This is a genomic window from Desulfobulbus rhabdoformis (assembly GCF_016919065.1).
Taxonomy (GTDB): domain Bacteria; phylum Desulfobacterota; class Desulfobulbia; order Desulfobulbales; family Desulfobulbaceae; genus Desulfobulbus; species Desulfobulbus rhabdoformis.
Genome location: NZ_JAFFQA010000032.1, coordinates 1 through 57,671, shown reverse-complemented (window position 1 = coordinate 57,671; position 57,671 = coordinate 1). Strand labels below are relative to the sequence as shown.

Below are 57,671 nucleotides of genomic sequence, written 5' to 3'. Positions count from 1 at the left end.
AACCAGGACATCGGAGCCCGGTTCCTGCTTCTGCGCCAGCAGATGGCCAACCTCAGCGAAATTCTGGGTCGCACCTTGTTGCCGGTGGTCACGCCGGTGATCAACGGCGTCTCCCGCTTCATTCTGTTCCTGCAACGCATGGCTAAATCGATGCCGGGCGTGACCCGGGTGGTCCTGGGGCTGTCCATGGCCCTCGGCACCATTCTGGTCGTGGCCGGAGCCGTCACCGCCGCCGTAGGCATGGTGGGACTCATGCTGCCCGCCATCAAGGCCGGGTTCGTGGCCATCAGCGCCGCGCTCGCCGGAGTGGGTTCGGCGGTCGCGACCTATTTTCTGCCCGTCACCGCGATCATCGCGGGCGTGATCCTCTCGGTGTATCTGCTCAAACGCGCCTGGGAAACCAACTTCGGCGGCATTCAGGAGATCATCACCGGGGCCTGGAACAAGGTCTCGCTGGTCTTCCAGGGGATCAGAGAGCTTGTGGGCTCGCTCAGCGGCGGCGTCGGGCAGATGTCGTCCGAACTGGCCCAGAAGCTCGAATCCGCCGGACTGCTGGGCTTCGTGGTCACCGTCTTCAAAGCCTATTATCGCGTTCGTGAGGCCCTGGCCGGATTGTGGGGCGCGTTCTCCCATGCCTTTGGCCGCATCCGCGCCATCCTCGAACCGACCGTCCGCACCCTGATGAGCGCCTACGCGGCGCTGGCCAGCGCGGTCTTTTCGGTGGTGGAGATCTTCGGCGTGGCCGCCAGCGCAACCGACGGGTCGTCCTGGCGCACCTTCGGCACGGTTATCGGCACCGTCGCCGGTGTGCTTCTTCAGGGGTTGGCATTCGCGCTGAAGATCGTGGCCTGGAACCTGTCGCTCATCGTCCGAGCCCTGGCGGTGGTGGTGCGCAGCGTGGTCTGGGTCGGCAAGGTCATCGTCGGGTCCCTGGTCGGAGCGGCCAAGTTTATCTACAAGTTCCTGTTGCCCGTGCGCATGATCGGCGAGGCCTTCGTGGCCGCCGGAAAGATCATCTATGCGGTCTGGCAGGTGCTGACCGGCGACATTTCCCTGCTGGACGGTCTCAAGGCCATCGGCGGCGCGGTCTACGATTTTCTCGCCACCCCGTTCCGCTGGGCGCGGGATGTGGTGGTCGGTGTCTGGAATTTCATTTCCGGGATCTTCACCTCCATCGGCCGCCTGGTGGCTGACGCCGCCGGACAGATCGGCCAGGCGATTCTGAATCTGCCGATCATCAGCACCCTGCGAGATCTGTTTGCCACCGTGCGCTCCTTCTTCGCCGGGGATACCACCTTCTTCGAGGCGGGCAAGAAGCTGCTGATCACCCTGGGCGAAGGGATCTGGTCGGCGGTGACCTATCCCTTCACCATACTCAAGAACGCCTTGGGCAAGCTGCGCAATCTGCTGCCGTTTTCCGACGCCCGCGAGGGACCGCTCGCCAGCCTGACCGCCTCCGGCTCCGCGCTGCTCAAGACCCTCGCCGACGGCATGAGCCTTACCCAGACACTGCCCGCGAAAGTGTTCGGTTTCGCCGCTCGCGGGATTCTCTCGGCCGCTGCGGGAGCCTGGCAGCAGATCAAAACGGCAGGCGGAAACCTCATGGACGCCGCCTCGGCTCCCTTCCGGATGGCCGGAAAACTCTGGGATGGGCTGACCACCGGGGCTCAAACCGTCGCGGCCAAGGCCGGTGCCATCTTCGGCGGTCTCAAACAATCCCTGTTTGGCGACACGCCTGAGCTGGCAATCACGCCGCCCAAGGTCAATGCCTGGGACGCGCTGGCCACGGGAGCCGTCACTGTCCGCGACCGGATCGTTGCCACGCTGTCGGCCGTGCCCGGCACTGTCGGTCGAATCTTTACCAGCGCCGGTGCCGAGGGGCAAACCCTCTGGCAGAGGCTTTCCAGCGGCGCGAGCGCGGGCATTCAGGCGATCAAGGATCGCAGTGCCGGGATCGCCAACGGTTTGCTCTCCTCCGCTCGCGCCATGCTGGGAGTCCAGACCCCGATTCCGCAGGTGGCCGAGCAGAAGCAACCGCTCGGAGTTGCGCAGCCCGCTGAATCGATTGGGCAACGCATCATCGAAAGCGTGCTGAGTCTCGTGCCTCGTCTGGACGAGCGCTTGGTGCCCAAGGCCCTGAGCGCCATGCTGATGCTCCAGCCGGTCATGGCCACGGCCGCGCCGCATCCGCAACAGATGAACGGCACCGTGCAGACCGTCGCGACAGCCGTCGAGCCGGTAAGTAAGAGCTATATCCAGCCGTTCGCGGTGGAACCGGCACCGGAAAAGGGAGATGCCTCGCCAGCTCCGGCCGGGATCGAGCGGCCCAAGACGGTCTCGCCGACTCCGATTGCGAAGCCCCTGCAATCCGGACTCGCCGAGACGGTGCCTTCCGAACGGTTGATTATTCCGGCCCGCACCGCTCCCGCGACACCCATGCGGGGAGAGGACGCCGGTCCGGGTCTGCGCGAGCTTCTGGAATCGCTGCTCTCGCGCCTCGATGGCCTGGCCGACCGCCCGGTGGAACTGAGCGTGACCACCAACATCGATGGCCGGAAGGTGGCCGAGGCCGTCTACAAGGATCTTCGGGAGCGGAAGATCAGAAACTACGAAACACTTTGAGAGGACCGATGAAACGCATCTTTGTCTGCAGCCCGTTCGCGGGTGACATAACCCGAAACGTCAGGGTCGCAGAGGCGCTTTGCCGACGGGTCATGAGAAACGGTCACGCGCCGTTCGCGCCGCACCTGTTGTATCCAACCTTTACCGATGACAGCGTCCCCGAGCAGCGGGAGACTGGCATCGCCTGCGGCCTGGCCTACATGGAATGTTGCGACGAGGTGTGGGCGTTCACCGGCAACGGCATTTCCAGCGGCATGCGGCGGGAACTCGACCGGGCCGGACAACTGGGCAAGCCGATCATCGAGATCGCCGAGGTGTAAGCAATGGCCTGGGATCAACAGCCCATCAAGGGATATCTGGTGGACGCCGACACGGGGGAGCGGCTCGAATTCCAGTACAACCCCAACTCCATCAGCGACGAGAAGTCGACCGACTACGCGACGATCAAGATCCCCGGCATGAGCCACCCGCGCTACCAGTATGTCGCCGGGGAACCGCGCCGGATCGCCTTCAAGGTCGAGCTGTTCAAGGGACCGGTTAAACAGAAGGTCGACTGGCTTCGCTCGCTGCAATATCCGGAACACGCCGGAACCATGCTCAAGAACGCGCCGCACCGTGTGCTGCTGATTTTCGGAGATCTCTACCCGGGCGTGACCTGCATCGTCCGGCAGGTGAAGGCGCGTTTCTTCGGCCTGTTCGACCGGGACAACCTGCTGCCGCAACGGGCCGAGGTGGACATCGTCCTCGAAGAATATGTGGACCGTTCCATCAACTGGTCGGAGGTGCGCTCATGATCGGCCGTGATTCCCGATACGCCCGCAGTGTTCTCTACCGGGACAGCGACGGTACCTCCCTCGGTATGCGCCAGCGCATCGACACTACTCCGAGATATGACGACCGCCTGCACACCATAGTCGAGGGCGACCGTCTGGATCTGCTCGCGCACCGCTACCTGGGTGACGCCAGGCTCTGGTGGATCATCTGTGATTACAACGACCTCTTTTTCCCGTTGGCGCTCGAGCCCGGCCTGGCCCTGCGCATTCCCTCTCGCGAACACGTCCAAATGCGCCTGCTCGACTGAAGCGTCCGACACCTCGCCATGCCTTCCGGTAAGTAAGCAGGGAACTGCGAACCGCCGGAGAAACGCATGGATCTGGATACCTTCAAGCCGACATTTCTGATTCAGATCGAGGGGCAAGACCTCTCGAAGGACATCACCCAGGAGATCACCTCGTTCGTCTTCACCGACAACGAGGAGGAACTGGATGTCCTCGAACTGTCGGTGACCGACCGCAACCTGCAGTTCGTCGACGATCCGCTGTTCCAGGAAGGCAACGAGATCGTGGCCCGCTTCGGCTACGTGGGGAACCTCTCTCCGCGCAAGAAGGCGGTCATCAAGGACATCGATTACGACTTCCCGGAAAACGGCGATCCGACCATCCGCATCAAGGCCTACGACAAGGGCTTCAAGCTCGCGGGCAAGGAGAACCAAAAAGTCTGGCAGAAACCCGCTCCCGGCATCCTTTATTCGGAAATCGCCGAACAGATCGCCGCCGCCAACGGCCTCACCCCGGTGGTCACGGCCACCAAGGGGACCCATCTCCGCGTCACTCAGAGCAACATCTCGGATGCCCAGTTCCTCAAGGAGCTGGCGGAAAAGGCCCGTGACCGCGATGGCGACGGCGTGAGCGGCTATGTCTTCTACATCCAGGACGACGAACTCCATTTCCATCCCCGCGAGCTCGACCAGACGCCGCTTCTGACCCTCGAATATTTTACCGACACCAAGGGCCTGCTGCGCTCGTTCCGCCCCAGCACCCAATCCCAGGGAGCCAAGGGCGCGGGTGTCGAGACCAAGACGGTCGGCGTCGACCCGCGCAAGAAGGACGTGGTCGAGCACAAGGCCAACAACGCCACCACCCCCGAGCGGACGGCCCTGGGCAAGCAGACCTATTTGGTCGACGGCAACACCGGCGAAGGCAGCTTCAAGGAACAGGAGACGGGGCAGATCGTGCCCAGCTTCGACCGTTCCGAAGGCTTTCACGAAGAGCCGCGCCAGGAGCCCGCCCAGGACAACGCCGAAGGCAAATTCCGCGAGGCCGAGCTGCGCCAGGTCGAGGCGGACGCGGCCACCATCGGTATTCCCCAGCTACGCGCCAAGAAGAACGTCGAGATCAAGGGCGTGGGACGGAAGTTTTCCGGGATCTACTACTGCCACTCGGTGCGCCACAGCATCAGCGGCGCTGGCTATCTCTGCGAACTCAAACTCAAGAAGAACGCCCTCGGCAAAGGCGCGGGCGACAAGTCCGCCGAGTCCCAGGGCAAACCCAACGATAAGGAGGCCCCGCCCACGCCGCAAAACGAGCCGCCAGCCATGGTGACCATCGACGCGGATTCCGGCGCGGTCACACAAGGAGGCGGCAATGGGTGATCTCAGTAAGAATTTCAACCGTTCGGAATTCGCCTGCAAGGGCAAGAACTGCTGCGGCCATTCGGCTGCGGTCCATCCCGACCTGGTCGACGCCCTGCAGGAGTTGCGCGACCGCATCGGCAAACCGCTGTCCATCACCAGCGGCTTCCGATGTAACCGGCACAATAAGGCGGTGGGCGGCGCGGAGCAGAGTTTCCACACGCTGGGCATGGCAGCCGACGTGAGCTGTCCCGCAGGTGTTTCGCCCGAGGAACTGGCGGTCATCGCCGAGGAGATTCCGCTCTTCCGCGAGGGCGGCATCGGCGTCTACGCCTCCTGGGTCCATCTCGACGTGCGACAGTCGGGCAAGGCGAGGTGGCGATCATGAGCGCCAGAACCAAGCCCCTGTTTTCGGGAACCGCGCTGGGACTGTCAGGGCCTCTTCGGGTGGAGATCCTGCCCAATGGAATGACCGCGAGGCTGACCCAGCCATTCCGTGTCCGCACCGGCGCTGGCCGCATCATCGAAGTGCCCGCCGGGTTCGAGACCGACTTTGCCTCGGTGCCGCGCCTGTTCTGGCGCGTGGTGCCGCCCTGGGGGCGATATTCCCCGGCGGCCGTCGTTCACGACTACCTCTACCACACCGGCAAGGTCTCGCGGATTGCTGCCGACCGCCTCTTTCTCGAACTGATGGCGGCCCTGGGCGTGCCTCTGTGGAAAAGGCAGGTCATGTATTGGGCGGTTCGCCTGGGCGGTTGGCTGGCCTGGGACGCCAGTCGAAAACGGGAGTCGGAGCATGCTTGAAACCCGCGACCGTCAATCCGAGGAACGCTACCGCAACCGCTGGTACGGCAAGTACCGGGCCTTCGTGCGCGACAACAACGACCCCGAACGCCTCGGCCGGGTCCGTCTGGAAATCCCCGCCGTGCTCGGCAGCGGGCGGGAGAACTGGTCCGAATGGGCCGCGCCCTGTTTCCCCTACGGCGGCAACGACGACACCGGCATGTTCCTGGTCCCAGAAGAAGGGGCCTCGGTCTGGGCCGAGTTCGAGGGCGGCGTTGTCCAGTATCCGATCTGGACCGGGGTCTGGCTGGCCAAGAGCAACCCCGGCGAACAGCCCGAGGAATCCAAGCGCACCTGCGCGAATGCCTTCTGCCATGACTGCGAGGACAAGGTCGAGCATCAGGCCAACCGGCATGACGATCTCGAACACAAGAAGTTCCACGGCCATCCGCCGTATTACTGTCCGCGCCTGAAGGTCCTGCTCAAGACCGAAACCGGCCACACCATCCTGGCCGATGACCGCGACGGCGACGAGCTGCTGCGGATCATCGACCGCGCCGGGCAGATCCTCACCATGGAAGGGAAGGTGAAGCCGGAGATGCAGAGCGGCAACGCCCTGCGGCGCGACACGAAGGACGCCGAGAAAGGTGACCAGCTCGACATCGCCTCGCAGATCGTCGGCTCCCGCGCCCGCATCCAGCTCACCGACCTCTGCCGCCAGCAGGTGATCCTCGAAGCCTGGCAGGACAAGGAGAAGGTCCACATCCTCTCGTGCGACAAGGGCCGCTCCCGCTGGCAGAAAATCCTCATCGACACCACCAAGGGCCGGGAAAAGGTTCACATCTGGGGACTCAACGGCACCCAGGAAATCCTCGTCGATTCCACCGCCGCCGCCGAACAGATCCGGCTCACCGACAAGGCCGGTCAGGTGGTGCGCATGAACGCCGCGCCCGGCCAGGAGAGCATCAGCGCCACCGACAAGTCCGGCAGCCTCGTGTTTATGGATGGGGTGGCCGGAAACATCATCATTCGCTCGACGAACACTGTCTTGATCAACACCTGAAGGAAGCATCGCATGGGAGAAAGAACAACAACGCCCTCCGGACTCTCGGCCAGCGAGGAATTGCTGGCCCGGACTTTCGATCATTGGCGGGAGGAATTCCGCAGCATTCTCGAAAGCCACCGCCGGGAAATCCAGGACCGACTCGAGAAGATAGAGCGTGAAATCGAGAAGAAATCGGACAAGGAAAACGTCGAGGTACTGGTCCGCTCGATCTATTCCGATCTGCACCGGCACGCCGAGGAGATCGACCGGCTGCACGCCCGGGTCGGCTCCAAGATGGGGACCGAGACCATGTGGAAGATCGTCGGCCTGGTGTTGACCATCGGCAGCACCATCGGTGGACTCGTCGGCTTTCTGATCCATCTGCTGCTGAAGGTGAACCCATGAGCTCCCAGGCGCGACTCGGCGACATCAGCAGCCACGGCGGCGTCATCATCACCGGGGCCAGTCGGACGCTGGACAACGGCATGCCGGTGGCCCGCATGGGGGATCTGCACGTCTGTCCCATCCCGGGGCATGGCGTGACGCCCATCGTGACCGGCAGCTTCGACACCATCACCGAAGGATTGCCCAACGCCCGCATCGGCGACATCACCGCCTGCGGAGCCATCATCGTCACCGGCAGTCCCGACACCATCGACAACTGAGGGGGACGCCATGAACAATCTCGAACAGCCGCAGGAACCGCACTACTGGGATGTCTTCCCGAAGCTGATCCGGGTCTCGCGATCCCCATTCGTCCAGCGCATTCCGCTCTCGATCCGTGGCCTACCCGAAGCGCCGGTGTTCGAATCGTCCAATCCCAACGTGGCCAGTGTCGATGAGGACGGCAATGTCGAATGCGGCTTCGTTCCCGGAGCGGCCATGATTCTGGTCTGGGATTCGCCCGAGCGGCTCAGCCTGCGGCACGTTCAGGTCGAGGTCTATGGCGGCGGCGTCTCCGCACCGGTGGAGGTTCCTTCATGACGGATGCCCCGGCAGCCTTCAGCCACTGGGAGGTACAGCCTCGCTCCATCCGCCTCTCCGCTGACGAGTTCGAGCAACGGATTCCGCTCTCCCTGCGCGGCGACGTGGACGCTCCGGTCTTTGCCACCAGCAATCCGGAGGTCGCGGAGATCGGGCCGGACGGTGTCATTCGCTGCGGCTGGACCATCGGCAACGCCGTGCTCATGGTCTGGCGATCCTCGGCCCGGGACAGTCTCCGCCATGTTCTGGTGGAGGTCCGCGATCCGTCCTGGTTCGCCGACCACCCGGACTTTGCCAGCGGAGCCACGGTCTTCCTCAGCGGCACGGTAGTCAACGCCCTCAATACCAGCGGTGTCGGAAACGCGCTGATCGAATTCCGCCGCTCGGAAACCGGCCCGGCGGCGTACCAGACCTTCGCCAACGCCTATGGCGGGTTCGAGCTGTCCGTACCCGAGGGGTTCTATTACGTGGAGGTCACCGCGCCGGGATACATCGCCTGGCACGGCTGGGTGAATGCCGACCCCAACACCTCCGGCGACATCCAGATCGTTCTCTCGCCCGAGCTCGACGGCCAGGTCGCCCGCATCGTGTTGCAGTGGGGCCTGAATCCCCGGGACCTTGATTCCCATCTCACCGGACCGACGCCATCCGGCGGCAGGTTCCATGTGTTCTATTCCCACACCATCGAAAACGAGGCGGCGGAATTGGACGTGGACGACACCAGTTCCTACGGGCCGGAGACCATCACCATCCATCGGCTCATCCCCGGCGTCTACCGCTACGCGGTCCACGACTACACCAACCGCAACGCCAATCCGAGCTCCGGCCTGGCGCAGTCCGGAGCATCGGTGAAAGTGTTCTTGAGCGATGGCCGTGAGCAGACCTTCACCGTTCCCAACGCCCCCGGCACGGTCTGGGCCGTGTTCGAAATCGACGGCGCGACCGGAACGGTGACGCCGGTCAGCGCCATGAGCTATCAATCCCAACCCGCCAATGTCGGCATGTAATGGAGGTTATCCATGATTTCCGAAGAACCCTCCGACTTGCAGGCCACCATCGAACAAACCGACTCCGGCGAGCAGCAGTATGTGCTGCGGGCGCTCTGCGATCACCTGTCTGGCATTCGTGAGGAGCTTTCCGGTATCCGCATGCTGCTGGAGGCCGGTCACGCCGCCTCGGAGGCGATGCGCGGCCAGGCCCAGGCCTATCTGGAAGCCCAGCAAGCCAGGACGCAGGAGTATCTGGATCAGGTACAGGTCGAGCCGGAGCCCGATTTCTATCCCTTCGTCGAACTGCCTGCGGGCACCGAACCCCGGGAACTGCCGGACGGCAACCGGCTCTTCACCTTGCCCGACGGCATGATCCTGCGGACCACTGACGATCAGCGAATCTGCGTCATCGACGCCGGGGAGCAGCAGGTCGTCACCCCCGGACCCGGCACGGCCGTCGAGGTCGCCCCGGGACGCCTTTACACCCTGGTCGAGTCCTATCTGAGCGCGACCCGGGAGGCAGCCGGTATCAGCGGACTGCCCGCCGGGATCGATCCGACCGCCATGGGCGCGGAACGCTTCGCGGTGGATCTGCCCGAGGGCATCCGTCTCGACGTCGATCACCGGGAGCGGTTCATCACCCTGATCAACCCGGCCGGACCAATCGACATCATCGGCATCGGCCGCATCGAGGGCATCGGCGAGACCATCACCGTTCGTCTGCTTTCCGGGGGAGCCAAGGGATTCCAGTGCGGCAAGTCCGGCCACGGCGGGCTGATCGAGGCGGACGGAACCATTCACCTGGGGCTCAAGAGCGGCCTGGATCTGGTGATCCGTTTCCAGGGAGAAGCTATCGACGACGACACTTCGGAAAGCGGCTGCTCGGGACAGTGCGGCATCGACTGCGAGGAGCGTACCTGATGAGCTATGACTTTCTCGGCAAGGGATTGCGCTACCCGTTCCGGTTTCAGTCGGTATCCGGCGGCACCCAGATCTCGGCCGCCACCTCGCGGGAGCACGAACATATCCGCGAAAGCATCCTGCAGATCCTCGGCACCCGGATCGGCGAACGGTTCATGAATCCGGAGTTCGGCTCCAGGCTGAAGGATCTGGTGTTCGAACAGAACGACGAGGTGCTCAAGGGTCTGCTGCGCCATTACGTGATCGACGCCATCAAGCGCTGGGAAAAGCGGGTGATCATCACGGAGGTGCGCTTCGACGACCGGCCGCTGAACATCGACTGCAACCTGCTGCTGGTGCATATCGCCTACCGGGTGATCCAGAGCCAGGTGGACGGCAACCTGGTCTATCCCTTCTACAGAGAAGACCCGAACAATCCCGCGCCCAGCTATCCCCAGCCGGAGCCCGAGCCGGAACCGCAGCCGGTGCGCAGCGTGCGCCTGTCGCCGGACGTGCGCTCGCTGTTCAATCTGCTCTGGTTCGACGCAGCCGAGATGAGCCCCGATCCGGACGATTCCTTCATCTGGCCAGCCGGGGAATACGAAGTCGCCTACATCGAGGGAGCCTATCAGGATCGCAACGGCAAATGGATCGTTAGCGATCCGGGTGACAATCACGGCCATTACCTGGTCTTCAAGGGAGCACCTGAAACGGAAACGCCCCAGAGCGAGCATTCCCTCTATCTGGCTGCGAGCGGTCTGGGCTTCGACACCCAGAGCCAGGCGGAAGACAACGCCGCTGGCACCGTTCACCGGATCACCACGTCGGAGTCTGGTCGCATCGGCCTGTTCTATTTCGAGGGCAAGAAGGAATCCCACTACCTCAACAACACCTCCGGGCAGCCCAATCCCGTCTGGCAACTGCGCGGCCCGCTCTGAGGCATCCCGCCTCCGACACATCCAGGCCCCTTCCGGTAAGTAACCGGCGTGGCGAGAGCATCAGGCGCTCTCGCATACCCGCCGAAAACCGGAGAGACCATGGGCCGCGCAAGCATCGGATATATCAACAAGGATTACGAATCGATCCGCCAGGAGCTGTTGGCGAAGATCCCGCAGCTCACCGACCGCTGGACCGATTTCAACCACTCCGATCTCGGCGTCGTCCTGCTCGATCTGTTCTGCGGCGTGGGCGACATGCTGGCCTACTACCTGGACGCCCAGGCGGCGGAGGCCTTCCTGCCCACGGCCCGCCAGCGGCAGAACGTCATCAACCTCTGCAAGCTCATCGGCTACCGGCTGGATTCGCCGGTGGCCTCCACCACCACGCTGCGTTTTCGGCTCTCCGCTCCGCTTGGCAAGGATTTGACCATTCCGGCGGGTACGGCCTGCCGCGCCTTGCTGAATGACGGCGAGGCGGATTTCGAGACGGTCGAGGACGGTCTGATCCCGCGAGGCGTGCTCTCGGTGGACATCCCGGCCCGCCAAGGCGTGCGTCGCACCGAGACCTTCACTTCCACGGGGCTGCCATTCCAGCGCATCCGCCTGACCGGCGACGTCATCGCCCAGGGCACCATCACCGTTACGGTGGGGGACGACGCCTGGAGCGAGGTCGATCATTTCCAGGACAGCCTGGCCGACAGCCGTCATTTCATGGCCGACCTGGACGCCCTCGACATCTCTACCCTGATTTTCGGCGACGGGCAAAGCGGCGCTGTACCCACTCAGGGAAGCGCCATCACCGTCAGCTATCTGCAGACCATCGGAGACCAGGGCAATCTCGGCCCGAACCGGATCACCCAACTGCTGAGCCCGGTCTACCTCGACGGCGGCCAGGTTTCCCTGACCGTCACCAACCCGGTTCCCGCCACCGGCGGCGCTTCGCGGGAAGCCCTCGAACACGCCCGCCGACAGGCACCGGCGGAGCTGCGCAGTCTCTGGAAGGCCGTCACCCTGGAGGATTACCAGGCGCTCGCCGAAGGTTACCCCGGCGTCGCCAAGGCCAAGGTGCTCGACACCAATGCCTGCCAGAACATCCGCTATTACAACGTCCAACTGGCCATCGCCCCCAACGGCGGCGGCATGCCCTCGGCGCTGCTCAAGCGGGACCTCGCCGAGTTTCTCGAACGCCGCAAAGTCATCACGGTCGAGATCAATCTGTTCGATCCGATCTACCGCCCCGTTTCCATCGACGCCGAGGTCTACATCTGGCCAGGTGAACCGTTGGAAAACGTGCGCAGCCGCATCGAAGCAGCGCTCTCCGATTTCTTTTCCTTCGACGAGGTCTCCTTCGGTCAGACCATTCACTTCTCCGACCTGGTGGCCCTGATCGACGGCGTGCGCGGGGTCAGCCACATGCACCTCTACGCGCCGCAGCAGGACATCGAGCTGCGCCACGGTGAAATCCCGGTTCTCGGTAGCGTCAACCTCGATCTGCGGAGGGCCGGTTGATGTCGGATTGGTTCAAGGACAATCTGCTCGGCCTGCTGCCGCCGCTTTACGAGCACAACGACGAGGCCGGTGACCTGCGCACCTTTCTGAGCCTTCCCGCCGGAACGCTCGACGAGCTCAAGCAGGCCATCGACGACTTCCCGACCATCTTCGATGTGGATCATTGCGACGAACGCTTTCTGCCTCTGCTGGCGAGACTCGTCGGCCTCGAAGTGGACGGCACCTGTTCGCCGGACTGCCAGCGCCGCCGCGTGCGGGAGGCGGTCGAGATCTATCGCCGCAAGGGCACCATCCCGGCCATCGAACGCGACTTCGACTCGCTCGGTTGGCAGGGGGAACTGCAGGAGACCTTCCGCTCGGCTCTGCGTCTCAATGCCCGATCCCGACTCAGCAACGCCAAGTTGCCAGGGCTGGTGTTCAGCCTCGGCGTGTTTCGCGTGCTGTGTCTAAACCAGACCGATGGACTGCGCGACGCCCAGGTGTTTCACCACCCGGCGGGTACGCGCTGTTTCTGGCTCCAATTTTTACTCGAATGGATCGAAGGCGGCGCGATGCTCGACTTCGGGCACGCCAACGCCGTGCGTCGGATCGTGCTGGCGTTTCTCGACGAAACCTTCGTCCTCGGACGTTCCTCGCTCGGTTCCTGCCGTCACCTGACCAACAAGCAGAGGGCCTGGGAGCTGCTGCAGCTCACCAGCACCACGGAGATGATTCCGGAGATCGACCGGGCCGCCGTGAAGGTCTCCCGTTTTCACGGCCGCCAGAACCGGATGCGCCTGAACCACAAGGCCCTCAACGACTGGCGGCTGCCGTACACCCGTGTCGGCGAGGATCGGGTTTCCTTCTGCACGCCCATCTACACCGGCCGCGACTTCGAAGGGGATGTGCTGGAAAGTGGCTTCGGGCTGGGCGAGAACCATCTCAACCGCAAGCCGCTGACCCATGGCGAGACCGCGCTGCGCTACTGCTTTCGGCAGAAGGACTTCTTTTTCGACACGCAAGCGGAACCGGTCGAACGGGCGGAGGCCAAGTACGACCTGCGCCTGCCCCTGGAATCCCGGCACCGCCTCTGTTTCCAACTTGGCCGCGCCAGGCTCAACGCTGGTCTCGACCTCACCGTCAACCAAGGCGGCATCAGCAATCTGCTGCTCGCCTCCACCGCTGGCTGCGACGCGGACGTCACCCTGGCCGTGGACCGGATCGACCGATGGCGGCGGAGAGGGCCTGTGTTCCGGCTCAACGCGAACACCCTGAACACCCGGTATCTGAGCAATGCGAATCTGACCGGCGAACGGGCTTCGCTTGAAGTCTACGTGGACACGGGCTCTCTCCGCCGCCATCGGGTCGAGACCATGAAGCTGGGCGCGAGCCCGCTGAACACCACCGGCCTGCGTCTCTCCGTGGACCGGACCCGCCCCATGCGCGTCAGCCGCATGCGCCTCAACCAGGCCGGATTCCGCTGGTCACGGCCTTCCTACCGCTGGCTGTTCCATCAGCAGGATCTGCACGCGCCGACGCAGGCCGGGTTCGAGGCTGCCACCAACAACTATCGCGCCACCCAGTGGCCCACCTGAAGGAGAACCCATGGCGATACATCTCTATCTTGACGAAGGGCTGACCCAGCAGATTTCCGAGGGGGATTTCAGCCGCCCCGAGGCCGAGAGCTACAACGGCACCGATGGCGACATCAAGGATCGGCAACTCTACGTCGCCAACGAGCAGACGAGCCTCCCCTCGGCCATCGACGCGGCGCAGACCTCCATCGTCCTGGCCGAACCGCGCTTTGCCGACGGCGAACTCATCATTATCGACGGCGAGCAGATGCTCATCGAAAGCGGCGGCGGCACCGCCAATCTCACCGTGCAGCGGGGCGTGGCCAACACTGTTCCGGCCGCGCACGACGCCGGGACGACCGTCTATTCAGGCTACGACTACACCGGGTTGGTGCTCGATCCCATCGATGAAACCGGCACCGACGAATCGGTCTGGTACCGCCTGGCCCTGACCCAGGCCGGACTCGACACCGCCACCCAGGGCGCACCGCTCAATCTCGGCGACAAGGCATTCCAGCAGACTCTGTCTTTCTGGCGACGCTGCACCGTACTCCCGGGCACCCCGGTGCAAAACAAACTCGACATCAAGCTGCGCCTGACCGGCACGGAAAACCCGATTCTCTAAAGGTGCATAGATGGCTGGCATCACGGTTGATATCGACATTTCCGCGAGGGTGACCCGGCCTTGGGCAAGAGACCTGGACACCCGTCAGGCGCTCCTGGGCTCGATCCTGGTGGATACGGACAGCGCCAACCGGGTGGTTCGCGCTTTCGAAGCTGAGGTGGATGCGGCGTGCCGAATCCATCAATCCATCGAAGTGCTGGCGCGGACGCAGGCTGTCGTCCTCTCCGAAATCACCAAGCTGCTCGCCACCGGACAGGCCATCCACAACCGCCTGAACCGGAGCGCCGACCTGTGGCTCGTCATCCATGGCCGTCTGGGCGTCGATGCCGACGCGGCGGTGCGGGTGACGCGCCCCTGGCTGCGGAGCATCGACACCAGCGTCCGGACATCCGGCGCACACATCAGCCGCTCCGACACCGTTCAGCGCATCGCGATCCCGGCCGGGCTGCTGGCCGACACGTGCCAGATCCTGTTCGCAGTGCTCATCGATCAAGACCACGAAATTCAGACCTAAAGGAGAACAGCAATGGCACTGGGACTCATCGTTAAAACCGGCCGGATACTGACGGCCAAACTCCTCCTCGGCCAGGCCGTGGACGGCATCACCCACTGCGCCATCGGCGACGGGGACGCCAGCTTCACCGACCCGCAGAATCCGCCCGCGCCGGACATCGGCCAGACCGGGCTCAAAAACGAACGCGCCCGCAAGCGCTACTACAAGCGGACCTTCCTCAAGGAGGACGCCGAAGGGGCGCTGCTGGTCAACGGCGTGCGCTATCTCGAAACCGGCGAGGAGACCAACACCATCGGCATCTTCTTTCGCTTCGACGAGGCCGAGGCCAACGGCATCACCATCCGCGAATACGGATTCTTCGGCGGCGACGTGCAGTACGTGGAAAGCGTCACCGGGGATCTCGCCATGGGCGGCGTGTTCCATCAGGACACCAACCCGACCGGCGAGGTGCTGCACCCGGGCTACCTGTACGAGGTGAAGAACATTCCCGACTTCAACAAGATTTCCGACACCCGCGTGGAGCTGGTCGGGATCATCAAGATCTAACTGGAGGATTCAAACATGAGCATCTCACGCGAGACATTCGACCCGACCAAGAACTACAAGCGCATCCGCTATCATCAGGATCGCGACCTGCTGGATTCCGAACTCAACGAGCAGCAGGACATCATCAACCTGGAGCGGCGCAAGATCGCCGACATCCTGTTCAAGGAAGGCTCTATCATCATGGGCCTCGAGGTCAGCGCGGCCGCCAACGTCCTGACCCTGGCCCCGGGCGTGGTCTACATCGACGGCCATCTGGAACAGGTGAGCGGCGCGACCCTGACCTATGATCCGGCCACCACCAGCGGAGCCGATTACGTCTATGTGGAGCTGCTGAAGTACAACTACGGCTACACCCAGGACCCGGCCCTGATCAATCCGGCCACCGGCGAGCCCACCGCCGAGCGGGAAAAATGGGTTCTTTCTCTCAAGGCGACGGACACCAGCGGCCAGACGCTGCCCAACAACGTGGCCGAGCGCCGGGTGATCCCGATCTACAAGTTCGACCGCGAGAGCGGCGACGTCACGCCCACGGTGCAGGAGAAGTCCAACCTCTACCTGCGGGATCTGCTGGGCACCCTGCCGGGCAGCCGGATCACCGTCTCCTCGATCACCGAGGACCAGCTCTCCTTCGCCGCCGCCGAGGGACTCAATTCCCTGATTCAGAATCTGGCCGAGCGCACCTTCGACCAGGCCGGAAGCTATCTGGTGCGGGGCTTCGACACCTTCATCGGCGGCGTCGACGACGACAGCGTGGAGGCGATCACCAACGCCGGACGGGCCTACATCCAGGGCTTCCGGCATCAGCGCGATCTGCCCACCTCGACCCTGGTGCCCAAATCCATCGCCACCAAGTCGGTGCGCGGCGAGCAGAAGACCTTCGATATCAACAAGCGCCGCTATCCGGTCAACTCCACGCCGCTCAAGGAGACGACCCAGGTGGAAGCCATCGTCGAGATCACCCGCAACGTCACTCGCGGCTCGGTGGGCGGCGGCGAAGACCTGCTCGATCCCAATCCCGTGGTGGACATCCTCGAGGTCAGTCAGGGGGCGACCATCTTCCAGGAGGGCGTGGACTGGCAGCAGTCCGGCAACCATGTCGACTGGCTCGGCTCCGGAAATGAACCGGCCATCGGCACCACCTACACGGTGCGCTGGACCTACACCAAGCAGATGGTCAAGGGCACCGACTACGTGGACAGCGGCTGGTTCGGGCAGGCCAACCATCCGGCGGCCGGAAACTACTTCTATCTGGTGACCGCCTACAACGCCACTGGCGAGACGGCCTTCAACGCCGCTGCGGTCATTGCCCGGACCACCGCCGCCGGGGAGATGAACAAGCTCTCCTGGCTGCCGGTCAGCGGCGCGACCGGCTATCGCGTCTACCGGGCAGCAACCAACGGCGCACGCACCGACTACAAGCGCCTGATGGAATTGGGCAGCGAGGCGCTCTCCTACGTCGACGACGGTGTCGAGGAGATCGGCACCGCTTCGCCTCCGGCCACCAACACGGCCGGACTCGCCATGTCGCCGGTGCAGCTTGAGCTGGGCAATCTCAATGTGATCAATTTCGGGCGCGGCAGCCTCGGCGATCAGCCGGTGAACGGCTCCAACTGCAGCCTGGACTACGACTATTACCTCGGCCGCCGCGACATCGTTTACGCCACCACCACCGAGATCAAGCGGCTGGAAGGGGCTCCGGCGGATTTCCCGAAGCTGCCCATCGTCCCGGAAAACGCCCTGGGGCTGTGCAGCATCGACTGCCCGCCCAACTCCACCGACATGGAGATCCGCAACTTCGGCCTGACCCGCATCACCATGGACCAGATCCACGACATCATTCAGGACGTCGAGGACCTGAAGTACAACGATGCCCAGTACCAGATGAACAACGAGCTGCAGAACCGGGACGCCCAGACCAAGAAAGGCATCTACTCGGACGACTTCTCGAACACCGCCCAGTCGGACATCTACCACGCCGAATGGGATGCCCGGGTCAACGAGATCGCCCGTTTCGTCGCGCCGGACCGCATTCCGCACTCCACGGTGCTCTCGGTCGATCAGGCGGGCAGCAACGCGAGCTTCTTCGGCAGCCTGGCGCTGCTGCCGGGCAACGAGACCGTGCTGGTGGAGCAGAACGACTGGTCCGAGGAGCGCAACATCAACCCCTACGCCGTGTTCGACAAGCCCCCGGCCATGCTGCAGATCACGCCCAACCTCGGGCGGCGCGGCCAGACCGGCATTGCCGTCACCGGTATCAACTTCACCCCGAGCAAGTCCGGCATCGTGCTGCGCTGCGACGGCCAAGCGATGGCCAGCAACCTGATCAGCGACGAGGCCGGTCGGGTCAGCGCCTCCTTCACCATTCCGGAAAGCGCCCGCAACGGCAACCGCATCGTGGAGATGGCCGACGGCGTCTACTCGGCCCGGGCCAGCCTGCAGATCAACGATCCGCTGGTCATTACCCGCATCGAGCGCATCATCGAGAACCGCATCATCCGCGTACCCGTGGTGCAGGTGGTCTGGCGCACCCAGACCATCTTCGTACCCCGCGATCCGCTGGCCCAGACCTTCAGCTTCACCCAAAACCAGGTGATCTCCAGCATCGGATTGCAGTTTACCGCCAGGGACCCGAGCATCCCGGTCACGGTGCAGATTCGCGGCGTCACCACCGGTCTGCCCAACGGTGTGGTGTTCGCCGAGAAGGTGCTGGCCCCGAACGAGATCAGTTTGAGCGGCGAGACCCGCATTCGCTTCGACGACCCGTTCTACGCCGAGGCCAACACCAGCTATGCTGTGGTGCTGCTGACCAACAGCACCAATTACAAGGTGCGCACCGCCACTCTTGGCAAGATGGGCCGCTGGGGCATCATCACCCGGCAGACCTACATGGAAGGCGTGCTGCTGGAGAGCTCCAACGCCGAGACCTGGACGCCGCTCAACGGCTCCGACCTGGCGATGAAGATCTACGGCTACAACTTTCAATCCGAGGGCATGATCCGCTTCCAGCCGATCACCGGCGTGCAGTTCTCCGATATCAACCTCGACGAATACTCGGCCATCCCCCAGGGCACCGGCCTCGACTGGGAATACTCCACCGACGGCGGCGTGACCTGGGACGCCATGGTTCCCGCAGAGGAGGAGCGGCTGCCCAACCTCGCCACCCGGGTCCAGATCCGCGTGCGTCTGAGCAGCTCGCTTTCCAACGACACCCCGGCCATCAACTTCCGCGATGTCAACCTGGTGGGCTACCTCAACAAGACCACCGGGGCCTACCTGACCCGCGAGAACGAGCTGACCCAGGGCGTGGAGTCGACCAAGGCCTATGTGCAGATGCAAATCCCCAGCGGCACCACCCTGCAATGGTTCGCCAGCAACGACGGCGGCCTGACCTGGGAGGCCATGACCATCCAGGACACCCGGCCCATCGACGAGAGCTGGACCGAGTACACCCTGGTGCGCACCTTCACCGACAACACCGGCAACAAGGTCCGCTACAAGGCCGAAATGACCGGCACGCCGCTGATCTACCCGCGCATCCATTCGCTGGGCGCGACCCTGAGCTAAGGAGGCACGGCCATGATCGTTCGACGCAAAGGCGGCCTGACCGAGTTCATCCCCACGCCGCAAGAGAAGCGCGATGGCCTGATCCGCGACCACGCCCTGGGCCTGCTGGAGAATCTGCACCAGCGCCTGGCGCGGCTGGAACGGGCGTCAAAGCTCCCGGCCACCGAAGCGGAGGCCTTCACGGCGCTGCTGGCGCGGATGCGGGCCGACGAGTCGCGCAACCTCGAGCTGCACGCCAGCTTGATCACCTCTGATACCGCCTCCGGCTGACCGGCTCACTGCCACCGCCAACCCAGAAACCCCGGATACGGCCAGCCCGTTCCGGGGTTTCTGCCGCCTGTGCGCCGCCCAATCCGCCCAAGTTCTCAAGTCATTGAAAATAAAGGTGTTAAATGTCGGCTTCGGCTGTTCTTCTACTTGATTTGTGTCCGGAAAGAAGCATTCATTCATGGTGTAAGCGGAGGATGAAAAGCCTTTCCAGACAACGACTTAGAAGCGCCATGAACGACGGAGGCACGCATGAACCTGAAAGAGATCCACTACGGGATCGAGATCGAGACCGTAAAACGCACCCGGGAACAGATCGCCTGGGCCATCCACTCGGTGGTGGGCGGCACGGTCCGCCATGTCGGCATTCCCAGCAGCTATGACCCCTGGGAGGTCGAGGACCTGCGCGGCCGCGTCTGGAAGGTGGTGGGGGACGCCTCCCTGACCAGCGTCCCGGCCCATCTGCGGGCCGAGGTGGTCAGCCCGGTGCTCGGCTACGACGACATCCCGCAACTGCAGGAGGTGGTCCGGGCCATCCGCCGCGCCGGTGGCAAGATCAACAGCCAGTGCGGCATCCACATCCATATCGACGCCGCGCCCTTCGACGGCAGGCACCTGGGTAACCTGGCCAAGATCATCTACAAGCAGGAGCCGCTGATCCTCCACGCCCTCGGCATCAGCCGCGACCGCCTCAACCGCTACACACGGCCGGTCAGCGACGAGCTGATCCAACGCATCGAACAGCATCGCCCCCGCACCAAGGACCAGCTCAACCGCATCTGGTACGGCTACCACAACCGCCAGCCCCAGCACTACGACAACAGCCGCTATCACGGGGTCAACCTGCACAACGTCTGGTACCGGGGCACGGTGGAGTTTCGCTGGTTCGAGGCGACTCTCCACGCGGGACGGATCAAGGCCTACCTGCAATTCTGCCTCGCCGTCGCCGCCAAGGCGCTCAATGGCCGGGCAGCCTCCAGCCGCAAGCGGGATTTCGATCCCCAGAGCGCCAAGTACGACTTCCGGGTCTTCCTGCTCCACCTCGGCCTGATCGGCGACGAGTTCAAGACCGCCCGCAAGCATCTGATGGCCAACATGCCCGGTGACGCCGCCTTCAAGAACGGACGGCCCAAACCGGAGGACGTCCTCCCGGACGAAACCGAAACCACCACTCTCACCAACGAGGCCGGGCAAGTTCCCGGCCTCACTGTTTAAGGAGGTGCCCCATGAAGATTCTGATCCGCTCCACCACGCTGGACGGCGAACCGATCCCCGGCAGCGGGGAAACCATCCAGGCCGCTGACTGCCTTGAGGTGGTCGAGCTGATGCGCGGCCAGACGCCGTTTACCGCCAGCCGAGCGCCCCGGGACTACATGACCGAGGTGCTCTCCGGCATCGAAGGCGGGCCGACCCAACCATTGCCGGAGGACGCCGCCGCTGCGGCCGCCGAGTTTCTCACCCGTCTGGCCCGGCACGGCCTGATCGAGTTTCTGCCCGACGACAAGGCCAGCGATCCCTGGCCGGAGCGCTTCCTCGAAGCCCTTGAGACGGTGCGGCTCTCCGGGCGCACCAACATGCTCGACCACCCGGAGGTGACCCGGCTGACCGCCGAGATGGGCTACCCGGAGGTGGCCGAGTGGCTGGCGGACCACCGGCGCGAATACGCGGCCTTCGTCCTCGAGGGGACGAGACCGCTCGGCAAGGACTTCGGCGGCAAGGAGGACCCGGCTCCATGTGCGGACAAGTAGGCATCATCTTCGGCCGCAAGCGCAGACGGCCCAACGAGCGGGATTACCTGCGCGAGCTCTTCATCCGCATGCTGCTGCACAGCGAGGAACGCGGACCGCACGCCTCCGGTCTGGCCTGGCTCAAGACCGACGGCAGCCACCGCATCTTCAAGCGGCCGATGCAGGCGCACGAGCTGGTCTACGAGAAGCCGTTTCAGGAGCTGCTCGGGCAGGTCGACAACGAGACCACCATCCTCATGGGCCACACCCGCTGGCGCACCCGGGGCAACGAGTTCAACAATCGCAACAATCATCCCATCCGGGCCGGGATCGTCATCGGCACCCACAATGGCACCATCTACAACGCCGATTATCTGTTCCGCCGCCTCGGGCTGCCGCGCTACGCCGAGGTGGATAGCGAGCTGATCTTCCGCCTGGCCGACCGCTTCGCGCCCGAAGGCCCCATCGACCAGGAGGGCCTGAAGAAGGCGCTCGCCCTCTGTCGCGGCCAGATGAGCGCCGTGCTGGCCTCGCGGCTCGACCCGGGCACCATCACCGTGCTCAAGGGCAACAAGCCGCTCTGCCTGCGCGTCCACCGCCAGCACCGGATGGTGCTCTACGCCTCGGAGGCCGCTTTCATCGACTTTGCCGTGGACAACGAGAAGGGCTGGCGCGAGCTGGAGGTGCCGCCCATGACCATGCTCACCATCCGCCACGAGGATGTGCGGGCCATCGAAAACAGCGAATTCCGCTTCATACCCCAGGAGCGCAAAGGGACACTGCCCGAAGGAGTGAATGCATGAACATTGGAGACACCGCGAAGCTGAACACAAACCCGGAAGACAGTCCGGAGACCACCCTCCGGCTCTTCGTCTACGGCACCTTGAAACGGGGCTACTGGAACCATCAACGCTTCTGCGCCCAGGCTCGCAGCGTCGAACCGGCCGTGGTCTGGGGCAGGCTCTACCATCTCCACGCAGGGTTCCCGGCGCTCGAAGTGCCGGAGGGTCTGATCCTGTCCCAGGGCACCGCCGATCCGCTGGCCGACGCCCGCAGACAGCAGGAGATCGACATACCACGTTTCGGCCGCCCGACCGGTGACTGGGATCTGATCCACGGGGAGCTGGTGACCTTCACCGACCCGCAACGCGACCTCCTGCCCATCGACCGGCTGGAAGGCTTTCGGCCCGGCGGGCACAGCATGTATCAGCGGGTGATGGTGGCGGTGCTTTGCAAGCGCACCTCTATTCCCGCCTGGACCTACTTGATGCCATGCCCGTCTTACGCGGAGAGAGTCGCCAGCGGCGAGTGGTTACGCCCGTGAGCAGACCTTTGCGGCTTTATCCGGACGAAAACGTTTGACAATCGGCCCCTGCCTAAATATATTAAAGGACGTTTTAACTTGGGGAAGCTCTGACCAGCGTCCCCGTTACCGCCTCTGGCGTGGCAAGAAAACCAATCGCCCTTGAGGAGTTGGAGATATGGCCGAGATAGAAGACCGCTGGTTATCAGTAGACGAGATAGGCAAATACCTCGGTGTCAGCAGTGACACCGTTTACCGCTGGATCGACAAGCATGCGATGCCCGCCCATCGCATGGGCCGTCTTTGGAAGTTCAAGAAAGACGAGGTCGACGAATGGGTAAAGGCCGGTGGCGCTGCCGAACACTATAAAAAGGAATCCTGACCAAGAATGAGTAACGATAGGTACAGCATGTCATTTACAACGGGCAGTCTTTTTCACCGTGAATCGGTGGAGCTGGCCGCGCTGTATCTTGATCTTGGCGACTGGAACGCTGTTCGAGACAAAGTCATCGCAGAAAACTTACTTCAGACCAGAACGCTGAATACGCTCAAACGTGTCTGCCGCGAGGTCATCTCTCGGCTTAGAACGCTGAGCCCAGGCGAACTTGAATCCCTTGTTGAGGGCAGCCACCAAGAGCAGGCCTATCTCCTGTGGCTCGCCGTTTGCCGCCGGTACAGATTCATCGCTGATTTTGCCGTCGAAGTGCTTCGGGAGCGCTACATCACATTGAAAAGCGATCTGACCCACGAGGATTTTGATTCCTTCTTCAACCGGAAATCCGAGTGGCATTTGGAACTGGATGAGATCACCCCGGCGACACGAGGCAAATTGCGGCAGGTCCTGTTCAAGATGCTTCGCGAGGCCGATCTCCTAACGGCCAACAACATGATCCACGCTGCCATGCTCAGTCCAAGACTGTTGGAACTGTTTCATCAAGGCAGCCGCAGGGATGTTTTGTACTTCCCTGTATTTGAATCAGAACTGAAGGGGATGGCGTAGTGACAGCAGATATAGCCAGAAAGCCAATGCAGGACAGATTTCAGCATCTCTTTGCTGTGATCTCAGGCCAGCGTTTTCTCAACAAGCAAGGTCTCGGTAACGAGGTTCCATTTTTCATCTGCCCCTTCAAGCCGGAAGAGTCCGTCGAAATGGAGCGGCTCCAGCGTCAGCTGGTCAATCGCCTTGAGCAGGCCGGTGTCCGGATTCTGGAAATCAATCTGTATGACCTTTCGATAGAAATCCTCAAAGAGCGTGACATCTGGGACCAGATTGTCGAAATGGAGGATTCCGTCTCCAAAGAGCAGCTCAAGGAGCTGCTGCAAGGCGTGCTGGACCCTGAAGCGCATCTTGTTCCGGCCATTGCGGCCAAGCTGGCAAGCACGGATTTCGAGGTTCTTTTTCTGTCCGGCGTTGGCGAGGTGTTCCCCTACATCCGCTCGCACAACGTTTTGAACAATTTGCAGAGCACGGCGAAAGAAAAGCCGACCGTCATGTTTTTCCCGGGAGCCTACACCCACTCCCTGGAGTCCGGAGCATCGCTCGATCTCTTCGGAAGGCTGCATGACGACAAGTACTACCGGGCGTTCAACATCTTTCACTGCGAAGCATAAACGAGGGAAGCGTGATGACTCTTAAGACCATTTTTAACAAGCCAGTTGACCGCCCGATTGAAGGGGTCATCAAAGCTGACGATGAAGCCAGCCTTCGCCTCGAAATTGAAGAATACGTACTGACCAACGAAGTCGAGAAGCGGCTTGAATCCTTTCTGGACGCCTACAACAACTATGAAGGTGCCAATGGTGTTTGGGTTTCCGGCTTCTTCGGTTCAGGTAAATCCCACCTGTTGAAGATGCTGGCGCTCCTGCTCGAAAACCGGCAGATCGACGGGGCCTCGGCTCTTGACCTGTTCCTGCCCAAGTGTGGCGACAACGAAATCCTTCGCGGTGATCTCAAGCGAGCCGTCGCCATCCCGTCGAAAAGCATTCTGTTCAACATCGACCAGAAAGCTGACGTTATCAGCAAGACCCAGATCGATGCGCTCCTCGCAGTCTTCGTCAAGGTCTTTGACGAGATGTGCGGTTACTACGGCAAGCAGGGGCACATCGCCCAGTTCGAGCGCGACCTCGACAGTCGTGGCCTTTATGACCAGTTCAAATCGGCCTATGAATCCATTGCGGGCAGAACGTGGCAAAAGGGCCGCGAGCAGGCTCTGCTGGAGGCGAAAAACATTGCCAAAGCCTATGCCCAGGCAACCGGTGGTGACGAGGCATCGGCCATGGGGCTACTCGATAAATACCGCAGCCAATACCGTGTCTCCATAGAAGATTTTGCCGAACAGGTACATGCGTATATCGAGCGGCAATCGCCCGATTTCCGCCTGAACTTCTTTGTTGATGAGGTCGGTCAGTACATCGCTGAAAACGTCAAGCTGATGACCAACCTCCAAACCATCGCCGAGAGCATGGCAACTAAATGCCGAGGCCGCGCATGGGTCATCGTGACCGCCCAGGAGGACATGGGGACGGTTGTCGGCGAGATGGGCAAACAGCAAGGCAACGACTTCTCGAAGATCCAGGCGCGGTTCGCCAATCGCATGAAGTTGACCAGCGCCGACGTGGCGGAGGTTATCCAGAAGCGTCTGCTCATGAAAACCGAAGAAGGCGTTCGTCTGCTGTCGGACATTTATCACGCGCAGTCCAACAATTTTAAGACCCTGTTCGACTTTGCCGACGGCTCGCAAACCTACCGGAACTATCAGGATCGGGACCACTTCATTCACAGCTATCCGTTCATTCCGTACCAGTTCGCGCTGTTCCAGTCGGCCATTCAGAATCTGTCGCAGCACAACGCCTTTGAGGGCAAGCACAGCTCGGTGGGCGAACGTTCCATGCTGGGTGTGTTCCAGCAGGTTGCGATCCAGATCGGGGATCATGAAATCGGTCAGTTGGCGACCTTCGACTTGATGTTCGAGGGGATTCGCACCGCGCTGAAATCCAATATCCAGCGAGCCATCATCCAGGCAGAAAACCACCTTGATGGCCCTTTCGCGATCCGGCTGTTGAAAACGCTCTTCCTGGTCAAATACGTCAAGGAGTTCAAGCCGACTCTTCGCAACCTGTGCGTCCTGATGCTGGACGGCTTCAATCAGGATCTGCCCGCGCTGCGAAAACGGGTCGAAGAAGCCCTCAGCCTCCTTGAACAGCAGACCTACGTGCAGCGCAATGGCGAGCTCTACGAATACCTGACCGACGAGGAAAAAGACGTCGAGCAGGAAATCAAGAACACCGAGGTGGAATCATCGGATGTTGCCGCCGAACTTGAGAAGATTGTTTTCGACCACGTCATCAAGCAACGGAAGATTCGTTACGACGAGAATGGCCAGGACTACCCGTTCTCCAGAAAGCTCGATGATCGACTGCACGGGCGCGAGTACGAGCTGGCCATCCATGTCATCAGCCCGTTCCATGAAAACGCCGAAAGTGAGTCCATCCTGCGGATGCAGAGCATGGGCCGGGACGAACTGCTGATTCTGATGCCTGCGGATGAACGCCTCGTTCGCGACATCCTCATGTACAAGCGGACGGAGAAATACATCCGCCAGAATATCTCGATCACGCAACAGGAGGCGGTCAAACGCATTCTGACCGACAAGGGCTTCCAGAACCGCGAACGGTATGCCGAACTGCAGCAGCGCGTTCAAAACCTGATGGGTAAGGCCAAATTGTTCGTGGCAGGAGCCGACATCGAAATCGGTTCCGAGGATGCCCAGACCCGAGTGCTGCGCGGATTCCACGAGCTCATCTCCCGCGCCTATCCGAACCTTCGCATGCTGCGCGGCATCACCTACACCGAAAACGACATCGCCAAATGCCTCAAGCATTCACAGCAGGGGCTGTTCGGCAACGACGCCACCTCCCTGGCCGAGTCCGAGCAGGAGCTGTTGGCGTTCATTCAGAGCAATAACCGGGGTGGCGTGCGTACCACGCTGAAAAACCTGCTGGAGAAATTCGAGCGCAAACCCTACGGCTGGTACTACGCCGCCGTGCTTTGCACCTTGGCCAACCTGTGCGCTCGCGGTAAGGTCGAAGTCCGCACCGACGGCAACCTGCTGGAAGAGGACGAGTTGGAACGGGCGCTGCGCAACACCCATGGCCACGGCAATGTGGTGCTGGAACCGCAGGTCGAATTTACCGCATCGCAGGTCCGCGCCCTCAAGGAGTTCTTTGAGGACTTCTTCGATGCCCCGCCCCGCGCCAGTGAAGCGAAGGCGCTCGGCAAGGAGACCGGAACCGCGCTCCAGGAACTCATGCATCAGCTCAACCCGCTGGCGGCCCAGGCATCCCAATATCCGTTTCTGAATGCACTGACACCGGTGCTTGAGAAGCTCAAGGAACTGACCGGCAAGCCCTATACCTGGTATCTGACCGAACTCACCCGCCAGGAAGACGCGCTGCTCGACATGAAAGAAAGCGTCATCGATCCTGTCCGCAAATTCATGAGCGGGCCGCAGAAAGGCATCTTCGATAACGCCCGCAAGTTCGTTCAAACTCAGGAGCCCAACTTCGCCTACATCGATGGCGACGAAACCGCTCAGGTGGTTGCCAGCTTGACCGATCCGGAATGTTTCAAGGGCAACCGCATGCAGCAGGTGAAGACGCAAGTCGAAACCCTGCAGGAGAAGGTCACGGCCCAGATCGAGGCCGAGATTGCCAAAGCCAAGGAGACGGTCGCCGCTCTTAAAGGCCGTCTCTGCGGCATGGCTGAATTCGGCGCACTGAACGGCGATCAGCAGGAGCAGATCACCCGCCCGTTCAACGAATTCAACGTGGCTATCGAGCGCCAGAAGCTGATTGCCGTTATCCGCGACACCCTGCGCCGGTTTGAGGAAAGCGACTACCAGCGCCTGCTTTCGCAGATGACATCCTGGGCGCAACCGGCACCAACACCCGAGCCTGCTCCGGAGCCCGGCGAAACCGCCAAGCCGGATGAAGATACGAAGCCCACGCCACCGGCCAAACCGGAACCGCGCATCGAGTATGTGCCCAGCCGCTCGGTGAAGGTCTCATTCGATAAAGCCTGGCTGGCCGACGAGACCGACGTGGAACGCTACCTGGAATCCATGCGCGAGGCGCTGCTGGAAGAAATCCGTAAAGGCAAACGAATTCAAATTTAAGGAGATCAGCGATATGAAGATTTCGATAAAAAATCTCGGCGCTATAAAACAAGCGGAGTTCACGCTTGGCGAACTGACGATAATCTGCGGCGGAAATAACACCGGGAAGACCTACGCCACTTATGCGCTGTTTGGTTTCCTGTCTTTTTGGCGAGATGCGTTTTCAATCAAAGTGCCGGATGGAGATATTCGACGCCTCTTGAATGAGGGAAGCGTTGAGTTGGATATCCAGGATTATATTGGCAACGCGCAGTCAATACTCAAAAAAGGCTGCGCGGCTTTTACAGAGCAACTGCCCCATGTTTTTGCGTCGTCGGATAAACATTTTTCCGAAAGCCACTTCTCTGTTGATTTGGATTCAAGCGACATTCAGCCAGTACCAACCTTTGAACGCACAATGGGAGCAGCAAAAACGCAGCTGTTCTCCATCTCGAAAAAAGCGGACTTACCGTTGGTAACTATTTCGCTGTTGGTAGAGAAAGAGAAAGTCAGAATACCGCAGGACGTTATAAGCCGGATCATTGGGGATGCCTTGAAGGATATCGTTTTTGGGCACCTATTCCCTCATCCGTTTATTGCCAGTGCGGAACGAACCGGCGCGGCAATATTCAGAAAGGAACTCAATTTCGCACGTAACAGACTACTGGAAGAAATGGGTTCCATGGAAAAGGACATAAATCCTTTCGAATTGCTTTCAAAGGTTTATACCGACTACGCGCTTCCTGTTAAGTCAAATGTTGACTTCACGCGCCAGCTTGAAGAGCTCGCCAAGAAGGATAGCTTTATAGCTAAGGAACACCCTGAAATACTCAATGACTTCACGGACATCATTGGTGGTGACTATCTCGTTACTAAAAGCGACGAGCTCTATTACGTCCCAAAGGGCAAACGCATCAAATTAACTATGGATGAAAGTTCAAGTGCGGTGCGCTCGCTATTGGATATCGGGTTCTACCTTCGGCACGTGGCCACTCCGGGTGATCTTCTTATGGTCGATGAGCCGGAGCTGAACCTCCACCCGGAAAATCAGCGGCGTGTAGCTCGCCTTTTTGCACGACTGGTAAATGTCGGAATCAATGTATTTATCACGACGCACAGCGACTACATTATCAAAGAGCTGAATACCTTGATTATGCTCAATCAGGGAGGAGAACGGCTAAAGGCTCTTGCGGAACGCGAGCATTACAAGGCCTCTGAAATGCTGAATTCTGACAAGGTAAGAGTCTACATAGCGGAAGAAGCGCTCATTAAGTTAGATGGAGCGCAGCGCAAAACAAGATGCCAGACACTCGTTCAAGCCGACATTGACAGCAAGCTTGGGATAGAAGCGCGTAGTTTCGATAAGACGATAGAAGATATGAATCGAATCCAGGAAGAAATTGTTTGGGGAGGAGATGAGTGATGCCGGATATGGATATCCTTTCCCAAATGATCAAGGGCACTGCATTGGTACAACCGGAAGAAGAGTACGGCAAGCCGCTTGTCAAACTCAGTGAACCACAAGCACCAGATTCCAAGGCAACGATTCGAAATCTGCCAGCTGACGTAATGATTATCAAGGTAGACGCATTCCGGTCGCCAGATGATGTTTTCAATGGTGGCAATGGTGAATGTAAACGCGCTGATTACGTAATCATCAGCGCGGAGAAGAAATGCATTATCTACATCGAGATGAAGCGCACAAAAGATGGATGGAACCAAATCGTCAAACAATTGCTGGGTTCACAGTGTTTTGTCAAATATTGCCAGGAGATTGGCAAAGGTTTCTGGAATCAGAATGAATTTTTGAACGGCTATAAAAGTCGCTTCATTAGTATAGGGCATACCAGCATCGCAAAGAGGAAAACGCGGATCACCCGTAATGCAGAACGTCATGACACCCCCGACCGGGCGATGAAGGTCGACTGGCCTAACTACCTTCAGTTTAACCAGCTTGCCGGGTTGGGGGCTTAGTTCATGGAAACAGCAAAACTCAAAAAATTCGCTCAGTTCGCTCGGCGCAGCCTGCTGGAGCAGGTCTCCGCCAAGCTGAAACTCGTTCTGGCAGAGAACAGCGCCGCCCGGCGTGAACGTGCCGAGGCCGTCAAGAAACTGGAAGAGGCGATCAAGGGGCATGGCAAGGAACAGGTCATCGAGCGGGTGGCCTATATCTGGTTCAATCGCTTCTGCGCCCTGCGCTTCATGGATGTGAACCGCTACACCCGCATCGGCGTGGTGTCGCCCGCCGAGGGGCAGTTCCAGCCGGAGATTTTGGCCGAGGCCAAGATGGGGCACATCGACGAGGAGATGGTGCACGACAAAGTCCGGCAGCAGATCTTCGCACTGCTCGACGGCAAAGCGCCCAGCCGCGATCCGCAGGGCGAGGCTTACCGCCTGCTGGTGGTCGCCGCCTGCAACTTCTGGAACAAGGCGATGCCGTTCCTGTTCCAGCGCATCGATGACTACACCGAACTGCTGATGCCTGACGACCTGCTCTCGGGCAACTCCATCCTCGCCTACACCCGCGAGGCGATGACGCCGGATGCCTGCAAAGACCCAAAAACTGAAGAACCAATTGTTGAAGTCATTGGCTGGCTTTACCAGTTTTACATCTCCGAAAAGAAAGACGAGGTGTTCGATGGCCTGAAGAAAAACAAGAAGATCACGCCCGAGAACATTCCAGCCGCCACCCAGCTTTTCACCCCGCATTGGATCGTGCGCTATCTGGTGGAAAACTCCCTCGGCCGCCTGTGGCTGCTCAACCGTCCCGGCTCGAAGTTGGTCGAGCAGATGGACTACTACATCAAGCCCGAACAACCAGAAACTGATTTCCTGAAAATCAATAGCCCGGAAGAGATCAAGATCTGTGACCCGGCCTGCGGCTCCGGCCACATGCTCACCTATGCCTTTGACCTGCTCTATGCCATCTACGAGGAGGACGGCGTTGATCCCGCCGAGATTCCGGAGAAGATCCTCACGAACAACCTCTACGGCATCGAGATCGACGAACGCGCCGGGGAACTGGCCGCTTTTGCCTTAACTATGAAGGCACGGTCAAAGCAGCGCCGATTCTTCCGGAAGCCGGTGCAGCCCAATATTTGTGTGCTGGAGAGTGTGCGTTTCGACGAGGGTGAGCTAAAGGAATACATGGACTTTGTCGGGCGTGATCTGTTCGCTGCTCCGCTGCAAACCACCCTGCGTCAGTTCGAAGAGGCTGATAACTTTGGTTCCCTAATCCGTCCGGATGTGACCGATGTGGACGGCATGCTCAGGATTCTGGAGTCAAAGAATGTCTCCGGGCAATTGTTTATCAGCATGACCCACCAGAAGGTTCTGCAAGCCCTGCGGCAGGCCGATTACCTGAGTCCCAAATACCATGTGGTGATTGCTAATCCGCCGTACATGAATAGTGGCGGTATGAACGGGCGGCTTAAATCATGGTCTTCGGACATCTATCCAAGCAGCAAAGCGGATCTGTTTTCGATGTTTATCGAACGTAACTACAGCCTTGCAATGGAACGTGGTCTGGTCGCAATGATCACTATGCAGAGCTGGATGTTTCTTACATCGTTCGAAAAGCTGAGATCAAAGATGCTTGCCGAGTCGACCATATTGACTATGGCCCATCTTGGGGAGCGAGGATTTGACACAATCGGAGGGGTCGTTGTGTCAACAACAGCTTTTGTTTTTATGAATTCAAACAACCCCACCCAGATGGGTGATTATCTTCGCTTAATTGACGGCGGCTCTGAGCTTGAAAAGTCTACGATGGCAATCGAAGCAATAAAAAATCGCAGATGTGGCTGGTTTTTTAATGCTTCGTCGGATGATTTTCAAAAAATCCCAGAAGCCCCAGTTGCATATTGGTTATCTAGAAAAGTTCGAGAAGCATTCAGCTTCCCAAAAATTGGGGAGTTTTTTGAAGTCAAGGAAGGTCTTGGAACTAGGGATGATCCGCGTTTTTTAAGGAGCTTTTGGGAAGTTGACTATTCTAAGATCCGCTTTAATCCCAATGAAAAAGAGAAATGGGTACCAACCGACAAAGCTGGAGGGTTTAGGAAGTGGTTTGGAAGCAATGAAACTGTTATGAATTGGGAAGATGATGGGTATGAGATTAAAAACTTTGAAAAATCAGTTCCGAGAAATACGCAATATTTTTTCAAGGATGCTGTGTCTTGGGGGAAAGTGGCTACTGGCCGCCCTTCATTTCGTCTACGCACAGAACAGTTTGCCTTTGTCGATGCTGCACCATCAGCGTTTGGAGGAGATTTACATCGCTTATTAGCTTCATTAAACAGTTGTGCGGTTGGCCAGTTGCTTAAAATCCAAGGAAGTACTGTTAACGTAACTGTAGGAACTGCCAAAAACCTTCCGTATATAAAGGGAATCAATGAAGCCACATCTGTTGAATGCGTGGCTCTTGCGAAGCAAGACTGGGACTCCTTTGAAAACTCATGGGACTTCACCAGCCTCCCGTTACTGAATCCCGACTACCACCAGCCAACCCTAAAAGCCACCTACCAAGAGCTTCGCGCCCACTGGCGAGAGATGACGCTGGAGATGCAGCGGCTGGAGCAGGAAAACAACCGCATCTTCATCGACGCCTACGGCCTGCAGGATGAGTTGACGCCGGATGTACCACTCAACGAAATCACCCTGACCTGCAACCCGCACTACCGCTACGGCAACGACAAGAGCGAGGAAGAGCTGGAGGCGCTGCTGCTGGCCGACACCATGCGCGAGCTGGTCTCCTATGCCGTGGGCTGCATGTTCGGCCGTTACGCGCTGGACAAGCCGGGGCTAATCCTGGCCAACCAGGGTGAGACCATCGAGGACTACCTGAAGCGAGTTCCGGAGCCCAGCTTCCCGGCGGATGACGACAACGTCATCCCCATGCTCGATGGCGACTGGTTCACCGACGACATCGCCGAGCGATTCCGCAAGTTCCTGCGCGTAGCCTTTGGCGATGAGCACTACGAGGACAACCTCCGCTTCGTTGAGCAGGGCCTGAACATCAAGGGCAAGCGTAACTACGGCATCCGCGACTACTTCCTCGGCGAGTTCTACACCGACCATGTGAAGCGCTACAAGAAGCGGCCCATCTACTGGCTGTTCTCCAGCCCCAAGGGAAGTTTCAACGCGCTGATCTACATGCACCGCTACCGCCCGGATACGGTCAGCGTGGTGCTCAACGACTATCTGCGCGAGTTCCGCACCAAGCTCACCTCCCACAAGAACCACCTGGAGGCGGTCAGCATCAGCGCCAGCAGCAGCCAGGGCGAGAAGACCAAGGCCCTGAAGGAGATCGAGAAAATCACTAAGATGATCGCCGAGATGGAGGAGTACGAGCGCGAAGTGCTTTACCCGCTGGCCACCGAGCAGGTGGAGATCGACCTCGACGACGGCGTGAAGGTCAACTACCCCAAACTCGGCGCGGCCTTGAAGAAGATCGTCGGCCTGGATGCGAAAGAGGATTAAGGAGCGCCATTGATGGAAAACCGCATAGCCCAGGCCCTGACCAAACTCTTTGACCGGCACCGGATCGTCTTCTGGTACGACGCCAAGCAGGAGTTGCGCGACGACTTTGAGGCGCTTCAGCTTCCCGGCGTCGAGAAGCTGGAGCTGACCAACAACGAGTACGGCATAAAGTACAAGCTGCTGCGCGAGCAGCCGGAACAGAAATTCCTGCTCTACCGTGAAGGGCCACAACCCGCCGATCTGGATAACTGGCTGCTGGATGTGCAGCTGGCCCACGGCGAGTTCCGCACCGATCAGGTGGCCATCTGGCTTTCCGAACTGGAGCTCGGCCTGGAGTTCACGGATGTGGTGCAGGCCCATGCGGAGTTCTTTCAGGCGATCAAGCGCAAGGACGCCCTCAAGAAGCTGCTGAAAGCCGACGACACCGCCGGGCAGATTCGCCTGAAGATGCTGGCGGTATGCACCGGCAGCGAGCCGCGCATGGATGCGGTGGTGGAAAACCTGCTGCAGGAGCTGGCCGACGGTCGCGACGAGAAGATCAAGCTGGTTGGCCGGTGCAGCCTGGACGGTTTCCTCTGGGAACAGATGACCCGCTGCTATGGCTACAAGTCCGACGAGCCGGGCATCCGCGACTTCGCCATCGAGCTGTTCAAGTCCTGCTACGCCATGGGCACCGACGGCCAGGTGAAACTGACCGGCGACGCCCTGGTATTCCTCAAGCGCTGGAAGGATAGCCGTCAGTTCGAAGGCGGCTTCGAGACTCTCTCGGGGGAATGCGCCGAGGTCCTTGGCATTGAGCAGGATCTGACCAAGCGGGATTTCCGCGAGTTGATCGAGCTGGATTACTTCCGACTGATCGACCAGAAGATCATCAGCGACCTGGTGCGGGCAGTGGCAGCCCGCACGGCCTCCAGCGGTGACGTGGCGATCTGGGTTCGCCAGCGGCGGCAGGGCCACTGGTATCGTGAATATCGCCACTTATACGAGGCGGTCGATTACGCCGCCCAGTTTACCCACGCCCTGGGCGAGGCCAAGCTCGAAATGGACAGTCTGGCCGAAGGCGTGCAGCGCTACAGCCGCTTCTGGTATCTGCTGGATCAGCTCTACCGCAAGTTCACCTACCATGTGCGCATGTCGGGACAGGCGTCGCTGATGGGCAGCCTGACCGAACAGATCGAAAACCTCTACTCCAATAACTACCTGCTGAAGCTGGGCGACCGCTTCCAGACCTTTGTGGACGCGGCATCGAAGTGGGAAGCCTTCCCGGTGCGCAAGCAGAAGGAGTTTTTCGAACACTGGGTTCGGCCGTTCCTGCGCAAGGACAACAAGGTCTGCGTGATCATCTCCGATGCCATGCGCTACGAGATCGGCGATGAGCTGCTGAGCCTGATCCGCCAGGAGGACCGCTACAGCGCCGAACTGGAACCGGCGCTGTCGATGCTGCCCAGCTACACCCAGCTCGGCATGGCAGCGCTTCTGCCCAACAAGGCGTTGGCGATTACCGACAACGAAACCGGCACCGTGCTGGTGGATGGACAAAGTTCCCAGGGTACGGCCAATCGCATCAAGATCCTTGGCCAGGCGATCAGTCAACGGGCTACCGCCTGCAAGGCCGATGAACTGATGGCCATGAAGGGCGACGACTGCCGGGCGCTGGTGCGCGATCACGACGTGATCTACGTTTACCACAACCGCATCGATGCCACCGGCGACAAGCGTGAATCCGAGGAGCGGGTTTTCGAGGCGGTGGAAGAGACCCTGCAGGAGCTGATTCGCCTGATCAAGAAGCTGACCGGGGCCAACGCCAACAACTTGCTGGTGACCTCGGACCATGGCTTCATCTACCAGAACCGCGCCATCGACGAGAGCGACTTTTCCGGGGTCGACGCCGAGGGCGACCAGATTCTGTTCCGGGACCGCCGCTTCGTGCTCGGCAAGGGGCTTGCCGAGGCATCCAGCCTGCACAAGTTCACTCCCGAGCAACTTGGCCTTGCCGGTGAGGTGGAGGTGCAGATTCCCAAGTCGATCAACCGCCTGCGCCTGAAGGGCTCCGGCAGCCGCTTTGTGCATGGCGGCGCATCGTTGCAGGAGGTGGTGATCCCGGTGCTCAAGATCAACAAGAAGCGCCAGAGCGATGTCACCGCCGTCGAGGTGGACATCCTGCGCGGAGCCAGCTCGGTGATTACCTCCGGGCAACTGGCGGTGACCATGTACCAGGCCGGGCCAGTGACGGACAAGATCCAGCCGCGAGTGCTGCGGGCTGGCATCTACACCGAGGCGGGCGAGCTGATCTCCGACAGCCACGACCTGACTTTCGACCTGAGCTCGGACAACCCCCGGGAGCGGGAGCTGCAGGTGCGCTTCGTGCTCACCCGCAAGGCTGATGAGGCGAACGGCCAGGAGGTCATCCTGCGGCTGGAGGAAAAACATGCCGGAACTTCACATTACAAGGAATACAAGTCGCTCCGGTACTTGATGCGGCGCTCATTTACCAGCGACTTCGACTTTTAAAGGACGGGTGATCGATGAACGAACTTGACCAGAAAATCAACACACACTTCCCGGGACTCGTTGTCCGCAAGGATCTCGTCAAGACGGTCAAGGGCAACGCCATCGTTCCCTCCTACGTGCTGGAATATCTGCTGGGCCAGTATTGCGCCACCAGCGACGAGCCGACCATCCAGACCGGTATCGAGACGGTCAAGGAGATCCTTGCCAAGCATTATGTGCACCGGAATGAAGCCGGATTGGTCCGCTCGAACATCAAGGAAAAGGGGCGCTACAAGGTCATCGACAAAATCAGCGTTGACCTGAACGACAAGAAGGATGTCTACGAGGCGCAGTTCTCCAACTTAGGGCTGAAGGAGATCTTGGTTGATTCCGGAACGGTGAAAAAGCACCCCAAACTCTTGGTCGGTGGCGTGTGGTGCATTGCCGATTTGGAATATGAGTTCACCGAAGACAAAAGCGCCAGTCCCTGGATCTTGTCGACCCTCAAGCCGATCCAGCTCTCCCATTTCGATTTCGACGGCTATGTTGAGGCCCGCAAACAGTTCACCACCGACGAGTGGATCGACCTGCTGGTGCAAAGCATCGGCTTCAACCCGGAGATGTTCGGCAAACGCAGCAAGCTGACCCAACTGGTCCGCCTGATCCCGTTTTGCGAACGTAACTACAACCTGATTGAACTTGGCCCCAAGGGGACCGGCAAATCCCACATCTACTCGGAGTTCTCGCCCCACGGCATCCTGATCTCCGGCGGCGAGGTTACGGTTCCCAAGCTGTTCGTGAACAACTCTTCCGGAAAGATTGGCCTGGTCGGCTATTGGGACTGTGTTGCCTTCGACGAGTTTGCCGGAAAGCAAAAGCGCGTGGATAAGGCCCTGGTCGACATCATGAAAAACTACATGGCCAACAAGTCCTTCTCGCGAGGTGTCGAGACGCTGGGCGCGGAGGCCTCCATGGTGTTCGTGGGCAACACCCAGCACACCGTGCCCTACATGCTCAAGCACTCGGACCTGTTTTGCGAGCTGCCCGACAAGTTCTACGACTCCGCGTTTCTTGATCGCATCCATTTCTACATCCCCGGCTGGGAGGTGGACATCATCCGAGGCGAGATGTTCTCCGGTGGTTACGGTTTCGTGGTGGATTACCTGGCCGAGATCCTTCGCTCGCTGCGCAATCACGATTACTCGGACCGCTACAAGGAGCACTTCTCCCTCTCCTCCGATATCTCGACGCGGGACCGCGATGGCATCAACAAGACGTTCTCCGGCCTGATGAAAATCCTTTTCCCGCATGGTGGGGCGTCCAAGGAAGAGGTCGAGGAACTACTGCGGTTCGCGATTGAAGGCCGCAAGCGCGTCAAAGACCAACTGATGCGCATCGACTCCACCTACGGCAACGTCCGCTTTACCTATCAAGACAGTGATGGCCAGGCCAAGCCTGTCACCACGCTCGAAGAAGAGGAATACCCCGGCTACTACCACAAGACCATCGCCGAGGGTGAAGACGGGGAAATCTTGGAAGCTGCGCAACCGGACTCGCCCCAAAGTCCATCCGAACCCCTAGCTCCGGCCGAGCCCGTCCTCAAGGAAAAGCACCTCACATTCCAGGAGAACCAGAAGGGCCTCTCCTTCGATACGCTGCTCGGCCCTTATCTCAAGGGCGCGACCACGATCACCGTCACCGATCCATACATCCGCCTGTTCTACCAGGTGCGCAACTTCATGGAATTTTTGGAGACCGTGGTCAAACACAAGGCCCCGGATGAGGAAGTGTCCGTGCATCTGGTGACCACGGAAGACGAGTTCAAAGGCGAACAGCAGAAGGACAACTTCGAGAAGATGAAGGAGTCCGCAAGCAGCGTGGGCGTGAACTTCACCTGGGAGTTCGACGGCACCGGCACGATCCACGCCCGCCACATCGTGACCGACCATGGCTGGAAAATCTCCTTGGATCGCGGCCTCGACATCTTCCAGCACTATGAGATGAACGATGCCTTTACCTTCGCCAATCGCCTGCAGCAATACCGGCCATGCAAGGCGTTCGAGGTGACGTTTATTAAACACAAGCGGGAAGCTGAGGGGGAATAATATGAGCGGGATTTCGGCATCACTGACCAAATGGTTTTCAGAGCGCCCCCAGTGGCTTCAGATCGCGGCTACTCGGCTACTCCAGCAGTCTGAGCTTACCGACAAAGATGTCTCTGAGCTCGCAACCCTATGCCAGCAGGAATCCGAAGGTAAGCTGCCCAAAACGACCTGTTCCTTTCCTGCTACCGCGTTCTCCCCGGGCGCAGCAGGCTCCCTGCGTTTGTGTTCAATCAGTGATGTCGAAGGAGTAAACGCCCTTGCTCCGAAAAAGCCACTTGAGTTTGGCAAGGGCAATATCACGATTGTTTATGGCAACAACGGGTCAGGCAAATCCGGTTACGTCAGACTCCTCAAACATGTATGCGGAGCCCGCGAGACGGGCACCCTCCACCGCAATGTCTATAAGCCCGGTGCTGCCGCACAGAAAGCCTGCATTTCGTTTGAGCAGGACGGCGTACCGAAGACTCATACCTGGTCTGGGCAAGGTATCTGCGATGACCTCAACAGCGTTGACATTTTCGACACCTCGTTTGGCAAGGTGTTTGTCAGCAGCGAAGACGAGGTGAGCTACGAGCCGCCGGTATTATCCTTTTTCAGCTCGCTCATCCTCGCATGCGAAAAGGTCGCATCGGCCCTGGATGCCGAGGCAAACCGGCACCAGTCCAAAAAGCCGAATATCCCGGCTGACAAGAAGATAACTCCTGAAGGCATCTGGTACGAAGCCATCAGCGCCAAGACCAGCACCCAGGACATCGACAAGCATTGCTCGTTTGGCAGCTCTGACGAGACCGAGATGCAAACGCTGCAGCAGCGTCTTGCCGAACAGGCACCGGCGGAAAAAGCGAAGCAGCTGAGAAAGCAGAAACAGCATATCGACACTCTGGTCCAGGATGCTCAAAAGTATCTGGAGCAATTATCGGACGAGAATTACCGGCGGATCATTGCTGCCAAGAAGAAGTCGATTCTCAAAAAGGCAGCGGCAGATACGGCAGCGGAAAAGGTGTTCTCCGGCAGCGAGCTGGAAGGAATCGGCTCTGATGTCTGGAAAGAACTTTGGGAAGCGGCCCGGAACTACTCCGTATCGGCTGCCTACAAACAAGCCGAGTACCCGAATGTTGCTGATGGTTCCCGTTGTGTCCTGTGTCACCAGACCTTGACCCAGGAGGCCAAGGAGCGGTTGGTCTCCTTCGAAAATTTCGTGAAGGGCGAAATGCAGAAAGCCGCATCGGATGCGGCCAAGGAATACGAGACCGCCAGTCAAACTATTGAGGCGCTACCGACATCGGATACGCTGAAGACACGTATCGATGCTGCTGGCATTCCACAGGATGAAGTCGCCAGCCAAGTGACGGATTTCTTTGCTCAATTGCAGACCAGGAAAGACCAACTCCCTGGGATCGATTCCGAAGAAGCCATTCCCGACCCTCTGCTCTCACCGAAATGGATCGAAGAAGCCAACGCCCAGTCGAAAAACCTCGGTGAACTCGCGGCAAAATATGACGAAGACGCCAAAAGCGATAATCGTGAGGAGATCAAGAAGAAGCTAAACAGCCTGCAGACCAGAAAGTGGTTGTCTGAACACCGCGCCGCCATTGATGAAGAAGTCACCCGATTGAAGCTGCTGAATCAGATTCAGGAAGCCAAGAAGTCGACCAACACCAAAGCCCTATCCCAGAAGAAAGGGGAGCTGGCAGAAGCCTTGATCACGGATGCGTTCGTGCAAAGGTTCAATGCAGAGCTCAAGGCCCTGGGCGCGTCTCAGGTGAAAGTCGAGCTCGTGAAGTCAAAAGTCTCCAAAGGCCGCGTCCTTCATAAGCTCCAGCTTCAAGGGGCTTCTCAGAATGGGCTCGCCGATGTGCTGAGCGAGGGAGAAAATCGGATCGTTTCCATTGCGGCTTTCTTGGCCGACGTCACCGGCAAGAGCAACCAGGCCCCGTTTATCTTTGACGATCCAATATCCTCGCTGGACCAAAGCTATGAGGAGGCCGTGGTTCAAAGACTGATCGAGTTGTCTCAGGAAAAACAGGTCATAGTCTTTACTCACCGCCTGTCCTTGCTGGGAACGGTCCGGCATTTTGCCGAGAAAAAGACCATCAAGCCCGATGTGGTGAGCATTCGCTCTGCGGACTGGGGGACCGGAGAGCCCGCTCCCATTCCACTTTCACAGAGCGACATCAAATCCGCCCTGAACACACTCATGAATCAGCGGTATCAGGATGCAAAGAAGGCGAGTGAAAACGGCGAGTTTGAACATGCCGAAATCTTGCTGAAGTCGATATGTAGCGACTTCAGGACATTGGTGGAGCGCTCTATTGAAAATGATCTGCTGTGCGGGGTGGTCCAAAGATTCCAACGACCGGTCCATACGTTGAAGCTCAAGGATCTGGCCAAATTGAAGGACGCGGATTGCAATCTCCTTGATTCGCTCATGACCAAATACTCAGGGTTTGAACACTCGCAACCAACAGAATCACCTGTGGAGCTGCCGAAGCCAGACGATCTGTTGGCCGACATGACTTCATTGAAAAACTGGCGTGAGGAATACGCGAAACGCCCCACCTCAGCGGTGACTGGGTAGCAGTATGAGAGTGCTCCATACATCCGACTGGCATATCGGCCGCACCCTTTACGGCAGAAAACGCTACGAGGAATTCGAGGCTTTTCTGACCTGGCTGGCTGAGACGATTCAGCAGAATGCAATTGATGCATTGCTGGTGGCGGGTGATGTCTTTGACACCAGCGCTCCGAGCAATCGCGCCCAGGAGCTTTATTACCGGTTCCTGTGCCGGGTGGCCGCCTCATCTTGTCGGCATATTGTTGTTGTCGCGGGCAACCACGATTCCCCGTCCTTTCTCAATGCTCCCAAGGAGCTGCTCAAAGCCCTTGATGTGCACGTGGTCGGTAGTAGCACGGAATCCCCGGAAGACGAAGTGCTGGTGCTCCGTAATGAGCAGGACGTTCCTGAATTGATTGTCTGCGCCGTACCTTACCTCCGCGACAGGGATATCCGCGTTGCGGAGGCTGGTGAGAGTGTTGAGGACAAGGAACGAAAGCTGATTGACGGCATCCGCACTCATTACGCCGCCGTCGCCGCCTTGGCCGAGCAGAAGCGCGAGGAACTCGGAGCCAATATTCCCATCGTTGGCACGGGACATCTGTTCACCGCAGGTGGACAAACCGTCGATGGTGATGGCGTGCGCGAACTCTATGTCGGCTCCTTGGCTCACGTGACTGCCGGGATTTTTCCTGCCTGCTTCAACTATCTGGCGCTGGGGCACCTCCACGTCCCGCAAAAGGTGAACGGCCTTGAGACCATTCGGTACAGCGGCTCTCCTCTGCCCATGGGGTTCGGAGAGGCAAAACAGCAGAAGAGCGTTTGCCAGGTTGAGTTCCACAGCACGGCTGCATCGGTACAGCTGATCGACGTACCGGTGTTTCAAAAGCTCGAACGCGTCAAGGGTGACTGGGACGGCATCTCAAGCCGCATCCTTGAATTGACGGCAACGGGCTCCCAAGGCTGGCTCGAAGTCATTTACGACGGCACTGAAGTCATTGGCGACCTGCGTGAACGCCTGGAGGCAGCGATTTCCGGCACCCAAATGGAAATTCTCCGGATAAAGAACAACCGCATCATTGAACGTGTTCTGAGACAAATCCATGAAGAGGAAACGCTCGACGACCTGAACGTGAACGACGTGTTCGAACGATGCCTCGCCATCCATGACGTGTCCGAAGAGCAGCGGCCAGAGCTGCTTCGGGCCTATCAGGAAACGGTCTCGTCTCTCTATGAAGACGACGTGCAGGCGGAATAGAGAGGCTGTCCATGAGAATCCTGCAGGTACGCTTCAAGAATCTGAACTCACTGGTCGGCGAATGGCAAATCGACCTGATGCATCCGGCCTTCGCGTCTGACGGCATCTTCGCCATCACCGGCCCCACCGGCGCGGGGAAGACCACCATCCTCGATGCTATTTGCCTCGCCCTTTATGGGCGGACGCCTCGCCTGAACAAGGTCACCAAGAGCGGAAACGAAATCATGTCCCGCCAGACCGGCGAATGTTTTGCCGAGGTGACCTTCGAAACCCAGACCGGGCGTTACCGCTGTCACTGGAGCCAACACCGGGCGCGCAAGAAGCCGGATGGCGAACTCCAGGCCCCGAAGCACGAAATTGCCAATGCCGATTCCGGCGAGATTTTCGAATCCAAGATCAGAGGTGTAGCCGACCAGATCGAGTCCGCTACCGGCATGGACTTTGACCGTTTTACCCGCTCCATGTTGCTGGCCCAGGGCGGCTTTGCCGCGTTCCTTCAGGCGGCACCGGATGATCGGGCTCCGATCCTGGAGCAGATAACGGGCACAGAGATCTACAGCCAGATATCCATCCGTGTCCATGAGCGCCAACGTGAGGAGCGGGAAAAACTGAACCTGCTCCAGGCTGAAACGGCAGGTATCGTGATTCTTGACCCGGAGCAGGAACAAGAGATCGGGCAGGCACTCGAAGCAAAGCAGAAGGAAGAGACAGACCTTTCCGCCAGGGCCGTTGAAACCGGGAAGGCCATTGCCTGGCTCACCACCATCGATGGACTGAAGAAGGAAATCATCAACCTGGCCGATGAAGCGAGCAAGCTGCAGGGCGATATCGAGGCATTCAAACCGGACCGTGAAAAGCTGGGCCGGGCTTTGAGCGCCGCTTCACTGGACGGCGCATACGCAACGCTCACTGCTACCCGCAAACAACAGGCGGATGACAGTGCAGGCTTGAAAGCCGAGGAAGAGGCTCTTCCTGGACTGGAATCCTCTGCCAAGGAACAGGCCGAGGCACTGAAATCGACTGAGCAACAAACCGCTCGGGCCAAAGAAGAGCTGAAAGCCGCCGCGCCTACATTGCAGAAGGTTCGCTCCCTCGATCAGAAACTTTCCGATCAGAAAAAAGCTGTATCGGAAGAGGATGAGGGCTGCAAGAAGGCTACGGCAAAAATTGATGCAGACAAAAAAGCCCGGCTCGAAGAGCAGGACAAACGCTCCAAGGCTCATGAGACGCTGGATCTTGTGGACGGCTATCTCAAGGAGCATGCACAGGATGAATGGCTGATAAGTGGTCTGGCTGGCGTTGAAGAACAGATCGGCGGCCTGCTCTCCAAACAAAATGAAATCGTTCAAAAAGAGGCTGCTCAAGAAGCGGCCAATACGACTCTGGAACTGGCGACAAAGTCACTCGACGACTGTCAGAAGCAATCCGGCATTCGGAAGGAGGAACTGGAGGACGCCTTAAAACAGCTTCAGCAGAGCAAAGATGCATTGAGCCAGTTGCTGGGAGACCGCTTGTTGCGGGAATATCGCACCGAGAAGGAAACCCTGCTGCGAGAAATGGCCTTCCTGACCAAAATTGCGGAGCTTGAAGATCACCGGGCAAAACTGGAAGACGGCAAGCCCTGTCCTCTTTGCGGCGCAACCGAACACCCCTTCGCGGAAGGGAATGTACCCGTCCCCGATGAAACCGAACGGAAGATCGATTCCCTGGCCAGCCTGATCAGCAAAGCCGAGGATCAGGAAGCCGCCATCAAGAAACTCGAAGAAGCTGAAAACCTAGCCCGTAAGAACCTGACGGAGGCTGAGAAGCTGGAGTCAGCAGCGGCTAATGACAAGAAGGCTGCCGAGAAAGCCCTGGCCGAGGTGAAGGACGGCCTGGTGAAACTCCGTGCCGATTTTGCCGAACGCAGGCAGTCTGTCTCTGCCAAGCTCCAGCCGCTTGGTATTGCGGACATCCCTGAAACCGACATTTCATCACTGATCGAAACCCTCAAGGCGCGGCTGAAGGCGTGGCAGGCCCAGGTCAAGAAAAAGGCGGACATCGAAAAACAAATTTCCGACATCGACAGCGAGGTGAAGCGGCTGGATGCGGTTATCGAAACTCAAAGCACCGCCCTGACCGAAAAGCTGGAACGCCTGGAGACCTTGAAAAAGGTACTCGTCGCTGGAAGTGATGAGCGCAATGCACTGTACGGCGACAAGAATCCGGACGATGAGGAGCGCCGTTTAAACAAGGCGATTTCGGATGCCGAAGGTGCCGAAAAACAAGCCAGAGACCGGCACAATGAGCTCCAACAAAAATGGAATACCGCGAAGGCCCATGTCGAATCTCTGAAGAAACGCATCGATCAACGAGAGCCGGAACTGAGAAGGCTTGAAACAGTATTCTCCGCAGCGCTCGCGCCTGTTGGCTTTTCAAACGAAGAACAGTTCCTGGCGGCCATAATACCCTCTGAAGCTCGGGCGGAGCTGACAGCCACGGCCAAGGATCTGGATGAGCGTCAAACGGATCTGAAGGCCAGACAGAAGGATCGGGAAACGCGCCTGGCTACGGAAATGGCCCGCAAGGTCACCGACAAGTCGCTGGAAGAGCTCGAGCCCCAATTCAAAGAGCAAGAGGAGGCCCTGAAAGAGCTACGGGACATCATTGCCGGTCTCAAGCACAAGTTGAGTGAAAATGCGGCCGCTAAAGAGCTGATAAAGGAAAAGCAGGCAGCTATCGAGGCCCAGAAAAAAGAGTGCCGCAGGTGGGAAAACCTGCACGAATTGATCGGCTCCGCAGACGGAAAGAAGTACCGCAATTTTGCCCAGGGGCTGACCTTCGAAATGATGATTGGTCACGCCAACCGGCAATTGCAGAAAATGACCGACCGCTACTTGCTGGCCCGAGACGATGCTCAGCCCCTTGAGCTCAACGTGGTCGACAACTATCAGGCTGGAGAGATTCGGTCCACGAAGAATCTTTCCGGCGGCGAGAGCTTTATCGTCAGCCTGTCCCTGGCGCTTGGGTTGTCCCATATGGCCAGCAAGAATGTCCGTGTGGATTCGCTGTTCCTGGATGAAGGCTTCGGCACCCTGGACGAGGAAGCCCTCGACACCGCCCTGGAAACCCTCGCGGGCCTGCAGCAGGACGGCAAACTGATCGGCGTCATTTCGCACGTGCCCGCCTTGAAGGAGCGGATCAGCACGCAGATCCAGGTAACGCCTCAAACCGGTGGCAGAAGCCAGATATCCGGGCCTGGATGCGGCAGCGTCGTCCCAGTTTAGCGGAGCTGGAATTTCGAGAAGATGGTTAATAACAAGGAGACAAGATGAGCAAGAAAATCAGTGGTGCCGAATATCCTCTCTCGAAAATATTCAGCTCCGACTTTGATTATGTCATACCGTCGTATCAGAGGCCGTATGCGTGGACAGTGGACCAGGCGTCCGAGCTGTTTGACGACCTATATGATTTTTACGTCCGCGAGAAGGAAGACACTTATTTCCTCGGCAGCATTGTTCTGATCAAAGAAGAAGGAAAGCCTTACTCTGAGGTCATTGATGGTCAGCAGAGATTAACGACGCTGACGATTCTCCTCTCATCGATAACGTCAAATCTTTCGGGCGATCTGAGGAGTGACTTCGAGAACTACATAAGGGAGCCAGGACGTGCCTCCCAGGGACTGAAGCCTAAACCGAGGCTTTCTCTCCGAGAAAGAGACCGTGAGTTTTTTACGAAACACGTTCAGTCTCTTGATTTTGATACCCTGCTCGGCCTTGATCCTGCTGGTCTCGACAACGAATCTCAGAAGAATATTCAGTCGAACAGTCGCCTGTTGCTGGACAGACTTAAAAATACCTTCGGCAGTGACGCCGACAAGCTATGTGCTTTTGGCGCGTTTCTGGTTCAACGGTGCTTTTTGGTGGCGGTTTCAACGCCAAGCCAGCAATCCGCCTTCAGGGTGTTCTCAGTGCTGAACAACCGAGGCCTAGATTTGCTCCCTTCCGATATTGTTAAGGCTGATGTTATTGGGCGAATTCCCCCGGCGCGTCAGGATGAGTTCACTGAAAAATGGGAGGAACTCGAAGTTCAAACCGGCAGGAATGGTTTCAATGACCTGTTTGGACACATCCGGATGATTTATGCTCGGGAAAAGGCCAAGCGTGCGCTACTTGAGGAGTTCAAGGAGCATGTGCTGAGCGTGGTTGCCACGCCGGAAGACCTGATTGAAAAAGTCCTGGAGCCCTACGCCGATTCATACCTCATCGCAAAATCACAGCAATATGTGTCCACGAAAAATGCTGAGGACGTGAATCGTCTTCTGAAATGGCTGAATCGCATCGATAACTCCGATTGGCTGCCGCCAGCGATCCTCTTCCTTTCACAGGAGAAAGATCACCCGGAATACGTTTTGTGGTTCTTTACAAAGTTGGAGCGCCTGGCGGCCTATCTGCACATCTGCGCAAAAAACGTGAATCAACGCATCGAACGTTATGCAGAGGTTATTGCTTCCCTGCAAGCCCCGCATTCAAAGGATGCACCTGCTGTCAGCGTCGAACTGACCAAGGCTGAAATCGATGAGATGAAACAAGCCCTTGATGGCAAGATCTATGAGTTGACGGCTCGCCGCCGCAATTACCTTATCCTGCGCTTGGATTCATTCCTGTCAGATGGAGCCGCAACCTATGATCCAACCCTACTGACTATCGAGCACGTTCTCCCGCAAACCGTCAGCGACGGGAGCGAATGGGCGAAGTTATGGCCCGATCCAGACGGGCGGAAGAACTGGGTACATCGCATAGCGAACCTTGTACCCCTTACACAGAAGCGGAACTCGAAAGCACAAAACTTTGATTTCGACACCAAGAAGACAGCGTACTTTGGCGGGAAGCGAGGGGTGTCGTCATACGTTCTGACGACGCAGGTTCTTAAAACCGCTGAATGGACACCATCTGTTGTCGATCAACGGCAAAAAGACCTGCTTGAAGTTCTTGTTGACCGCTGGGAACTCGCTTGAGGGGCTAATATTTCGTATGACACTGGCCTTCATCGCTGTATTTTTTGGCTTGGCGCTCCTCGTTTGGAGCGCCGACCGTTTTGTGGAGGGCTCGGCCTCTACCGCTCGCCATTTCGGCATGCCGCCGCTCTTGATCGGCATGGTGATTGTCGGGTTCGGTACCTCCGCGCCGGAGATGGTGGTATCGGCACTGGCCGCCTCGCAGGGTAACCCGGGTATCGCGCTGGGTAACGCCTACGGCTCAAACATCACCAACATCGCCCTGATCCTGGGGATCACGGCGCTGATCAGCCCCATCGCCGTACATTCGCAGGTGCTGCGCAAGGAACTGCCCATCCTGACGGCGGTGACCGCCCTGGCGGCATGGCAACTCTGGGATGGCGAGATCACCCGGCTTGATGCCATCGTGCTGCTTGCCGTGTTCGGCGGTTTAATGGCCTGGACCATCTGGCAAGGGATGCAAAAGAAAGAGGATGCGCTGGGAAGCGAGATGGAGCAGGAGTTGGACGTCCGCACCATGCCGATCCGCCGTGCGGTCTTCTGGTTGGTAGTGGGGTTGGCGCTGCTCATCGTCAGCTCTCGTATCCTGGTCTGGGGCGCGGTGGAAATTGCTCACGGATTCGGGGTCAGTGACCTGATCATCGGCCTGACCATCGTTGCGGTCGGCACCTCTCTGCCGGAGTTGGCCTCGTCAATCATTGCAGCCAGGAAGGGCGAACACGATATCGCTCTCGGCAATATCCTGGGCTCCAACCTGTTCAACACCCTGGCGGTTGTGGGGATCGCCGGTACGATTCATCCGCTGGCCGTAGGGCCGGAAGTCTTCAACCGGGACATGCTGGTGATGGCCGCACTGACCCTGTCGCTGTTCGTGATCGGCTATGGATTCCGGGGACCGGGGCGTATCAACCGCATCGAGGGCGCGGTGCTGCTGGTCTGTTACGTGGGCTATACGGCCTACCTGATCAGCACGGTTTTCGGCGGGCAGGCATAGGCCAATTCGATTCCCGTTTTGGGAACCGAACCGGCGTCCGAAAACTGGATTCGAAGTTGTTGCTGCTCGACGCCAGGTATCCGGTTTTACTGCAAACCCGTAACCCTCGTCCGGTGCCGGGAAATCAGGGGAGAAATTCGTTTCTCTGGTCGGGTTGTCGGGAAGTTGTTGTGTGAAATGACTTCGGCGTTTATTATCAGGGAGTTACGAGGAGCGCGGGCTTTGAGACTGATTTGCGGTAGGTCGGCGTTCCCTCCACCATTTAGAAAAGACAAACCCGTCTCTCTGGGGTCATTCTCCGGGGTGACGGGTTTTCTTTTTCCCCTTGTTTCTAAAGGGTTTGCGCCTGTTTCACATCTTTCCGAAGCACCTCTCCGCACCATCGATTCTCCCCATCTTCCAGCCTTTCTTTCTCTGTTTGGCCCCTGATTCTCTGTTTTCTCCGGACCAAGTCCGAAGCTCGTCCGGAAAGCTACATCCCTGATTGATAAGGGTTTGCGGCTGATTGCCATTTTGGGCGGTTGTCTTAGGTCATCGTTCGATGCCGCAACCGGACGTTTTTTTCGAAATCGCCCGCCTCGGCCATGAAAAGAAGCGCGGTCAACTCCGGCTTCCTGCCCCCTAAAGAAGAAAAGCCGACGCTGATGGTCGGCTCTCTGGGGCGGTCTCCGGTCCGGTCGTCAGTCGGTGGCGAAGCCGAACTGGCGGCGCTGCTCGGCCCAGTCCTCGGGAAAGGTCTGGGTCAGCTTGGCCAGCGATAACCCGTTTGGTTCCTCGCCGTTGATCAGGGCTTCGACGATGTCGGGGGCCAGGGTCGTCAGCTTGAGAATGCGGGCCACATACGAGCCATCGACGTCGAGGGTACGGGCAAGCTCGCTGATGGACTTGATCTGCCCGGATTCGAGGATGTCGGCCCAGGAAAAGGCCCTTCCCAGCGCCTGGAGGACGGCGGACTGCACCGGCTCCTGCGCCCCGGGGATATCCCCATCCAGGGCCTGGGGAGCGATGACCGTCTTGCGGCCGCGCATGCGCCGGATCAGCATCGGGATGTGGATCTGCAGGTTGCCGTTGTCGGCTACGGTAATGGTCGGCTTCATTTTCATCGGCTTGCCCTCCGTTCAGTGACTTCGCATGCCAGACCGGCCAGTTCGGCGATGAGCGTTGTCAATCCGTTGGTGCGCAGCTCCATGTCGATTCCGGTCTCGCGGATCTCCACCTTGTCCACCAGGAGGCGGATGAGGCGATTCCGCTCCACCGGGAAAAGGTCTTCCCAGAAGCCCTCGACATTCTGGAAGGCCTCCGACACATCCTGTTCCGTGATGCTGTTCCCCTGGTAAGCTCTGCAGCGCTCGCTCACATGGGTCAGTTGTTTCGAGAGCTCGACTGCCTGGCGGTTGACCGTCGTCAGCATCTCGGCCTTGCCCGGATGATCGCTGCCAGGTTTCATCAGTTCGAGTGCCTGCTCCCGCGCCTGCGACAGCTCCATCTCGAGTTGGGCTTTCTGCTTGAACAGCCGCTCCCGCTCCGCCTGCTCTATGTCCCGGGCCGCGAAGTAGGTCTTGGCTACCAGTGTCGGCGTGCGGAACACCGCGCTCAATTGCTCGATTACCGCCTGCTCGATGTCCCCGGCGGGAATCCGTTTGAGGGGGCACCGGCTCACGGTCCGCTTGCTGTCCTTCTGACAGATGTAATAGGTGTAGTGGCGGCCGTTCTTGCGGGCGTAGGTCGGTCCCATCGAGCATCCGCAGTGGCCGCAGCGGATGACGCCTTTCAGCGGGGCGACCATTTTGGTTCTTGCCATGGAAACCTTGACCGGTTTGTTGTCCTCCAGGATGGCCTGCACCTTGTCCCAGGTCGCCCGGTCGATGATCCCTTCGTGCTCACCGGGGTAGCTGCGATCCTTGTGGGCAATCTCGCCGATATAGACCCGGTTGTTCAGCAGCCGGTAGATGTGGCCTGTATTCCATTCTGAGCCCTCGCGAACCTTGCCTTTCTTGGTGGTCCAGGCTTTTGTGCGGTATCCCTGTTCGTTCAATTCCTGGCCCAGCTTCTTGGCCGAGCCGATCTGGATGAATCGGCGGAAGATGTACTGCACCGTCCTGGCTTCATCCGGGTTGACCAGCAGCTTCTTGTTGTTCCGGTCGACGTCGTATCCAAGAATGGGTACGCCGCCGCAGTATTTCCCCCGGCGCTTGGCGGCCGCCACCTTGTCCCGGATGCGTTCGGCAATGACCTCCCGCTCGTACTGGGCGAAGGTGATCAGGATGCCGAGAAACATTCGGCCGGTGGGGTCGGTGGTGCTGAAGTGCTGGGTGACCGAGACGAAGCTGACACCCTTCTCGTTGAAGAGGTCGATCATCTTCATGAAGTCCAGCAGCGAGCGGGACAGCCGGTCGACCTTGTAGACCACGATCACGTCAATCTTCCCGGCATCGATGTCCGCCAGCAGGCGACGCAGCCCCGGGCGCTCCATGTTTCCACCCGAGAATCCACCATCGTCGTAGCGATCCGGCAGAGCCGTCCAGCCACGCATCCTCTGGGCTTCGATATAGTGTTCCGCCGATTCCCGTTGCGCATCCAACGAGTTGAACTCCTGTTCGAGACCTTCCTCGTGGCTCTTGCGGGTGTAGATGGCACAGCGCAGGGTCTTGTTTTTGCCCGGCGCGACATTGCTGTTATCAAGCATCCGAACCTCCCTCGGCTTTTCTGCCGTAAACCTTCTTCAGTCCGAAAAAGACCTTGCCGTTCCACCTGGTCCCGGTGATCTCCCTGGCCACCGCGCTGAGCGACCGGAAGGTGCGGCCTTCGAACTCGTAGCCATCGGCAAGGACGATCACCTCATAGCGCCGGTCGTTCCAGACCCGCACCAGTCTGGTCCCGGGCAGGATCGCTTCGTTCGATTTCCGCTCTTCTGGGATGCGTCGATTGACAGTGGCGACCGGGTCCTCCTTGGCGGCCTGCTGGAGATGGACCTTGGCCTGTTCGGACAGCCCGCCGTAGAAAAGCTCCTGGATGCGATAGGCCAGCCGCTTGATGAGGAATTGTTTCTTGTACTGGGGTGGCTCTTCTCCGTAGAGGTCGAGCCATTTTTCCCGGAGCTGTTCCAGGGACATGGATTGCAGCAGGGCCATCTGCCGAAGGACTGAGTTTCGGGTTCGGTCCTGATTCTTGCCGCCGGTGGCGGCGTTCTGTAACTCATTCATTTTCAACTCCTTATTTTGGTTTCCGGACGAGTTGTCATGAATGAATGCTCTGTTCCGGCAATGAATCAAGTCCTTCTCCGAGCACAGGGGAAGAATCTTCGAAAACCTCTAACTCATTGCCCACACATGCATTTTTTGCCTTTCGGCGCAGGATCGCCGTGGCCAGAATGGAGGCGGCTGACTGGAGCCTCGCCTCACCCGACAAGCGGCCGGGTTTGCCGTTTTCGCCAAGGTCATCCGTCCCCGGCCCATCATTCATTTCCTGGACATCCAACATCGAACACCTCCGGTGGGACCGGGGGACTGGATGGTGTGGATGCCAGAAAACGGTGGCGGTCGGGATGCGCGTTCGATGGCACCCACAACCGCCTCAGCTCCGCCTCTGGTCGGTTATCTGGTTTCTAACTGTTCGTCCGGCTTCAAACCGGCTTTCTTCAGGCATTACCTACCGAGGGGCTCATGGAAGTGTCGGAAATCAGGTGTGAGATTATTTCTCAAAAGTGGTTGACATCGTCAACCAATAGAGCTATATTACCGTTCGACATTGCATAAAGGTTCGACAAGGGCCTTAAGGCGATTCACTCAAATGGAGGTTACATGACGCAAAGCACGATTTCGGATATAAGCAGAGCATTAATCGAGATTGCTTGGCATTTTGGCCCCAAGGGTTTGAATGGCGAATGCTGCGAAAACCTTACCATGCCGGAATTCATAGCACTGGACAAAATCTCCACCACATCTCAATGCGCCGTACAAGATGTCGGTTATTCGCTTGGCTTTACAAAAAGCGGTGCAACCAGAATTGTTAACCGGCTTGAAAAGAAAGGATATGTCCAGAAGATTAAATCCCATGAAGATGCAAGGATCTGCTGCGTGGAAATAACAAAGTCCGGAGAACGTGTCCTGTCGTCCGCGAATACACGTTACATGGAGCAATTTCATACCATTGCCGCAAAGATGCCGGAGCACTCAGTGGCAGACACCGTTAATATGCTCAAGGCAATGGCAACTGCCCTGAAGGGCTGATTTTTTTGCGCTTAAAGTTGACGATGTCAACCATAATGGAGAATTTTGGAATGAACAACCTGATCAGTACCATTCAATATTTTTTGATCATCACCGCAGAATTGACGGTGCTTTTTTTGGGCATCAGCACGATTGTTGCTTTGGTATTAACGTATATACCGCAAGAAAAACTCAGACAGTGGCTCTCGCGTCGGGGGATATGGGGCAACTTTTTGGGTGCCGTGGTTGGATCGCTCACCCCCTTTTGCGCATGCTCAACTATACCAATGACGCTTGGCATGCTGAATGCCGGGGCACCATTTGGGCCGGTTATGTCATTTGTCATCGCTTCACCTCTGCTCAACCCCATCATTATCAGTATGGTCTGGGCACTGATGGGGATAAAAGCGTGCTTACTCTATTTCGGAGTCACTTTTGGGGGGTCGATGCTATTCGGCGTTATTCTCGAAAAAATCGGTGGGGCGAACTACGTTAAAAAGGTCAGGGTCAAACCGAGTTGTTGTGGCGCACCCGGTGAATCCGAAAACCCCTTAAACTTTTCGGCTAAGTTAAAAGCGTCATTTATCTCCGCCTGGGGCGATTTTAGAGCGGTCCTCATTTATCTTCTTGTCGGTGTCGCAATCGGTGCTGGGATTTACGGATACATTCCTCAAGACTTCGTGACAAACATAGCCGGTCCAGACAACCCATTTGCTATTCCTATCGCGGCCAGTATTGGCGTCCCGCTTTACATCAGGGCCGAAACAGCCATCCCGATTGGGTTGGCCTTGTCGCAAAAAGGCATGAGCATGGGAGCGGTTATCGCTCTAATTATCGGCGGCGCAGGCATGGCGATACCCGAAATGGCTATGCTGGCAAGTATTTTTAGAAAACGTTTGGTTGGCGCAATCGTCATTGTCATCTGGACAACAGCAGTTGTGGGCGGATACGTATTCAACACAATCCTCTAATTTTTAAGGAGAAAACCATGCAAGACGAAAAAAAGACCAGCTTTTTCAAAAAAATCTTCGGACAAAAATCCTCTTGTTGCTCTCTGGAGCTTGAAGAAGTCGATTCAAATGAAGATAAAATTTCGCCTCCAAAAAAAACTGCGGCGAATTGCTGTTGTTGTTCACCGACGGATATTGATGTAAAAAAGGATAAAGACAACAAGGAGTAACGATAAAACGACAGGAGTATTTGATGGCAACTTTCAACCTACGCCGCTTTTCGAAGCCGGAAATGCTCCGGCGAATCGACAGGAAGCATCTCATTGCCTTTCTGGAGCCTCATGCCGCCTATTTTTCAGCTCGCGGCGTAGAGTTGCCACCAGTCCAGCAGGAAGATGGCCTGGACTACAACGCGCTCAGTCACATTTTGCTGACCCCGGACGGCTCAACTCCAGACGACCTTGCAGAGGCGTTGTTCTATGTAAATGAAGTTTCGACTCCTGAAGGATTCGACTCCATTCAGGATGAGATCGCTGGAACGGACATCGACGTGGAAATTGGGGAGAACGCCGCACCGGCAGACTTGGCTATACAGGTCTGGATGGCTGATCGGGAAATCATCGAGAAGGTACACGCCGAACAGTTCTTCATGAACGTCAGGTCCTTCGAGTATTTCAAGACCAAGAAAAACCCGCTGCCAGATTTCGTGCTGCCATCGGAGGAAACCCTCGCGGCCCTTGAAGCCGATCTTGACGAATGGTTTTCTAAGAAGCGTCGGGGCAAGTATTCCAAGGTGTTCGTTTATCCGAAAGAAGGCCACACATGGTTCCTCGTGCGCCACGGGAAGCCCTATGCTCGTGAGGCGGTCATTGAGGCCGGTGAGTCCACCAGTCAGTACTTCCGCCCTGAAAAATTCGACGTGCTTACCTACAACCCCGTCATTGGGGAGATCCGCATGAACGCCGAAACCAAGGGCGAGAAGGAGCTCTACCGGAAGAAATTCGGGCTGCATCTGTTCGGCAACGAAGAGTTCTTTAGCGAGCGCAGCCGATTCGACCTCGAGCCACTACGGCAGATCGGGGAAGAAGCGCTTCTTTGTGACGACGTGGAAGGCATTGAATACGTCAGACTGAAAGAGGTTCAGTTTTTTTGGGGTGGCGCACACAAGGATATAGAAATCCGGCGATCCGAGGACATGTTCGCTTCTCTCCGAGATCGGGATAAGACCCTTCCCGCTGGAGGCAAGATCGTCAAGGCGAGCTTCCAGATCAAATTCGACGGTTCCAAGACGCCCAGGTCGGTCACCTTGAGTTCAGGTAACCGAGCGCAATTCAAGCGGGATGGTGATGCCGAGGTTATCGAGCGCTGGCTCGGACTCAGGGGCTTTATTGTCGGAGCCGGAGGGGCCTCGGATGAGTGACCCCTTCTGGGCATACCTGGAGACATTGCCTGGAAAGTCGGCGGCGCTGTTCGATTGGGATAAGGCGCTCTCCGGTTGGGACCGGTATCCATTGTTTCGGGACAATTTTCTTCAACTGACCAAGAATCACGCGACCGCTGTGGATTGCCCGACGGAATGTGGCCTGGGATGCCCACGTAGTGTGATCACCCATGCGAAGACCGACATCCGAGCCGTCTGCATCGAAAAAGAACACGCGGCCATCCAACTCTCTCCACGGCAGACGCTGATCTACCGGCTCAAGCAGTCAGCCATCAATGGCGCTATCTGCACGGCCATGGGAATTGAACACCGAGAGGCAAAACTCGATGGCCTGCCCCACACATGGAGACTGGGCGATTTCATACCCACGGCTGGGATGGACTTCCCCGTTGTGCTGACAATGCAGGACAGCAAGGACGCGCTGGTAGAGGTCGTCCGATCATTATGCCTTTCGACCCCCAAACCCTTTGTTGTAATAGCGCCCACGCGCCTTCATCTGAGTCCTGCAGTTGAAACACTGCTGGCGCAGAAAGACAGCCTTTTCGTCGCGCTGAACGAAGATCTGTACCTGGGTGATGCGCCACGACTCCTGACCTGTCGGGACAAGACTGAGATATTCGCTCCCCTTATCGATCAGGTGCCTGGGCCGGATTCAGGCGGCACAGTGTTTTTCATGACACCGCCGGGCACCACATGGCCACAAATCAAGATTCAGTTCCGCGATGGCCATACCGTCACAATATGGGCGGGAGACCAGAGCGGTCGATACACCTATACGCAAATGGGAATGGCGAGCAGGAAGAATGGCAATCCAACCGAGCAATGGAAATTGCTTGAGGGGTTTGCCAACTCCAGTGGCGAGATCGACTGGCACAGCCGATACGCCTCGGACAAACTGAAGAAACAAAAGCAAGAGTTGTCGAAGCACCTGCGTGAATTCTTCCGGCTCGATGATGATCCCATCGAATGGGTCAAGGATACAAAGACCTACCGATGCAAGTTCCGCATCCTCCCGGAAGGTGCCGAGGTCTACTGACCACCCTTAATATCCAAGCGAAATTAAAGCCCCGATTCAGGATTCTGGATCGGGGCTTTTTGCGTCTTGGAGGCCCGCCCGGTGAAATTTCACTGGGGCCGGGCAAAAAAAGTTAAAAAAATTTTCCTCTGTAAACCCACCACCAATCAGAGCCTTACGGGCTTTCCTCCTCCTTGAGCCAGGGCGTTTTTCGGGGTCGTAACGAAAATTCGCCAAAGCAGGGTGACAGGTCTGGTGAACACAAAGAGTTCACGACCGCCACCCGGGAAATTCATGCCGGACCTGTCTCCCGGTCGGTCCAGAAATGAAGGAGGTTCGGCATGAACCAGACAAGTAAAGCACATCTCACCCCACCGAAGCGGCGACTCATCGAGTTGATGCAGGACATCAACTTCGGCCGCATCACCAACATTCCGGTCCGCGACGGCGAGCCGGAACTCACCCCTGACACGGTCATCGAGCGCGAGATCAAGCTGGGCGGACAGAGCGGTCCCAGGCCTGAGCGCGACCAAGATGACTTCATCCTCAAGCAAGAGGTCGTGACGCTGCTGGAGCACCTCGCGCAGATGGGCAGCGGAAAAGTCTGCCTGCTCGAGATCAAGCACGGTCTGCCGTTCCTGATGCGCATCGAGGAACGGGCAGCCTGAACACGTAACGACCTGAACCCTTAGACACTGGACAACAAGCTGGACGCATGGCGGAGGCTGTTGTGGGTGTCGCCGAGCCGAATACGGCAATTGGCGGCGTACCTGCGACCCCTTCGCCCACGCGACAGCTTTGTCCTGTGATCTGGCCCGTGCTGACACCCACGCGGAACTCCTCCTCGCTCCGAGGAGGCCCCGATGGTTTCTCAGAATTCTTACGACGGCATCGACAAGTATGCCGCCGACCTCATTCGGCACAAAGCACGTCAACTCGTAGGCAAGGCCGGATTCACCGAGGACGACAGACCCGACCTCGAACAGGAACTGATGATCGATCTGCTGCAGCGGATGCGGCATTTCAATCCCGCCAAGGCCAAGAAGACCACCTTCATGGCCCGGATCGTCGAACGTCACATCTCCACCATCCTGGAGGCCCGGTTCGCCCAATGTCGGGACTGGCGGCTCTGCCAAACCTCACTCAACGAACCCCTCGACAACGGCGAAGGCGACACCACCGAGCGAATCGACTTCCTGGACAGCGAGGGCTCTCTGGGAAGCGGCACCCGTGAGACAAGGGAGCGCCTCGCCCATGAGATCCGCATGGACCTCGACCGGGCCATCGCCTCGCTGCCGGAAGAACTCCGGGATCTGTGCGTACGCCTGCACGACAGCACTATGGCCGAAATCGCTCGCGAGATGGGCATTCCCAGAACCACCCTCTACGACCGGCTGAGCAAGCTGCGGGACGCGTTCAGCGAGGCTGGCCTTACCGACTACCTGTGATCTCCGACGCATCGACTCCGGCTCCGGTAAGTAAGCACCGTGCCGCATGGTGCGGCTATCCGGGGCCTCGGAAATCAGAACCTGAACAAAAGAGGAGTTCAACCATGACTCAAGACACCTACAAGTACCGTTTTGACGAGTCGGTCCCGGCCCAGGAACTGGAAGACACTTTCATGCTGGCGATGCTGGCCGTCGAAAGCCTGCATGGCCGTTCCCGTGTGCGGATGGAGAGCCGGTTCAATCTGGACAAGGCCCGCCGTACCTGCGTGATCGACGCCTCCACCGATGTCGGCAGCGACCTCGCCCGCATCTTCACCGGCTTCGCCACCAAGGAATACGGCGAACGCTCGGTCCTGATCGAACGAACCCAACCGTCGGGTTGCGCCTGCGCCTCCAAGCATCGCGCAGCGCCAGCCGCCGCCGAAGCGGGGGTGGCGGTATGAGCGAGCTGATGACCACCACCTATTCCATGTGGCGGCTGTTCCGCAACTGCCGCATGGCCTGCAAATGGCGCTATATCGACGAGCTGGTGCCACTCGAGCGCGACCCCAATCTGGCCTTCGGCTCGGTCATCCACGACTGTCTGGAATGTTGGCACGGCGAGCGGGATCTGGCCAAGGTCCTCGACCACATCGACCGGACCTATCCGAACCGGGCGCAGGACGACCATCAACAGGCCGACTGGCATCTCGCCAGGGCCATGATGAGTGCCTATGCGGAACACTACCCGGCCGAAGACTTCGAGGTCGTCGCGCTCGAAAAGACCTTCGAAGGCCCCATCGTCAACCCGGCGACCGGCGCGACTTCGCGCAGTTTCATTCTCGCCGGGAAGGTGGACGGCATCGTCCGTCAGGATGGCCAGTATTTCCTGCTGGAACACAAAACCGCCTCGCAGATCGACGCCAGCTACCTGGAGCGGCTGTGGACCGATTTCCAGATCATCCTCTATGCCTGGTACCTGGAGCAGACCCTCGGCATCACGGTCAGCGGCATCATCTACAACGTCCTGGTCAAGGCCAAGCTGCGCCAGGGCAAGGGTGAGACCGAGGCCGAATTCGAGGCCCGCCGGGCGGAGCTGATCGCCAAGTCGAAAACCGGCAAAAGCAGTGCCAAGCGCAAGCTGCCGGAGGACGACGACACCTTCCAGCAGCGGCTCCAGGAGAAGTACCTCGAGACGGGCATGTTCCACCGCGAGGTGCTCTACATCTCCCGCGACCAGTTCGAGGAACTGCGGGCGGAGCTGTGGGAACTCTCCAAGGCCATGCTCGACGCCCGTCGGCGCGACACCTTCTACCGCAACAC

Annotated in this window: 51 protein-coding genes and 1 pseudogene (1 of these 52 running past the window's edge); 48 read left to right on the top strand and 4 right to left on the bottom strand. The window is 58.8% G+C overall.

Annotated features, from left to right (window positions below; genetic code table 11):
- The 39 genes and pseudogenes from JWJ90_RS23970 to JWJ90_RS15840 all read left to right on the top strand — a co-directional run.
- Positions 1–186, top strand: a pseudogene (locus JWJ90_RS23970) (phage tail tape measure protein); its annotated part reaches 504 nt to the left of the window's first position; the annotation flags it as partial.
- Positions 187–2,630: 2,444 nt separating this feature from the next.
- Entirely contained in the window at positions 2,631–2,942 is a 312-nt protein-coding gene (locus tag JWJ90_RS16025) for a DUF7768 domain-containing protein (RefSeq protein ID WP_205228218.1), read from the top strand.
- 3 nt (positions 2,943–2,945) lie between these two features.
- Positions 2,946–3,416: a CIS tube protein gene (locus JWJ90_RS16020; protein ID WP_011366981.1), complete on the top strand. Its 471-nt coding sequence runs from the start codon at positions 2,946–2,948 to the stop codon at positions 3,414–3,416.
- Positions 3,413–3,703, top strand: a complete 291-nt coding sequence (locus tag JWJ90_RS16015) for a LysM peptidoglycan-binding domain-containing protein (RefSeq protein ID WP_022993005.1) — start codon at positions 3,413–3,415, stop codon at positions 3,701–3,703. The genes JWJ90_RS16020 and JWJ90_RS16015 overlap by 4 nt, the downstream gene beginning before the upstream one ends.
- A gap of 66 nt (positions 3,704–3,769) precedes the next feature.
- On the top strand, positions 3,770–5,053 hold the full coding sequence (locus tag JWJ90_RS16010) for a phage late control D family protein (RefSeq protein WP_205228217.1): 1,284 nt from the start codon (positions 3,770–3,772) through the stop codon (positions 5,051–5,053).
- Positions 5,046–5,420: a YcbK family protein gene (locus JWJ90_RS16005; RefSeq protein ID WP_205228216.1), complete on the top strand. Its 375-nt coding sequence runs from the start codon at positions 5,046–5,048 to the stop codon at positions 5,418–5,420. The genes JWJ90_RS16010 and JWJ90_RS16005 overlap by 8 nt, the downstream gene beginning before the upstream one ends.
- Entirely contained in the window at positions 5,417–5,836 is a 420-nt protein-coding gene (locus JWJ90_RS16000) for a DUF1353 domain-containing protein (RefSeq protein WP_205228215.1), read from the top strand. Before JWJ90_RS16005 ends, JWJ90_RS16000 begins: the two co-directional genes overlap by 4 nt.
- On the top strand, positions 5,829–6,878 hold the full coding sequence (locus JWJ90_RS15995) for a phage baseplate assembly protein V (protein WP_205228214.1): 1,050 nt from the start codon (positions 5,829–5,831) through the stop codon (positions 6,876–6,878). The genes JWJ90_RS16000 and JWJ90_RS15995 overlap by 8 nt, the downstream gene beginning before the upstream one ends.
- Positions 6,879–6,890: 12 nt before the next feature.
- Positions 6,891–7,265 (top strand): hypothetical protein, encoded by a 375-nt coding sequence (locus tag JWJ90_RS15990; RefSeq protein ID WP_015721232.1) that lies wholly within the window; start codon positions 6,891–6,893, stop codon positions 7,263–7,265.
- The gene (locus tag JWJ90_RS15985) at positions 7,262–7,525 is read left to right on the top strand and encodes a PAAR domain-containing protein (protein WP_011366988.1); all 264 of its coding nucleotides are present in this window, start codon (positions 7,262–7,264) and stop codon (positions 7,523–7,525) included. Before JWJ90_RS15990 ends, JWJ90_RS15985 begins: the two co-directional genes overlap by 4 nt.
- A gap of 10 nt (positions 7,526–7,535) precedes the next feature.
- Complete coding sequence (locus JWJ90_RS15980; protein ID WP_205228213.1) at positions 7,536–7,844, top strand: hypothetical protein; 309 nt, start codon at positions 7,536–7,538, stop codon at positions 7,842–7,844.
- Positions 7,841–8,851 carry a carboxypeptidase regulatory-like domain-containing protein gene (locus JWJ90_RS23285; RefSeq protein ID WP_240194988.1) on the top strand — a complete coding sequence of 337 codons (1,011 nt, stop codon included), beginning with the start codon at positions 7,841–7,843 and terminating at the stop codon, positions 8,849–8,851. Before JWJ90_RS15980 ends, JWJ90_RS23285 begins: the two co-directional genes overlap by 4 nt.
- A 12-nt stretch (positions 8,852–8,863) precedes the next feature.
- A complete protein-coding gene (locus JWJ90_RS15970) occupies positions 8,864–9,754 on the top strand; it encodes a hypothetical protein (RefSeq protein WP_205228212.1) in 891 nt (296 codons plus the stop codon).
- A complete protein-coding gene (locus JWJ90_RS15965) occupies positions 9,754–10,671 on the top strand; it encodes a GPW/gp25 family protein (protein ID WP_054033034.1) in 918 nt (305 codons plus the stop codon). Before JWJ90_RS15970 ends, JWJ90_RS15965 begins: the two co-directional genes overlap by 1 nt.
- A 99-nt stretch (positions 10,672–10,770) precedes the next feature.
- On the top strand, positions 10,771–12,180 hold the full coding sequence (locus tag JWJ90_RS15960) for a baseplate J/gp47 family protein (protein ID WP_205228211.1): 1,410 nt from the start codon (positions 10,771–10,773) through the stop codon (positions 12,178–12,180).
- Positions 12,180–13,754, top strand: a complete 1,575-nt coding sequence (locus tag JWJ90_RS15955) for a phage tail protein (RefSeq protein WP_205228210.1) — start codon at positions 12,180–12,182, stop codon at positions 13,752–13,754. Before JWJ90_RS15960 ends, JWJ90_RS15955 begins: the two co-directional genes overlap by 1 nt.
- A 10-nt stretch (positions 13,755–13,764) precedes the next feature.
- Positions 13,765–14,358: a hypothetical protein gene (locus JWJ90_RS15950; RefSeq protein ID WP_205228209.1), complete on the top strand. Its 594-nt coding sequence runs from the start codon at positions 13,765–13,767 to the stop codon at positions 14,356–14,358.
- A 10-nt stretch (positions 14,359–14,368) separates the two neighbouring features.
- Positions 14,369–14,872: a hypothetical protein gene (locus JWJ90_RS23280; RefSeq protein ID WP_240194987.1), complete on the top strand. Its 504-nt coding sequence runs from the start codon at positions 14,369–14,371 to the stop codon at positions 14,870–14,872.
- Between the two features lie 12 nt (positions 14,873–14,884).
- Positions 14,885–15,418, top strand: a complete 534-nt coding sequence (locus JWJ90_RS15940) for a hypothetical protein (RefSeq protein ID WP_205228208.1) — start codon at positions 14,885–14,887, stop codon at positions 15,416–15,418.
- Between the two features lie 15 nt (positions 15,419–15,433).
- Complete coding sequence (locus tag JWJ90_RS15935) at positions 15,434–18,982, top strand: DUF4815 domain-containing protein (RefSeq protein ID WP_205228207.1); 3,549 nt, start codon at positions 15,434–15,436, stop codon at positions 18,980–18,982.
- Positions 18,983–18,994: 12 nt separating this feature from the next.
- Complete coding sequence (locus tag JWJ90_RS15930; protein ID WP_092193064.1) at positions 18,995–19,252, top strand: VrlD; 258 nt, start codon at positions 18,995–18,997, stop codon at positions 19,250–19,252.
- Positions 19,253–19,501: 249 nt separating this feature from the next.
- The gene (locus JWJ90_RS15925) at positions 19,502–20,464 is read left to right on the top strand and encodes an amidoligase family protein (RefSeq protein WP_205228206.1); all 963 of its coding nucleotides are present in this window, start codon (positions 19,502–19,504) and stop codon (positions 20,462–20,464) included.
- Between the two features lie 11 nt (positions 20,465–20,475).
- Complete coding sequence (locus tag JWJ90_RS15920; RefSeq protein ID WP_205228205.1) at positions 20,476–20,997, top strand: DUF5049 domain-containing protein; 522 nt, start codon at positions 20,476–20,478, stop codon at positions 20,995–20,997.
- Positions 20,982–21,779, top strand: coding sequence for a glucosamine 6-phosphate synthetase (locus tag JWJ90_RS15915; RefSeq protein ID WP_205228204.1), 798 nt, complete (start codon positions 20,982–20,984; stop codon positions 21,777–21,779). Before JWJ90_RS15920 ends, JWJ90_RS15915 begins: the two co-directional genes overlap by 16 nt.
- On the top strand, positions 21,776–22,300 hold the full coding sequence (locus tag JWJ90_RS15910) for a gamma-glutamylcyclotransferase family protein (RefSeq protein WP_205228203.1): 525 nt from the start codon (positions 21,776–21,778) through the stop codon (positions 22,298–22,300). The genes JWJ90_RS15915 and JWJ90_RS15910 overlap by 4 nt, the downstream gene beginning before the upstream one ends.
- A gap of 157 nt (positions 22,301–22,457) precedes the next feature.
- A complete protein-coding gene (locus JWJ90_RS15905) occupies positions 22,458–22,661 on the top strand; it encodes a helix-turn-helix domain-containing protein (RefSeq protein ID WP_205228202.1) in 204 nt (67 codons plus the stop codon).
- A 6-nt stretch (positions 22,662–22,667) separates the two neighbouring features.
- Positions 22,668–23,279 carry a DUF1819 family protein gene (locus tag JWJ90_RS15900; protein WP_240194986.1) on the top strand — a complete coding sequence of 204 codons (612 nt, stop codon included), beginning with the start codon at positions 22,668–22,670 and terminating at the stop codon, positions 23,277–23,279.
- A 26-nt stretch (positions 23,280–23,305) separates the two neighbouring features.
- The gene (locus tag JWJ90_RS15895; protein WP_205228201.1) at positions 23,306–23,890 is read left to right on the top strand and encodes a DUF1788 domain-containing protein; all 585 of its coding nucleotides are present in this window, start codon (positions 23,306–23,308) and stop codon (positions 23,888–23,890) included.
- 14 nt (positions 23,891–23,904) lie between these two features.
- Positions 23,905–27,453: a BREX system P-loop protein BrxC gene (brxC, locus tag JWJ90_RS15890; RefSeq protein WP_205228200.1), complete on the top strand. Its 3,549-nt coding sequence runs from the start codon at positions 23,905–23,907 to the stop codon at positions 27,451–27,453.
- A gap of 13 nt (positions 27,454–27,466) precedes the next feature.
- Positions 27,467–28,855: an AAA family ATPase gene (locus JWJ90_RS15885; RefSeq protein WP_205228199.1), complete on the top strand. Its 1,389-nt coding sequence runs from the start codon at positions 27,467–27,469 to the stop codon at positions 28,853–28,855.
- On the top strand, positions 28,855–29,406 hold the full coding sequence (locus tag JWJ90_RS15880; protein ID WP_205228198.1) for a hypothetical protein: 552 nt from the start codon (positions 28,855–28,857) through the stop codon (positions 29,404–29,406). Before JWJ90_RS15885 ends, JWJ90_RS15880 begins: the two co-directional genes overlap by 1 nt.
- Before the next feature lie 3 nt (positions 29,407–29,409).
- Positions 29,410–32,910, top strand: a complete 3,501-nt coding sequence (gene pglX / locus JWJ90_RS15875) for a BREX-1 system adenine-specific DNA-methyltransferase PglX (protein ID WP_205228197.1) — start codon at positions 29,410–29,412, stop codon at positions 32,908–32,910.
- 12 nt (positions 32,911–32,922) lie between these two features.
- The gene (gene pglZ / locus JWJ90_RS15870) at positions 32,923–35,421 is read left to right on the top strand and encodes a BREX-1 system phosphatase PglZ type A (protein WP_205228196.1); all 2,499 of its coding nucleotides are present in this window, start codon (positions 32,923–32,925) and stop codon (positions 35,419–35,421) included.
- A gap of 14 nt (positions 35,422–35,435) precedes the next feature.
- Entirely contained in the window at positions 35,436–37,505 is a 2,070-nt protein-coding gene (brxL, locus tag JWJ90_RS15865; protein WP_205228195.1) for a BREX system Lon protease-like protein BrxL, read from the top strand.
- 1 nt (position 37,506) lies between these two features.
- Positions 37,507–40,083 (top strand): AAA family ATPase, encoded by a 2,577-nt coding sequence (locus JWJ90_RS15860; RefSeq protein ID WP_205228194.1) that lies wholly within the window; start codon positions 37,507–37,509, stop codon positions 40,081–40,083.
- A gap of 4 nt (positions 40,084–40,087) precedes the next feature.
- Positions 40,088–41,317 carry an exonuclease SbcCD subunit D C-terminal domain-containing protein gene (locus JWJ90_RS15855; RefSeq protein WP_205228193.1) on the top strand — a complete coding sequence of 410 codons (1,230 nt, stop codon included), beginning with the start codon at positions 40,088–40,090 and terminating at the stop codon, positions 41,315–41,317.
- An 11-nt stretch (positions 41,318–41,328) separates the two neighbouring features.
- A complete protein-coding gene (locus tag JWJ90_RS15850) occupies positions 41,329–44,583 on the top strand; it encodes an AAA family ATPase (protein ID WP_205228192.1) in 3,255 nt (1,084 codons plus the stop codon).
- 44 nt (positions 44,584–44,627) lie between these two features.
- Complete coding sequence (locus JWJ90_RS15845) at positions 44,628–46,313, top strand: DUF262 domain-containing protein (protein WP_205228191.1); 1,686 nt, start codon at positions 44,628–44,630, stop codon at positions 46,311–46,313.
- A 16-nt stretch (positions 46,314–46,329) separates the two neighbouring features.
- The gene (locus tag JWJ90_RS15840) at positions 46,330–47,307 is read left to right on the top strand and encodes a calcium/sodium antiporter (protein WP_205228190.1); all 978 of its coding nucleotides are present in this window, start codon (positions 46,330–46,332) and stop codon (positions 47,305–47,307) included.
- Positions 47,308–47,987: 680 nt separating this feature from the next.
- On the opposite strand, the gene JWJ90_RS15835 is transcribed toward JWJ90_RS15840, so the two are convergent.
- The 4 genes from JWJ90_RS15835 to JWJ90_RS15820 are packed head-to-tail and all read right to left on the bottom strand — an operon-like array spanning position 47,988 to position 50,787.
- Positions 47,988–48,410 (bottom strand): hypothetical protein, encoded by a 423-nt coding sequence (locus JWJ90_RS15835; protein WP_013258651.1) that lies wholly within the window; start codon positions 48,408–48,410, stop codon positions 47,988–47,990.
- Positions 48,407–49,993 carry a recombinase family protein gene (locus JWJ90_RS15830; protein ID WP_049675228.1) on the bottom strand — a complete coding sequence of 529 codons (1,587 nt, stop codon included), beginning with the start codon at positions 49,991–49,993 and terminating at the stop codon, positions 48,407–48,409. Before JWJ90_RS15830 ends, JWJ90_RS15835 begins: the two co-directional genes overlap by 4 nt.
- Entirely contained in the window at positions 49,986–50,510 is a 525-nt protein-coding gene (locus JWJ90_RS15825; protein WP_013219093.1) for a DUF2924 domain-containing protein, read from the bottom strand. The genes JWJ90_RS15830 and JWJ90_RS15825 overlap by 8 nt, the downstream gene beginning before the upstream one ends.
- 34 nt (positions 50,511–50,544) lie before the next feature.
- Entirely contained in the window at positions 50,545–50,787 is a 243-nt protein-coding gene (locus JWJ90_RS15820; protein WP_041248519.1) for a hypothetical protein, read from the bottom strand.
- Positions 50,788–51,107: 320 nt separating this feature from the next.
- On the opposite strand from JWJ90_RS15820, the gene JWJ90_RS15815 reads away from it, so the two are divergent.
- From JWJ90_RS15815 to JWJ90_RS15775, 9 genes are all read left to right on the top strand, one after another.
- Positions 51,108–51,536, top strand: coding sequence for a MarR family winged helix-turn-helix transcriptional regulator (locus JWJ90_RS15815; protein WP_049675229.1), 429 nt, complete (start codon positions 51,108–51,110; stop codon positions 51,534–51,536).
- 50 nt (positions 51,537–51,586) lie between these two features.
- The gene (locus JWJ90_RS15810; protein WP_049675230.1) at positions 51,587–52,486 is read left to right on the top strand and encodes a permease; all 900 of its coding nucleotides are present in this window, start codon (positions 51,587–51,589) and stop codon (positions 52,484–52,486) included.
- A 17-nt stretch (positions 52,487–52,503) separates the two neighbouring features.
- Positions 52,504–52,695, top strand: coding sequence for a hypothetical protein (locus tag JWJ90_RS15805; protein WP_152961354.1), 192 nt, complete (start codon positions 52,504–52,506; stop codon positions 52,693–52,695).
- A gap of 23 nt (positions 52,696–52,718) precedes the next feature.
- Entirely contained in the window at positions 52,719–53,885 is a 1,167-nt protein-coding gene (locus JWJ90_RS15800) for a hypothetical protein (protein WP_049675231.1), read from the top strand.
- Entirely contained in the window at positions 53,878–54,942 is a 1,065-nt protein-coding gene (locus JWJ90_RS15795) for a hypothetical protein (protein WP_049675232.1), read from the top strand. The genes JWJ90_RS15800 and JWJ90_RS15795 overlap by 8 nt, the downstream gene beginning before the upstream one ends.
- A 320-nt stretch (positions 54,943–55,262) precedes the next feature.
- Positions 55,263–55,589, top strand: a complete 327-nt coding sequence (locus tag JWJ90_RS15790; protein WP_013258644.1) for a hypothetical protein — start codon at positions 55,263–55,265, stop codon at positions 55,587–55,589.
- A 195-nt stretch (positions 55,590–55,784) separates the two neighbouring features.
- Positions 55,785–56,369 carry a sigma-70 family RNA polymerase sigma factor gene (locus tag JWJ90_RS15785; protein WP_049675233.1) on the top strand — a complete coding sequence of 195 codons (585 nt, stop codon included), beginning with the start codon at positions 55,785–55,787 and terminating at the stop codon, positions 56,367–56,369.
- A 104-nt stretch (positions 56,370–56,473) separates the two neighbouring features.
- Positions 56,474–56,812, top strand: coding sequence for a hypothetical protein (locus JWJ90_RS15780; protein ID WP_049675234.1), 339 nt, complete (start codon positions 56,474–56,476; stop codon positions 56,810–56,812).
- Positions 56,809–57,671, top strand: an 863-nt coding sequence (locus JWJ90_RS15775; RefSeq protein WP_420828921.1) for a PD-(D/E)XK nuclease family protein, incomplete at its 3' end; no start/stop codon positions are given. The genes JWJ90_RS15780 and JWJ90_RS15775, both read left to right, overlap by 4 nt.

Bases quoted from the DNA above. Each gene is read 5' to 3' on its own strand.
- JWJ90_RS15955 (WP_205228210.1), top strand. From the start codon at position 12,180: ATGTCGGATTGGTTCAAGGACAATCTGCTCGGCCTGCTGCCGCCGCTT.
- JWJ90_RS15930 (WP_092193064.1), top strand. From the start codon at position 18,995: ATGATCGTTCGACGCAAAGGCGGCCTGACCGAGTTCATCCCCACGCCG.
- JWJ90_RS15915 (WP_205228204.1), top strand. From the start codon at position 20,982: ATGTGCGGACAAGTAGGCATCATCTTCGGCCGCAAGCGCAGACGGCCC.
- JWJ90_RS16025 (WP_205228218.1), top strand. From the start codon at position 2,631: ATGAAACGCATCTTTGTCTGCAGCCCGTTCGCGGGTGACATAACCCGA.
- JWJ90_RS15790 (WP_013258644.1), top strand. From the start codon at position 55,263: ATGAACCAGACAAGTAAAGCACATCTCACCCCACCGAAGCGGCGACTC.
- JWJ90_RS15845 (WP_205228191.1), top strand. From the start codon at position 44,628: ATGAGCAAGAAAATCAGTGGTGCCGAATATCCTCTCTCGAAAATATTC.
- JWJ90_RS15965 (WP_054033034.1), top strand. From the start codon at position 9,754: ATGAGCTATGACTTTCTCGGCAAGGGATTGCGCTACCCGTTCCGGTTT.
- JWJ90_RS15960 (WP_205228211.1), top strand. From the start codon at position 10,771: ATGGGCCGCGCAAGCATCGGATATATCAACAAGGATTACGAATCGATC.
- brxL (WP_205228195.1), top strand. From the start codon at position 35,436: ATGAACGAACTTGACCAGAAAATCAACACACACTTCCCGGGACTCGTT.
- JWJ90_RS15995 (WP_205228214.1), top strand. From the start codon at position 5,829: ATGCTTGAAACCCGCGACCGTCAATCCGAGGAACGCTACCGCAACCGC.
- JWJ90_RS16000 (WP_205228215.1), top strand. From the start codon at position 5,417: ATGAGCGCCAGAACCAAGCCCCTGTTTTCGGGAACCGCGCTGGGACTG.
- JWJ90_RS15800 (WP_049675231.1), top strand. From the start codon at position 52,719: ATGGCAACTTTCAACCTACGCCGCTTTTCGAAGCCGGAAATGCTCCGG.
- JWJ90_RS15860 (WP_205228194.1), top strand. From the start codon at position 37,507: ATGAGCGGGATTTCGGCATCACTGACCAAATGGTTTTCAGAGCGCCCC.
- JWJ90_RS16010 (WP_205228217.1), top strand. From the start codon at position 3,770: ATGGATCTGGATACCTTCAAGCCGACATTTCTGATTCAGATCGAGGGG.
- JWJ90_RS16020 (WP_011366981.1), top strand. From the start codon at position 2,946: ATGGCCTGGGATCAACAGCCCATCAAGGGATATCTGGTGGACGCCGAC.
- JWJ90_RS15905 (WP_205228202.1), top strand. From the start codon at position 22,458: ATGGCCGAGATAGAAGACCGCTGGTTATCAGTAGACGAGATAGGCAAA.
- JWJ90_RS15990 (WP_015721232.1), top strand. From the start codon at position 6,891: ATGGGAGAAAGAACAACAACGCCCTCCGGACTCTCGGCCAGCGAGGAA.
- JWJ90_RS15970 (WP_205228212.1), top strand. From the start codon at position 8,864: ATGATTTCCGAAGAACCCTCCGACTTGCAGGCCACCATCGAACAAACC.
- JWJ90_RS16015 (WP_022993005.1), top strand. From the start codon at position 3,413: ATGATCGGCCGTGATTCCCGATACGCCCGCAGTGTTCTCTACCGGGAC.
- JWJ90_RS15855 (WP_205228193.1), top strand. From the start codon at position 40,088: ATGAGAGTGCTCCATACATCCGACTGGCATATCGGCCGCACCCTTTAC.
- JWJ90_RS15895 (WP_205228201.1), top strand. From the start codon at position 23,306: ATGCAGGACAGATTTCAGCATCTCTTTGCTGTGATCTCAGGCCAGCGT.
- JWJ90_RS15900 (WP_240194986.1), top strand. From the start codon at position 22,668: ATGAGTAACGATAGGTACAGCATGTCATTTACAACGGGCAGTCTTTTT.
- JWJ90_RS16005 (WP_205228216.1), top strand. From the start codon at position 5,046: ATGGGTGATCTCAGTAAGAATTTCAACCGTTCGGAATTCGCCTGCAAG.
- JWJ90_RS15880 (WP_205228198.1), top strand. From the start codon at position 28,855: ATGCCGGATATGGATATCCTTTCCCAAATGATCAAGGGCACTGCATTG.
- JWJ90_RS15985 (WP_011366988.1), top strand. From the start codon at position 7,262: ATGAGCTCCCAGGCGCGACTCGGCGACATCAGCAGCCACGGCGGCGTC.
- JWJ90_RS15795 (WP_049675232.1), top strand. From the start codon at position 53,878: ATGAGTGACCCCTTCTGGGCATACCTGGAGACATTGCCTGGAAAGTCG.
- pglZ (WP_205228196.1), top strand. From the start codon at position 32,923: ATGGAAAACCGCATAGCCCAGGCCCTGACCAAACTCTTTGACCGGCAC.
- JWJ90_RS15840 (WP_205228190.1), top strand. From the start codon at position 46,330: ATGACACTGGCCTTCATCGCTGTATTTTTTGGCTTGGCGCTCCTCGTT.
- JWJ90_RS15935 (WP_205228207.1), top strand. From the start codon at position 15,434: ATGAGCATCTCACGCGAGACATTCGACCCGACCAAGAACTACAAGCGC.
- JWJ90_RS15980 (WP_205228213.1), top strand. From the start codon at position 7,536: ATGAACAATCTCGAACAGCCGCAGGAACCGCACTACTGGGATGTCTTC.
- JWJ90_RS15920 (WP_205228205.1), top strand. From the start codon at position 20,476: ATGAAGATTCTGATCCGCTCCACCACGCTGGACGGCGAACCGATCCCC.
- JWJ90_RS15820 (WP_041248519.1), bottom strand. From the start codon at position 50,787: ATGTTGGATGTCCAGGAAATGAATGATGGGCCGGGGACGGATGACCTT.
- JWJ90_RS15950 (WP_205228209.1), top strand. From the start codon at position 13,765: ATGGCGATACATCTCTATCTTGACGAAGGGCTGACCCAGCAGATTTCC.
- JWJ90_RS15805 (WP_152961354.1), top strand. From the start codon at position 52,504: ATGCAAGACGAAAAAAAGACCAGCTTTTTCAAAAAAATCTTCGGACAA.
- pglX (WP_205228197.1), top strand. From the start codon at position 29,410: ATGGAAACAGCAAAACTCAAAAAATTCGCTCAGTTCGCTCGGCGCAGC.
- JWJ90_RS15885 (WP_205228199.1), top strand. From the start codon at position 27,467: ATGAAGATTTCGATAAAAAATCTCGGCGCTATAAAACAAGCGGAGTTC.
- JWJ90_RS23285 (WP_240194988.1), top strand. From the start codon at position 7,841: ATGACGGATGCCCCGGCAGCCTTCAGCCACTGGGAGGTACAGCCTCGC.
- JWJ90_RS15830 (WP_049675228.1), bottom strand. From the start codon at position 49,993: ATGCTTGATAACAGCAATGTCGCGCCGGGCAAAAACAAGACCCTGCGC.
- JWJ90_RS15835 (WP_013258651.1), bottom strand. From the start codon at position 48,410: ATGAAAATGAAGCCGACCATTACCGTAGCCGACAACGGCAACCTGCAG.
- brxC (WP_205228200.1), top strand. From the start codon at position 23,905: ATGACTCTTAAGACCATTTTTAACAAGCCAGTTGACCGCCCGATTGAA.
- JWJ90_RS15850 (WP_205228192.1), top strand. From the start codon at position 41,329: ATGAGAATCCTGCAGGTACGCTTCAAGAATCTGAACTCACTGGTCGGC.
- JWJ90_RS15925 (WP_205228206.1), top strand. From the start codon at position 19,502: ATGAACCTGAAAGAGATCCACTACGGGATCGAGATCGAGACCGTAAAA.
- JWJ90_RS15780 (WP_049675234.1), top strand. From the start codon at position 56,474: ATGACTCAAGACACCTACAAGTACCGTTTTGACGAGTCGGTCCCGGCC.
- JWJ90_RS15810 (WP_049675230.1), top strand. From the start codon at position 51,587: ATGAACAACCTGATCAGTACCATTCAATATTTTTTGATCATCACCGCA.
- JWJ90_RS23280 (WP_240194987.1), top strand. From the start codon at position 14,369: ATGGCTGGCATCACGGTTGATATCGACATTTCCGCGAGGGTGACCCGG.
- JWJ90_RS15825 (WP_013219093.1), bottom strand. From the start codon at position 50,510: ATGAATGAGTTACAGAACGCCGCCACCGGCGGCAAGAATCAGGACCGA.
- JWJ90_RS15785 (WP_049675233.1), top strand. From the start codon at position 55,785: ATGGTTTCTCAGAATTCTTACGACGGCATCGACAAGTATGCCGCCGAC.
- JWJ90_RS15910 (WP_205228203.1), top strand. From the start codon at position 21,776: ATGAACATTGGAGACACCGCGAAGCTGAACACAAACCCGGAAGACAGT.
- JWJ90_RS15815 (WP_049675229.1), top strand. From the start codon at position 51,108: ATGACGCAAAGCACGATTTCGGATATAAGCAGAGCATTAATCGAGATT.
- JWJ90_RS15940 (WP_205228208.1), top strand. From the start codon at position 14,885: ATGGCACTGGGACTCATCGTTAAAACCGGCCGGATACTGACGGCCAAA.